This window comes from Butyricimonas faecihominis, from assembly GCF_033096445.1.
Classification (GTDB): domain Bacteria; phylum Bacteroidota; class Bacteroidia; order Bacteroidales; family Marinifilaceae; genus Butyricimonas; species Butyricimonas faecihominis.
In genome coordinates this window covers 367,844-425,514 of sequence record NZ_AP028155.1, presented here as the reverse complement: position 1 = coordinate 425,514, position 57,671 = coordinate 367,844, and the positions used below count along the sequence as shown (strand labels likewise).

Annotated in this window: 51 protein-coding genes, 1 tRNA gene and 2 pseudogenes (2 of these 54 running past the window's edge); 31 read left to right on the top strand and 23 right to left on the bottom strand. The window is 43.6% G+C overall.

Translation table 11 applies throughout. The annotated features are described in order from the left end of the window. Positions 1–437 carry the final stretch of an ATP-binding protein gene (locus tag R8806_RS01735; RefSeq protein WP_151411436.1) on the top strand. 1,567 nt of this gene lie to the left of the window's left edge, so the window shows 437 of its 2,004 coding nt (coding positions 1,568–2,004); its start codon lies off the left edge, out of view; it ends in the stop codon at positions 435–437. An 85-nt stretch (positions 438–522) separates the two neighbouring features. Here the strand turns inward: R8806_RS01735 and R8806_RS01730 are convergent, their stop codons facing one another. The 4 genes from R8806_RS01730 to mobA form a co-directional block, all read right to left on the bottom strand. Further along, on the bottom strand, positions 523–2,178 hold the full coding sequence (locus R8806_RS01730; protein ID WP_124317535.1) for an IS1182 family transposase: 1,656 nt from the start codon (positions 2,176–2,178) through the stop codon (positions 523–525). 119 nt (positions 2,179–2,297) lie between these two features. Next, positions 2,298–4,307: a conjugal transfer protein MobC gene (gene mobC / locus R8806_RS01725; RefSeq protein WP_124317536.1), complete on the bottom strand. Its 2,010-nt coding sequence runs from the start codon at positions 4,305–4,307 to the stop codon at positions 2,298–2,300. A 20-nt stretch (positions 4,308–4,327) separates the two neighbouring features. Continuing rightward, positions 4,328–5,575: a conjugal transfer protein MobB gene (mobB, locus tag R8806_RS01720; protein WP_124317537.1), complete on the bottom strand. Its 1,248-nt coding sequence runs from the start codon at positions 5,573–5,575 to the stop codon at positions 4,328–4,330. Beyond that, positions 5,560–5,982, bottom strand: a complete 423-nt coding sequence (gene mobA, locus R8806_RS01715; protein ID WP_124317538.1) for a conjugal transfer protein MobA — start codon at positions 5,980–5,982, stop codon at positions 5,560–5,562. The genes mobB and mobA overlap by 16 nt, the downstream gene beginning before the upstream one ends. Positions 5,983–6,479: 497 nt before the next feature. On the opposite strand from mobA, the gene R8806_RS01710 reads away from it, so the two are divergent. The 18 genes and pseudogenes from R8806_RS01710 (at position 6,480) to R8806_RS01625 (ending at position 22,460) form a co-directional block, all read left to right on the top strand. After that, positions 6,480–7,262 carry a ParA family protein gene (locus tag R8806_RS01710; RefSeq protein WP_124317540.1) on the top strand — a complete coding sequence of 261 codons (783 nt, stop codon included), beginning with the start codon at positions 6,480–6,482 and terminating at the stop codon, positions 7,260–7,262. 1 nt (position 7,263) lies between these two features. Beyond that, on the top strand, positions 7,264–7,665 hold the full coding sequence (locus R8806_RS01705) for a DUF3408 domain-containing protein (protein ID WP_124317541.1): 402 nt from the start codon (positions 7,264–7,266) through the stop codon (positions 7,663–7,665). 2 nt (positions 7,666–7,667) lie between these two features. Beyond that, positions 7,668–8,330, top strand: coding sequence for a hypothetical protein (locus tag R8806_RS01700; RefSeq protein ID WP_124317542.1), 663 nt, complete (start codon positions 7,668–7,670; stop codon positions 8,328–8,330). Positions 8,331–8,500: 170 nt separating this feature from the next. Beyond that, positions 8,501–8,797, top strand: a complete 297-nt coding sequence (locus R8806_RS01695) for a DUF4134 domain-containing protein (RefSeq protein WP_004309970.1) — start codon at positions 8,501–8,503, stop codon at positions 8,795–8,797. 10 nt (positions 8,798–8,807) lie between these two features. Continuing rightward, complete coding sequence (locus R8806_RS01690) at positions 8,808–9,143, top strand: DUF4133 domain-containing protein (RefSeq protein ID WP_010803765.1); 336 nt, start codon at positions 8,808–8,810, stop codon at positions 9,141–9,143. Next, positions 9,140–11,653: a TraG family conjugative transposon ATPase gene (locus R8806_RS01685; RefSeq protein WP_124317525.1), complete on the top strand. Its 2,514-nt coding sequence runs from the start codon at positions 9,140–9,142 to the stop codon at positions 11,651–11,653. The genes R8806_RS01690 and R8806_RS01685 overlap by 4 nt, the downstream gene beginning before the upstream one ends. A gap of 11 nt (positions 11,654–11,664) precedes the next feature. Next, positions 11,665–12,291, top strand: a complete 627-nt coding sequence (locus R8806_RS01680) for a DUF4141 domain-containing protein (RefSeq protein WP_124317524.1) — start codon at positions 11,665–11,667, stop codon at positions 12,289–12,291. Positions 12,292–12,310: 19 nt separating this feature from the next. Continuing rightward, the gene (traJ, locus tag R8806_RS01675) at positions 12,311–13,306 is read left to right on the top strand and encodes a conjugative transposon protein TraJ (protein WP_004326113.1); all 996 of its coding nucleotides are present in this window, start codon (positions 12,311–12,313) and stop codon (positions 13,304–13,306) included. A 127-nt stretch (positions 13,307–13,433) separates the two neighbouring features. Further along, positions 13,434–14,057, top strand: coding sequence for a conjugative transposon protein TraK (gene traK, locus R8806_RS01670; RefSeq protein ID WP_004309966.1), 624 nt, complete (start codon positions 13,434–13,436; stop codon positions 14,055–14,057). 4 nt (positions 14,058–14,061) lie between these two features. Next, positions 14,062–14,358, top strand: a complete 297-nt coding sequence (locus R8806_RS01665; protein WP_124317523.1) for a TraL conjugative transposon family protein — start codon at positions 14,062–14,064, stop codon at positions 14,356–14,358. After that, complete coding sequence (gene traM / locus R8806_RS01660) at positions 14,336–15,676, top strand: conjugative transposon protein TraM (RefSeq protein WP_124317522.1); 1,341 nt, start codon at positions 14,336–14,338, stop codon at positions 15,674–15,676. Before R8806_RS01665 ends, traM begins: the two co-directional genes overlap by 23 nt. Positions 15,677–15,708: 32 nt before the next feature. Beyond that, positions 15,709–15,888: pseudogene (locus R8806_RS01655) on the top strand (conjugative transposon protein TraN); the annotation flags it as partial. A 562-nt stretch (positions 15,889–16,450) separates the two neighbouring features. Then, positions 16,451–18,259 carry a group II intron reverse transcriptase/maturase gene (gene ltrA, locus R8806_RS01650; protein ID WP_004325446.1) on the top strand — a complete coding sequence of 603 codons (1,809 nt, stop codon included), beginning with the start codon at positions 16,451–16,453 and terminating at the stop codon, positions 18,257–18,259. Then, on the top strand, positions 18,249–19,130 hold the full coding sequence (gene traN / locus R8806_RS01645) for a conjugative transposon protein TraN (RefSeq protein WP_124318154.1): 882 nt from the start codon (positions 18,249–18,251) through the stop codon (positions 19,128–19,130). The genes ltrA and traN overlap by 11 nt, the downstream gene beginning before the upstream one ends. Before the next feature lie 3 nt (positions 19,131–19,133). Next, positions 19,134–19,715 (top strand): conjugal transfer protein TraO, encoded by a 582-nt coding sequence (locus R8806_RS01640; RefSeq protein ID WP_124318155.1) that lies wholly within the window; start codon positions 19,134–19,136, stop codon positions 19,713–19,715. Positions 19,716–19,728: 13 nt separating this feature from the next. Then, on the top strand, positions 19,729–20,205 hold the full coding sequence (locus R8806_RS01635; RefSeq protein WP_124318156.1) for a DUF3872 domain-containing protein: 477 nt from the start codon (positions 19,729–19,731) through the stop codon (positions 20,203–20,205). A 53-nt stretch (positions 20,206–20,258) separates the two neighbouring features. Continuing rightward, positions 20,259–21,614 (top strand): AAA family ATPase, encoded by a 1,356-nt coding sequence (locus tag R8806_RS01630; RefSeq protein ID WP_317715754.1) that lies wholly within the window; start codon positions 20,259–20,261, stop codon positions 21,612–21,614. A 129-nt stretch (positions 21,615–21,743) separates the two neighbouring features. Continuing rightward, positions 21,744–22,460, top strand: a complete 717-nt coding sequence (locus R8806_RS01625; RefSeq protein ID WP_221230293.1) for a DUF4435 domain-containing protein — start codon at positions 21,744–21,746, stop codon at positions 22,458–22,460. A gap of 65 nt (positions 22,461–22,525) precedes the next feature. Here the strand turns inward: R8806_RS01625 and R8806_RS01620 are convergent. From R8806_RS01620 to R8806_RS01610, 3 genes and pseudogenes are all read right to left on the bottom strand, one after another. After that, positions 22,526–22,737: pseudogene (locus R8806_RS01620) on the bottom strand (DUF3873 family protein). 20 nt (positions 22,738–22,757) lie between these two features. Further along, positions 22,758–22,970 carry a hypothetical protein gene (locus R8806_RS01615; protein ID WP_124318429.1) on the bottom strand — a complete coding sequence of 71 codons (213 nt, stop codon included), beginning with the start codon at positions 22,968–22,970 and terminating at the stop codon, positions 22,758–22,760. Between the two features lie 56 nt (positions 22,971–23,026). Further along, a complete protein-coding gene (locus R8806_RS01610) occupies positions 23,027–23,560 on the bottom strand; it encodes an antirestriction protein ArdA (protein ID WP_124318430.1) in 534 nt (177 codons plus the stop codon). Positions 23,561–23,980: 420 nt separating this feature from the next. On the opposite strand from R8806_RS01610, the gene R8806_RS01605 reads away from it, so the two are divergent. Continuing rightward, positions 23,981–24,226, top strand: a complete 246-nt coding sequence (locus R8806_RS01605) for a hypothetical protein (protein WP_164720060.1) — start codon at positions 23,981–23,983, stop codon at positions 24,224–24,226. Here R8806_RS01605 and R8806_RS01600 read toward each other — a convergent pair. The 3 genes from R8806_RS01600 to R8806_RS01590 form a co-directional block, all read right to left on the bottom strand. Beyond that, a complete protein-coding gene (locus R8806_RS01600) occupies positions 24,198–24,719 on the bottom strand; it encodes an ORF6N domain-containing protein (protein WP_124318318.1) in 522 nt (173 codons plus the stop codon). The two genes, R8806_RS01605 and R8806_RS01600, sit on opposite strands and share 29 nt — an antisense overlap. A 23-nt stretch (positions 24,720–24,742) precedes the next feature. Next, complete coding sequence (locus R8806_RS01595; RefSeq protein ID WP_124318319.1) at positions 24,743–25,963, bottom strand: site-specific integrase; 1,221 nt, start codon at positions 25,961–25,963, stop codon at positions 24,743–24,745. Positions 25,964–26,234: 271 nt separating this feature from the next. Further along, positions 26,235–26,307, bottom strand: a tRNA-Lys gene (locus tag R8806_RS01590). 219 nt (positions 26,308–26,526) lie between these two features. On the opposite strand from R8806_RS01590, the gene R8806_RS01585 reads away from it, so the two are divergent. The 4 genes from R8806_RS01585 to R8806_RS01570 all read left to right on the top strand — a co-directional run bounded on the left by R8806_RS01585 (position 26,527) and on the right by R8806_RS01570 (position 31,144). Beyond that, positions 26,527–27,915 carry a S41 family peptidase gene (locus tag R8806_RS01585; protein WP_124317425.1) on the top strand — a complete coding sequence of 463 codons (1,389 nt, stop codon included), beginning with the start codon at positions 26,527–26,529 and terminating at the stop codon, positions 27,913–27,915. A 74-nt stretch (positions 27,916–27,989) separates the two neighbouring features. Next, positions 27,990–28,541 carry a ComEA family DNA-binding protein gene (locus R8806_RS01580; RefSeq protein ID WP_124317426.1) on the top strand — a complete coding sequence of 184 codons (552 nt, stop codon included), beginning with the start codon at positions 27,990–27,992 and terminating at the stop codon, positions 28,539–28,541. A gap of 99 nt (positions 28,542–28,640) precedes the next feature. After that, positions 28,641–29,678, top strand: coding sequence for an AsmA family protein (locus R8806_RS01575; RefSeq protein WP_317715752.1), 1,038 nt, complete (start codon positions 28,641–28,643; stop codon positions 29,676–29,678). A 59-nt stretch (positions 29,679–29,737) separates the two neighbouring features. Then, the gene (locus R8806_RS01570) at positions 29,738–31,144 is read left to right on the top strand and encodes an AsmA family protein (protein WP_317715750.1); all 1,407 of its coding nucleotides are present in this window, start codon (positions 29,738–29,740) and stop codon (positions 31,142–31,144) included. Positions 31,145–31,195: 51 nt separating this feature from the next. Here R8806_RS01570 and R8806_RS01565 read toward each other — a convergent pair whose 3' ends face one another. The 12 genes from R8806_RS01565 to R8806_RS01510 all read right to left on the bottom strand — a co-directional run bounded on the left by R8806_RS01565 (position 31,196) and on the right by R8806_RS01510 (position 51,447). After that, a complete protein-coding gene (locus R8806_RS01565) occupies positions 31,196–31,876 on the bottom strand; it encodes a tyrosine-protein phosphatase (protein ID WP_124317428.1) in 681 nt (226 codons plus the stop codon). 2 nt (positions 31,877–31,878) lie between these two features. Further along, positions 31,879–34,212 carry a GumC family protein gene (locus tag R8806_RS01560; RefSeq protein WP_124317429.1) on the bottom strand — a complete coding sequence of 778 codons (2,334 nt, stop codon included), beginning with the start codon at positions 34,210–34,212 and terminating at the stop codon, positions 31,879–31,881. Positions 34,213–34,264: 52 nt separating this feature from the next. Then, complete coding sequence (locus R8806_RS01555) at positions 34,265–35,032, bottom strand: polysaccharide biosynthesis/export family protein (RefSeq protein ID WP_124317430.1); 768 nt, start codon at positions 35,030–35,032, stop codon at positions 34,265–34,267. 400 nt (positions 35,033–35,432) lie between these two features. Beyond that, positions 35,433–36,239, bottom strand: a complete 807-nt coding sequence (locus R8806_RS01550) for a hypothetical protein (protein WP_087422285.1) — start codon at positions 36,237–36,239, stop codon at positions 35,433–35,435. A 12-nt stretch (positions 36,240–36,251) separates the two neighbouring features. Beyond that, a complete protein-coding gene (ettA, locus tag R8806_RS01545; RefSeq protein ID WP_124318254.1) occupies positions 36,252–37,928 on the bottom strand; it encodes an energy-dependent translational throttle protein EttA in 1,677 nt (558 codons plus the stop codon). A 307-nt stretch (positions 37,929–38,235) separates the two neighbouring features. After that, positions 38,236–40,788, bottom strand: a complete 2,553-nt coding sequence (locus tag R8806_RS01540; RefSeq protein ID WP_124316691.1) for a zinc-dependent metalloprotease — start codon at positions 40,786–40,788, stop codon at positions 38,236–38,238. A gap of 37 nt (positions 40,789–40,825) precedes the next feature. Further along, positions 40,826–41,737: a hypothetical protein gene (locus R8806_RS01535; RefSeq protein ID WP_124316690.1), complete on the bottom strand. Its 912-nt coding sequence runs from the start codon at positions 41,735–41,737 to the stop codon at positions 40,826–40,828. Between the two features lie 11 nt (positions 41,738–41,748). Next, positions 41,749–43,188, bottom strand: a complete 1,440-nt coding sequence (locus R8806_RS01530) for a RagB/SusD family nutrient uptake outer membrane protein (RefSeq protein WP_124316689.1) — start codon at positions 43,186–43,188, stop codon at positions 41,749–41,751. Between the two features lie 10 nt (positions 43,189–43,198). Then, positions 43,199–46,804, bottom strand: a complete 3,606-nt coding sequence (locus tag R8806_RS01525) for a SusC/RagA family TonB-linked outer membrane protein (RefSeq protein WP_124316688.1) — start codon at positions 46,802–46,804, stop codon at positions 43,199–43,201. Positions 46,805–46,881: 77 nt separating this feature from the next. Beyond that, on the bottom strand, positions 46,882–48,000 hold the full coding sequence (locus tag R8806_RS01520) for a FecR family protein (RefSeq protein WP_124316687.1): 1,119 nt from the start codon (positions 47,998–48,000) through the stop codon (positions 46,882–46,884). Positions 48,001–48,099: 99 nt separating this feature from the next. Beyond that, the gene (locus R8806_RS01515; RefSeq protein WP_151411433.1) at positions 48,100–50,883 is read right to left on the bottom strand and encodes a sensor histidine kinase; all 2,784 of its coding nucleotides are present in this window, start codon (positions 50,881–50,883) and stop codon (positions 48,100–48,102) included. A 93-nt stretch (positions 50,884–50,976) separates the two neighbouring features. After that, positions 50,977–51,447: an RNA polymerase sigma factor gene (locus tag R8806_RS01510; RefSeq protein ID WP_124316685.1), complete on the bottom strand. Its 471-nt coding sequence runs from the start codon at positions 51,445–51,447 to the stop codon at positions 50,977–50,979. 343 nt (positions 51,448–51,790) lie between these two features. On the opposite strand from R8806_RS01510, the gene R8806_RS01505 reads away from it, so the two are divergent. Next, positions 51,791–52,342, top strand: coding sequence for an RNA polymerase sigma factor (locus tag R8806_RS01505; RefSeq protein WP_124316684.1), 552 nt, complete (start codon positions 51,791–51,793; stop codon positions 52,340–52,342). A 350-nt stretch (positions 52,343–52,692) separates the two neighbouring features. Here R8806_RS01505 and R8806_RS01500 read toward each other — a convergent pair whose 3' ends face one another. Next, positions 52,693–53,106: a hypothetical protein gene (locus R8806_RS01500; RefSeq protein ID WP_124316123.1), complete on the bottom strand. Its 414-nt coding sequence runs from the start codon at positions 53,104–53,106 to the stop codon at positions 52,693–52,695. A 267-nt stretch (positions 53,107–53,373) separates the two neighbouring features. On the opposite strand from R8806_RS01500, the gene mce reads away from it, so the two are divergent. From mce to R8806_RS01470, 6 genes are all read left to right on the top strand, one after another. Further along, positions 53,374–53,778 (top strand): methylmalonyl-CoA epimerase, encoded by a 405-nt coding sequence (gene mce / locus R8806_RS01495; protein WP_087422294.1) that lies wholly within the window; start codon positions 53,374–53,376, stop codon positions 53,776–53,778. A gap of 37 nt (positions 53,779–53,815) precedes the next feature. Beyond that, positions 53,816–55,375, top strand: coding sequence for an acyl-CoA carboxylase subunit beta (locus tag R8806_RS01490; RefSeq protein ID WP_151411432.1), 1,560 nt, complete (start codon positions 53,816–53,818; stop codon positions 55,373–55,375). Between the two features lie 5 nt (positions 55,376–55,380). Further along, positions 55,381–55,725 (top strand): OadG family transporter subunit, encoded by a 345-nt coding sequence (locus R8806_RS01485; RefSeq protein WP_087422296.1) that lies wholly within the window; start codon positions 55,381–55,383, stop codon positions 55,723–55,725. 60 nt (positions 55,726–55,785) lie between these two features. Then, entirely contained in the window at positions 55,786–56,172 is a 387-nt protein-coding gene (locus R8806_RS01480; protein ID WP_229782879.1) for an acyl-CoA carboxylase biotin carboxyl carrier protein subunit, read from the top strand. A gap of 21 nt (positions 56,173–56,193) precedes the next feature. Further along, positions 56,194–57,459, top strand: coding sequence for a sodium ion-translocating decarboxylase subunit beta (locus R8806_RS01475; RefSeq protein WP_124316121.1), 1,266 nt, complete (start codon positions 56,194–56,196; stop codon positions 57,457–57,459). Positions 57,460–57,560: 101 nt separating this feature from the next. Continuing rightward, positions 57,561–57,671, top strand: partial view of a threonine aldolase family protein gene (locus tag R8806_RS01470; RefSeq protein ID WP_124316120.1) — the beginning only. Its footprint extends 918 nt past the window's final position; only the first 111 of its 1,029 coding nucleotides appear in the window; its start codon is at positions 57,561–57,563; its stop codon lies off the right edge, out of view.

Genomic DNA, 57,671 nt, shown 5'->3' with positions numbered 1-57,671 from the left:
GTTCGGATTTTTCAAATATGTTGGAAGAAAATGTCATAGTTGAATTAAAACGTCCGACAGTAACAATAGGCAAAAAACAATTTCGCCAAATTGAAGATTACTTAGACTTAATAAAAGGAGAAGAACGATTTAATAGTCAAATGCGTTCGTGGAAATTCTTTGTTGTAAGCAACAAAGTTGATGATTTCATAAAAGACCAATATAAATCATTTCAAGATAAGAATAAACGGTTTTTAGTTCATATAAAAGAACAATTTGAAATATACGCAATGACTTGGGATGATGTATTTCAGTTATTTGAGATAAAACATCGTTTCTTATTAGATAAGTTAGATTTTGACAAAAAGATAATCGAAGAAGAAATTAAATTAAGTGTGTGTAATCGTATAGCTGCTGATAATATTGTATTAGATGTTACGAAATTAGAAACTATATAATAAAATCAACTTAAAAACAAGAAGGTGTGTCGTAATGTACGATGTACCTTCTTTTTTTCGTATACTATAAAAATCGGTTCATTTTTTAAGCTGCGATATTTTGGATACTTCTTTGATTTATTTGTTCCCAACATCTAAAAACAGCAGTTGTAAGTTCATAAAACAGTCTCATCATCCAATTCATACCTTCTTTTCTCATTTTTGCACACATCTTTTTTATATTGAAGGCAATAGCCAAGAAGGAAAAGTCCATGAATACCTTATCCTTTCCAAAATGGCGGAAACGTTTGTAGTTCATATTGTATTTTATTTGTCCGAACACAGCTTCCGGTTCTATACATCTCTGTCCTCTGTGTTTCAGTCCTTCCTTGGAACATAGCAGTTCTTTGGCTTTCTGCTTGTATCTTCTGAGTCTGTGATTCAATTCTATCGTTCTGTTTCCTTTTGCTTTAAAACATCGGCATCTTAGCGGACAGCCTTCACATCTGACGGCTCTGTATCTGGCATTTTCGCTGACATATCCGGATGCAGTTTTTAGATGTCTGGTACCTATCCTCCGCATCTCCTGCCCCATGGGGCATATACAATAGTCATATTCTTCATTGTAGTAGAGGTTTTCCGTCTTGAACGGGTCCGGTTTGAATCTCGGCCGCTGCTCCATGTGAAAGCAGTTGTACTTGACGTAGGCTTCCATACCGTTTTCTGACATGAAGCGGTAATTCTCCTCAGATCCATAACCGGAATCGGCAACCACCGTACCGGCCAATCTGTCATATCTGCTTGAGAAGGATTGCAGAAAAGGTATCAGGGTCAGTGTATCCGTAGGGTTCGGGAAGAGTGCAAAATCGGTAATGAACTGGTTCTCGGTGCCGATCTGAAGGTTGTAGCCGGGCTTTGTCTGGCCGTTACGCATGGCATCCTCCTTCATTCTCATAAAAGTAGCGTCCTTGTCTGTCTTGGAATAGGAGTTCCTCTCTTGCATAGTGTCCAAATGGTTGTCGTATTCCTGCAGCTTATCCCTGTGTTCTTCCAGCTCCTTCAGTTGTTTGCGTTTCTTTTTCAGCGCAGTCTTTTCCTCTTTAGTGGAAGGCTCCGGAACTCTTTCAAGTGCATGACGTAACTCTCCCGCCATTTCGGTCAGTATAGCCGGAGTGAATTCAACTGCCTCATAGCTTTTCGATGATTTCTCCTGGGCGATGACATCATCTATCTGTCCTAACAGGACATGTATCTTCCTCATCAGGCGTTCACGATTCCGCTCAACCGTTTTTCGCCAGACGAAAGTGTACTTGTTGGCTTTGGATTCAATCTTTGTTCCGTCAATGTATTCCACATTCAGACTGAGGAAACCTTTGAAAGAGAGAAGAAGTACGGTTTGGGTAAACACCTCGTTGATTTCCTTCTTCACCCGGTTGCGGAAACGGTTGATGGTAATGAAATCCGGTTGCTCATATCCGGCAAGCCAGATATAATGAATGTCACGATGAAGGAGATTTTCTATTTTACGGCAGGAGTAGACGTTGTTCATGTAGGCATACAGAATGACCTTGAGCATCATCTTGGGATGGTAAGGGCTGCGGCCGCATTCCTTATACAATTTCTTGAAACTTTCAAGATTCAGGCTCTCAACCAGAGCGTCAACTATGCGCACCGGATCGTTTTCTGCAATATCCTCATCAATTCTTTGAGGAAAAAGCACTGTTTGGTTGGGATTGTAAGGGCGAAAATGTATCTTTGGCATAACGAAAACTTTATGCTTAAAGAAACAAAATCTTTAGGTAATAACAAAGTCCCAGATTGTGAAAGTCGGGGCTTTGTGCATAAAAAAAGAGGTGTGAATTTTGACACACCTCCTTGCGGTTATTCTTCCTCTTTTATGAGGTGGCATAGCTCCGGGTCATTCTTAATCCGGGTTATCTCGTCCTCGACAATCTGCCGGACTTCCTGACGGATACGGTCATAGTTGGCTTGTATCTCTTCCTGCATCCGGTCGTTGCCGTCCTTGTCGGTGAAGTCGATAATCTGCGGCAACTTCACGTAACGGGCGGTTTCCCGCTTCACCTTTTCATTGTCCACCACGATTTCACAGTGGAAAATCTTCTGTTCTATCCGTTCATCGAAGTTGTCCGCCACAGCACCCACGAACATACCTTGCGTGAGGTTGGATATTTTGCTGGCGGGTATCAGGCTGTCCATTTGGGTGCTTATCGAGGTAGACTTTTCCCGCTGGTTGATTGTCATGCTCTGTCGTTTCTGCAACACCTTTCCGAAACGCTCGGAAAGGATTTTCGCTGTTTCACCGACTACCTGACCGCTGAACACGTTACCCACAGTATTTTGTATCACCCGGCTTTCCTTGTCCCCGTAATCACGGGTAAGCTGGCTGTAATCCTGAAAGCCCAGCAGAACCGCTACCTTGTTGCTTCGTGCGGTTGCAATCAGATTGTCAAGCCCTCGAAAATAAATCGTTGGCAGCTCGTCTATTATCACCGAACTTTTAAGCTGACCTTTCTTGTTTATCAGCTTCACTATTCTACTGTTATATAATCCCAGTGCTGCCGAGTAGATATTTTGGCGGTCAGGATTGTTGCCGACAACCAAGATTTTAGGCTCTTTCGGGTTGTTGATGTCGAGTGAAAAATCATCGCCCGTCATTACCCAGTAAAGGGCGGGTGAAATCATCCTTGAAAGCGGGATTTTCGCACTGGCTATCTGCCCCTGCAACTGCTCTTGAGCGTCTGATTCCCAAGCATCTACAAACGGAGAAAGATAGTTTTCCAGTTCGGGATAACTGCGCAAAATGGTGAACACATCGGCGTATTTCTTGTTCAACAGTTCAATGGCATGGGGGAACGTACAATACTTACCGCCTTGATAGATACGGAGATACCAAATTATAGCCGCCAAAAGAATAATCGGGCTTTCCACGAAGAAATCTCCCTGCTTGCTTATCCAGCTTCGATTGAGGTTAAGCATAATCGTATAGCTGGCTTCATAAGCATCCGCAATGTCCGACATGAAGCTGGCGTTTATCGGGTTGCATCGGTGGCTCTTGCGGGGGTCGTCAAAATTGATAACGTAAAACTTAGGCTTTACCTTGTAGCCGCTCAAGTGTGTAAGCAGGTGATTGTAAGCGATTTCCGAAAGGTCAGGGAATTTGTAATCATAACAATAGAGCGCAAAACCTTTCTCAATTTGCTGTTTTATGTAACTGTTTACCACTGCATACGACTTACCGCTGCCCGGCGTTCCCAGTACAAGACTGGCACGGAACGGGTTCACGACATTTATCCAGCCATTATTCCATTTCTTCTTATAGTAGAACCGGGTAGGCAGATTTACCGAATACTCGTTCTCGATAAGCCTTGTTTCCTGCTGGAAACTTTCGTTCTCGGTATTAAAGACATCATCCATGAGGTTGTTTTTCAACAGCCGGGACACCCACGTACCCGCCATGAGCATACAGATATAGCCCGCCGATAGCGTAACGATATAAAACACGGCATCCGCCGTATGTGGCAGCGGAAGTTCCAGCAACCACCAGTTCAGAAAGAACAAAGTTACTCCCGCCGCAAGGCTGCAATGTATCTTCGTCCACGTTATCTTTTCCTCTTTCACGCCCTTAGTGCCGATACACGACAGGGCGAGGAACACCACCGCAAAAAGTTTCGTCCAAAGGACGGACGAGAACAGCCCGGTGGTGCGCTGGAAGTTCCACAGTATCTTGTCTATCACCTCAAACGTCACTCCCCATTCTTTCAGGGTGGAGTAACAGAACCAGTACACGTTTATTCCCACCAATAGAATACTGACAGCCCGCATAAAGTCCATGACCCGTGCAAGCCCTCTCAAATCATCTTCCTGTTGCATGATTGTAATGTTTTTTTAAGTTAGTCAATGCGCCTTGTGCGCTTCTTTTTCTTCTTTCTCTTTTGGCGGGCGGTGTCCTGCGGCTCGTCACCGCCTGATGCACCGCCGCCCAACAATCCACCGAAAGCACCCAGCACAGAAGCCACACCCGGAACGATATCGGATTTCGGCGTAAAACCCGGCTGTTCCTGATGCGTGGATTGTTCCTGCCGTATGTCCGCTTTTCTTTCATCGGAATACAAATCGTTGAACACGTTCGCCGAATACTCCTTGCCCAAGCGTGAACCGTTCAGCACCACCCGGCTGTCGTGGTCGATGAACGTAACGCCATAGATGCGCCCGCTGTCGTTCTGACGGAATACCACGTCAATGCCGTGCTTTCTTAGCTGCTGTTCCAGTTCCTTGCGGCTGCGGGTGGTCTGCATGGCAGTGGCGACAATCTTCCGTGTGCGCTCTTTCAGCTTGCCGTTCTTGATTGCTTCGCCCGATTTCTCCATTCTACGCTGCACCGCTTCATACCCCACCGACTTGCCGATGCGGGAAGCCTTTACCGGGTTGCCCGCCTTTTCGCCCTTGTCGTTCATGGCAGAATAGACAATGCCCTGATAGGGCTTGCCGTTTATCTCGCCTTTGACTTCCTCGGCGCACACGTTGTAAGCGGCAAGCAAAGCCTTGTACTCCCCGAACGACTGGAAGCGGTAGCCATAGCAAGCCGCTTTCACGGTATTGCCTATTTGGTGCTTCACGTCCCCGGCGGCATAATCCACCTTTTTAAGTTCGGGGCGTTCGGCACGTTCCTTTCGCTCTGCCGGGTGCAGGTTGTATTTCTGCTCCAGTTCACGGGTGATTTGCTTGCTGCGCCGATGCTCGAACCTGTCATTCAGCGGCTTGCCGTTCTCGTCCACCCGCAACCCCACGATGTGGATATGGTGGCGGTCAATGTCGGTATGTTTATATACCAAATAAGGCTGGTCGCCATAGCCCAACTTCCGCATATACTCTTTGGCAATGTCGGAAAGCTGCTGGTCTGTCAGCACGTCTTCCGGGTGCGGGTTTATGGAAATATGAAGTATCGGCTTCTTGGTGGATAGCTGGACAGGCATCTGCATTTCAAAGCTGCGCATACACTCGCCGATAGAGAAATTTCCGTCCTCACCCAACAGCATCCGGTTGGAGAAAAGCACCTTTGCTTCCTCGCTGTCCACCTTGTTTTGGTTGTAAGCCAGTGCGCCGAACATATTGCCGCCCGTGCTTATTTTGGCAACCATAGTTCCTTGCATTCATTGGTTAATGCAATAACTTGGCGGTTCAGTGCCGCCAGTTCGGTGGTCGCTTTCTCCAGTTTATAGAGAAAAGCCAGTGCCTTTTTCTCCGAAAAGTTGCTGTGCAACGCCTTTACGACTTGGTTGTAATTGACCGCAACCGCCCGGAACTGGGCGTAAAATTCGGTCAGCCGGGCGCAATACTCGACCGCTGACTTATCCACTTTCACCACCCGGAACGGCTCGCCGAACAACCGGGCGGCGATGAAACGGGACTTGCTCGTAACGCCCGACTGCTCCCACTGCGAGAGGAAGCGGGCGTTCTCCCGGTCGTTCAGGTAAAGGACATGGCGATGCTTCGCCGGGTCTGCGAGGGCGGGGCGACCACCCTTGTTGGTTCTTCTTGTTTCCATGCTTCTTTGGATTAAAAAATTACGACTTCGGAGTGATTTTTACCCCCGCAAGGGGCAAGGCGTTTTCAGGCACGGAAAACGGTTTTGTAGCATACAAAACACACCTTGCTATTTTCTGACGAAAATCGAAATCCGTCACGGACGGATTGGGGTTAGCGTGAAGCGGTAAGCCCTGCCGTTCACCAGCCCGGTTTTACACCTGCGCCCCCGGCGGTTCGTTACTCCGCTGCAAAGTAACGGTGATTTATAATGCTGTAAAATAGGCAGTTGGTGGACAAATCGGGACAGCGCAGGACAAATCGGGACAAGGTTTTCAGGGGACGTTTTTTCTCCCTTTTTTTGCATCGGATTTCAAGAAAGCATGATTGCAGGATTTCAATATTTCAAGAAAGAATGAAAGCAGGAAAACAAGATTGAAATAAAACAGTCTTTCAATATTTCAAGATTGAAACATGGAAAGAATGAATGATTGAAAGCAATAAATAAATCAACCAATAATGAACGAAAGCAATATGGAAAACGAGAAAACACCCCTGTATGTCGCCTTTTCCACCCAAAAGGGCGGGGTCGGCAAAACAACCTTTACCGTGCTGGCGGCGAGTTACCTCTACTATCTCAAAGGCTACGATGTGGCGGTGGTCGATTGCGACTACCCCCAACACTCCATTGCCGGGATGCGAAAGCGGGATGCCGAGCAGGTCGGGGCGGATGAAGATTACAAGCGCATGGCGTATGAACAGTTTACCCGGCTGGGGAAGAAAGCCTACCCGGTACTGTGCAGTTCGCCCGAAAAGGCGATTGCAACGGCTGACGAACATATAGCCGCCGGACACGTGCCGGATATTGTGTTTTTCGACCTGCCCGGCACGGTAAACAGCGAGGGCGTGATAAACTCCCTTGCGGGCATGGACTACATCTTCACCCCCATTTCAGCCGACAAGGTGGTGCTGGAAAGCAGCCTGTCGTTCGCAATGGCTATCCAAAAACTACTGGTGAAGAATGAAGCCTGCCGACTTGCCGGGCTGTACCTTTTTTGGAACATGGTGGACGGGCGGGAGAAAACAGACCTTTACACCGCCTACGACAAGACGATTAAGGAACTGGAACTGCCGCTGATGAAAACCTTTATCCCCGATACCAAACGCTACAAAAAGGAACTGGTAGCGGATAAAAAGGCGGTGTTCCGCTCCACGCTCTTTCCCGCCAGCCGCCTGCTGGTAAGGGGAAGCAACTTGGAAGAACTGATAACCGAAATAACGTACTACATCAAATTACAATGATATGGCAAAGCAAAGCGGCGGGATGCCGAAGATAGACGAGGATTTCATGAAAGAACTTATCTCGCAGGGCGTACCCAGTAAACAAGATAATAATAAGACGAATGATGTACCGCAAGAAACACAAACAGAAACGGTGCAAGTAGAGAAACCGACACCCCGCAAGCGCAAGGGCGGTTCGGGCGACTACCGGGAAACCTACTTTCAGAAAGTGGAACTGGCAGACCGACAGCCCTTGTACGTGAGCCGTTCCACGCACGAGAAGCTGATGCGTATCGTGACGGTGATAGGCGGGCGAAAGGTAACGGTAAGCAGCTACGTGGAAAACATTCTGCTGCGCCACTTCGAGCAGTACCAAGACGAGATAAACGCCTTGTATGAAAGCCACTTCCAAAAACCCTTTTAGCTATGGTAGCCTATTGCATATTAACCGGGCTTTTGGTGTACTACATCGCCCTGTGGCTGTGGTATCGCTACACGGACAGCCGGACATCACCGGGCAGAACGGATGATACGCCGCTTCCACGAAACGGGGTTTCAGGCTACACGCTGATAGGTGAAAGCCGATACAAGGGCGGACAAATCGGGACAGCGCAGGACAAATCGGGACACCTCCCGAAAGCGGCTGAAAATGATACTATTTTTGCGCCGCAGGCTGACGGACAGCCGGAAGAAAACATTTCGGAAGCAGCAGCCGAAGTGGAAGAAACGCCCGGTTACGAGAATGACGAACCCGACTACGAGGACGAGGAAATAGCCGGGTACATGGACGGTGACGATGATACCGGGCGGGCTACGGGCGTGAGCTTTGACGAACTGGGCAAAGCGGTACGCACGGCGAACGCCGACAACCCCACCGAAGCGGAACAGCGGCAAGCCGCCGGGACACTGGCAAGCATTGAGGGGACGAACCTCTACGATGCGGTGGTGGAGAACATCAATGGCGGGCTGGCAAAGGTGGCGGAACTGCTGGGACGCAACGAAGCGGAACTGGCTACGGCTGCCGTCCCTGCCGAAGTAGGTAATACAAGCAAGGAACACGAAGCGTTCGACATGAACGATTTCCTATAATATAATAATGTATAAATCTGACAGCATGAAGCAACGTGATTACGGTTGATTGGCAACCTGAAAACCAAACAGACAAACGGGACTATCCCCGACCACTAAAATTTCAAATTATTCACCAGCCGGGTAAGGCGGACTTCCCACCCGCCGCCCGGCATTAAAAACAAATCACAATGAGAAAGAAAATCTTTTTGTCGGCGGCTATCCTTGCCGCTGCGGTAAGTGCCTACGCACAGGGCAACGGGCAGGCGGGCATCACCGAAGCCACGAACCTAATCACAGGGTATTTCGACCCCGGAACAAAACTGGTGTACGCAATCGGGGCGGTCTGCGGCTTGATTGGCGGGGTAAAAGTATATAACAAGTTTTCGAGCGGCGACCCCGACACCTCAAAGACCGCCGCCAGTTGGTTCGGGGCGTGCATCTTCCTGATTGTCGCCGCCACTATCCTGCGGTCGTTCTTCCTCTAAACCAGCGGCTATGTCTGAATATCCGGTAAACAGGGGTATCGGGAAGCCGGTGGAGTTCAAGGGGCTGAAAAGCCAGTACCTCTTTATCTTTTGCGGCGGCTTGCTTGCCGTCTTCGTGGTGTTCATCGTCCTGTTCATGGCGGGCGTGAACCAGTGGCTATGTATCGGTTTCATTGTGTCGGCTTCGCTGCTGCTCGTGTGGCAGACGTTCCGGCTCAACGCACGGTACGGCACGCACGGGCTGATGAAAGCAGCCGCACGCAAAAGACACCCACGCTTCATTATCAGCCGAAAGGCGATACCCCGGCTGTTCAACTACAAAAGAAGAAAGGAAGAAAGAACATGAGGAATACATTAAAGGCTACCACGCTGGAGAGGAAATTTCCACTTTTGGCGGTGGAGAACGGTTGCATCATTTCAAAGGATGCCGACATAACGGTGGCTTTCAGGGTGGAACTGCCCGAACTGTTCACCGTCACCAGTGCCGAGTACGAAGCCATACACTCGGCATGGTACAAGGCAATCAAGGTGCTGCCAGACTACTCCATAGTACACAAGCAGGACTTCTTCATCAAGAAGAACTACCAGCCCGACACCGAAAGGGACGAGCTTAGTTTTTTAAGCCGCTCCTTTGAACGGCACTTCAATGAACGCCCGTTCCTGAACCATTACTGCTACCTGTTTCTGACAAAGACGACAAGGGAGAGAAGCCGCCGACAGAGCGACTTCTCCACCCTCTGCCGGGGCAGGATTCTCCCTCGGGAGATAGCCGACAAGGAAGCGGCGGCAAAGTTCATCGAAGCGGTCGGGCAGTTTGAAAGGATTATGAACGACAGCGGGTTTGTCACCCTTACCCGGCTGGCGGCATCGGAAATCACCGGGCAGGACGGAAAGGCGGGCATCATCGAGAAATACTTCTCGCTCTCGCAGACAGATACCACCTGCCTGAAAGACATCGGGCTGTACCCGGAAGAAATGCGTGTCGGGGACGACATACTGTGCCTGCACACGCTCTCGGACGTGGAAAATTTGCCCGGAAAGGTCGGGACGGACTGCCGATTTGAGAAGCTGTCCACAGACCGGAGCGACTGCCGACTGTCATTCGCCGCCCCGGTGGGCGTGCTGTTGTCGTGTAACCACATCTATAACCAGTTCATCTTCATAGACGACCACGCCGAAAACCTGAAGAACTTCGAGCAGACCGCCCGGAATATGCAATCGCTCTCCCGTTACTCCCGTGCCAACCAAGTGAACAAGGAGTGGATAGACGAGTACCTGAACGAAGCCCACAGCAAGGGGCTTATCTCGGTGCGTTGCCACTGCAACGTCATGGCATGGAGTGACGACAGGGACGAACTCAAACGCATACGCAACGATGTGGGAAGCCAGCTTGCACTAATGGAGTGCAAACCACGCCACAACACCACCGACACGCCCACGCTCTTTTGGGCGGGCATACCCGGCAACGAGGCGGACTTCCCCGCAGAGGAAAGTTTCTACACGTTCTTGGGGCAGGCTCTCTGCCTGTTCGTGGAAGAAACGAACTACAAGAGTTCGCTTTCGCCGTTCGGTATCAAAATGGTGGACAGGGTAAGCGGTCGCCCGCTGCACATCGACATATCGGATTTGCCCATGAAGAAAGGCATCACCACCAACCGCAACAAGTTCATACTTGGGCCGAGCGGTAGCGGGAAGTCTTTCTTCACCAACCACATGGTGCGCCAGTATTACGAGCAGGGCGCGCACGTGCTATTAGTAGATACGGGTAACAGTTACTTGGGGCTGTCCCAGCTAATCCACAACCGCACGCACGGCGAGGACGGGATTTATTTCACCTACACCAACGAGAACCCGATAGCGTTCAACCCGTTCTATGTCGAGGACGGGGTATTTGACATAGAGAAGAAAGAGAGTATAAAAACCCTTATACTCACCCTGTGGAAGCGGGACGATGAAGCCCCCAAGCGGTCGGAAGAAGTGGCGTTGTCAAATGCGGTAAGTGCCTATATCGAACGTATCACGGGCGACAGGTCGGTAACGCCCTGCTTCAACACGTTCTACGAGTTTGTCCGGGATGATTACCGCCGACAACTTGAACAGAAGAACGTCAGGGAAAAGGATTTTGACATAGATAACTTCCTGAACGTGCTTGAACCGTACTATCGTGGCGGTGAGTACGACTACCTGCTGAACTCCGACAAGGAACTGGATTTGCTGCATAAACGCTTCATTGTCTTTGAATTGGACAACATCAAAGACCACAAGATTTTGTTCCCGATAACGACTATCATCATCATGGAAGCCTTTATAAATAAGATGCGCAAATTAAAGGGAATAAGGAAGTTAATACTAATCGAGGAAGCGTGGAAAGCGATTGCGTCAGCGAACATGGCGGACTACATAAAATATTTGTACAAAACCGTCCGAAAGTATTTCGGGGAAGCGATTGTGGTAACGCAGGAAGTGGAAGATATTATTTCCTCGCCCATAGTGAAAGAGAGTATCATCAACAACTCGGACTGCAAAATCCTGTTAGACCAGCGAAAATATCTCAACAAGTTTGACAGCATACAAAACCTGCTCGGACTGACCGACAAGGAGCGTTCGCAGATATTGTCTATCAACATGGCGAACCACCCCGGACGGAAGTACAAGGAAGTTTTCTTCTCGCTGGGCGGCACGCAGTCGGCGGTGTACGCCACAGAAGTTTCGTTGGAAGAATATTACACGTTCACGACAGAGGAAAGCGAAAAAATGGAACTGTTCGCCCTCGCCGAGAAGCTGGGCGGCAACCTTGAACTGGCTATCAAGCGGCTTGCGGAAAGCAAACGCAATCCCCAATCATCAACAACTTAAAAATCAGGAACATGAAGAAAACAATTCTCCTTATGGCGGTATGCCTTTGCTTCATCGGCAAGGCATCCGCCCAATGGGTGGTGTCAGACCCCGGCAACTTGGCACAGGGTATCATCAACACCACCAAGCAGATAGTGCAGACTTCCACCACAGCCAAGAACACGCTGGACGGCTTCATGGAAGCGCAGAAGATTTTCCAGCAGGGTAAAAAATATTACGATGCGCTCAAAGCGGTGCATGACGTGGTTAAGGGCGGTGTCAAGGTGAAGAAGTCCATTGAACTGGTGGCGGAAATATCCGAAATCTACGTGCGCAATTTCCAAAGTATGCTGGCAGACCCGAATTTCACGCCTGACGAACTGTCGGCAATCTCGTTCGGCTATGCCAAACTGATGTCGGAAAGCTCGGACGTGTTGCAGGACTTGAAGAATGTAGTGAACATCACGGGTATGTCACTGACGGATGCCGAACGGCTGGCTATTATTGATAATGCCTACCGAAATCTATTGAATTACCGCAACCTCGTGAACTACTACACCCGCAAGAACATATCCGTGTCCTACCTGCGGGCAAAGAAGAAGAACGACACCGACCGGGTGCTGGCTCTCTACGGCTCGGCGGATGAACGCTACTGGTAACATATAAATCGGTATGCCTATGTTATTAGCAGCAGTGGATTTTGACAACCTGCACCAAGTGTTGCGAGTTTTGTACGATGAAATGATGCCCTTGTGCAGCAACATGACGGGGGTAGCGAAAGGGATAGCCGGGCTGGGTGCGCTGTTCTATGTAGCCGCCAAAGTGTGGCAGTCGCTCGCACGTGCCGAACCCATAGACGTGTACCCGCTCCTGCGCCCCTTTGCGCTGGGGCTGTGCATCATGTTCTTTCCCACGTTCGTGCTGGGGACTATCAACACGGTGCTGTCGCCAGTGGTGAAAGGGTGCAACCAGCTTATGGAAACGCAGACTTTCGACATGAACGAGTACCGGGCGCAGAAAGACCGACTGGAATATGAAGCCCTGATGCGAAGCCCCGAAACGGCTTACCTCGCATCGGACGAGGAATTTGACAGGCAACTGGAAGAACTGGGCTGGTCGCCCTCCGACATGGTGACTATGACGGGTATGTACATGGACAGGGCGGCGTACAATATCAAGAAGTCCGTCCGGGACTGGTTCAGGGAACTGTTGGAAATGCTCTTTCAGGCGGCGGGGCTGATTATAGACACGCTGCGCACGTTCTTCCTGATTGTGCTTTCGATACTGGGTCCGCTGGCGTTTGCGATTTCCGTCTATGACGGTTTCCAAAGCACGCTGACCCAGTGGATTTCACGCTATATCTCCATTTACCTGTGGTTGCCCGTGTCCGACCTGTTCAGCAGCGTGCTGGCACGCATACAAACGCTGATGCTCCAAAAGGACATTCAGGAACTTTCAGACCCGAATTTCATTCCTGACGGAAGCAGCACCGTGTATGTAATCTTTATGATTATAGGTATCGTGGGCTACTTCACCATTCCTACGGTGGCAAGCTGGATTGTGTCGGCTGGCGGCACGTCTGCCTATAACCGCAACGTGGCACGGGCGGGGTCAATCGCCGGGGCTGCGGTCGGTGCTGCAAGCGGGAAAGTAACCGGGAAACTACTCAAATAAGACGGTTTCCACTCGGTAGCTACCTTGACCGTCACTTGGTAGCTACTTTGACAACCTCTTGGTAGCTGCCTTGACAAAGGGGCTGCAATAGAAAGATTTTAGAAACATTATTAGAACATACAAGAAAATGGAATTTAAATCATTAACGAACATCGAAACGAGTTTCCGGCAAATCCGGCTCTTTGCGCTGGTATTCATCTGCCTGTGCGCACTGGTGACGGGCTTTGCCGTGTGGAACTCGTACAGCTTCGCCGAAAAGCAACGGCAGAAGATTTACGTCCTCGACAACGGGAAAAGCCTGATGCTGGCACTCTCGCAGGACATGGCACAGAACAGACCCGTGGAAGCCAAATCGCACGTGCGGCGTTTCCACGAGCTTTTCTTCACGCTCTCGCCCGACAAGGGGGCTATCGAAAGCAACATCAAACGCTCGCTGTTCCTCGCCGACAAGACCGCTTTCAATTATTACAAGGACTTGGCGGAAAAGGGCTACTACAACCGGGTGATTTCCGGAAACGTCACGCAGACGGTGGAGATTGACAGCGTGAAGTGCGACTTCGACCAGTACCCCTACAAGGTGAACACGTATGCCCGCCAGTTGATTGTCCGGGAAAGCAGCCTGACGGTGCGCAGCCTTGTGACCTCGTGCCGGTTGCTCAACGCCACACGGAGCGACAACAACCCGCACGGCTTCATCATCGAAGCGTTCACCATTACCGAGAACAAGGATTTGCAAACCGTCAAGAGATAGCCTTATGGAGAGAAAACGAAATTACATCGAAAAGGTACAGGACTGGGCGGACGACCGCCTGCGCCGGATGTGCGGACGGATTACGCCGGGCAAAAGGCTGGCGGTTATCCTCGTGATGTTCCTATTTTTCGGCGGCTTGTCTATCTACATCACCGTTTCATCAATCTACAATATCGGGAAACAGGACGGCAGGCGGCTGCAAATAGAACATATCAAACAACTGCCATTGCAGGGCAATGACACAATCAACAGTATCAACCCCTTAAACAGACCGGAATATGGAAGAAGTACAGAAGAATGAGAACGGCACGACCGTACCGCAGACGGACGGGAAGCCTGAAAAGGAAAAGAAGCCCAAACGGGAACTTACCCCGCAGCAGGTACAGCAGCGCAGGAAAATGATAGTCTTCCCGCTGATGTTCCTTGCCTTTGCCGGGTGTATGTACCTGATATTCGCCCCCTCCGGCAAAGAGGACGTGAATGTGGAGAGCGTGGGCGGCTTCAACGCCGACATACCCCTGCCCGCAGAGGACGGGATTATAGCCGACAAGCAAAAGGCTTACGAGCAGGCGATGATAAGTCGCAAACAGCAGGACAAGATACAATCCTTGCAGGACTTCGGTTTCACGGGGGACGATGAAACGGAAGAACCGCAAGCGGAAATCGACCTGATGCCGGAAGAAGAACCGAAGTCCCAAAGGGGCGGCGGTGCTTCTTATTCGGCAAACGCTTACCGGGACATCAACCGCCAGTTAAGCACGTTCTACGAAACCCCGGCGGTGGACGAGGAAAAAGAGGACTTGAAGCGGCAGGTGGCGGAACTGACCGACAGACTGCAACAACAGCAGAACGCCACGCCTACGGCTGACGACCAAATGGCACTCTTGGAAAAATCCTACGAACTGGCGGCAAAATACATGAATGACGGCGGGCAGAACAGAGAAAGGGGGCAGATTGCCCAAATACCGACAGCCGGGCAGAACGGCGGCGGTATCGGCACTCCGGCTATCCCGGTACAGGCAATCCGGGAAACGACTGTATCGGGGTTGCAGCAGCCCATGAGCAATGCCGACTTCATCCGGGCTTACAGCCAGCCACGAAACTACGGCTTCAACACGGCGGTAGGCACGGGTTACGCTATGGGCAGGAACACGATAGCCGCCTGCATCCACCAAGACCAAACCCTGACGGACGGACAGGCGGTGAAACTCCGGCTGCTTGAACCCATGCAGGCGGGAAACATAGTCGTGCCGAAGAATACCCTTGTGGCGGGGACGGCAAAAGTGCAGGGCGAACGGCTCGACATACTGGTGTCCTCGATTGAGTACGCTGGCAACATCATCCCGGTGGAACTCGCAGTGTTCGACACGGACGGGCAAAAGGGGCTTTCCGTCCCGTCCTCTATGGAGCAGGAAGCGTTCAACGAAGCAATGGCGAATATCGGAAGCGGGCTGGGAACAAGCATTTCCTTTGCCCAAAGTGCCGGGCAGCAGGTGGCTATGGACGTGACAAGGGGATTGCTGCAAGGAACGTCCGGCTACCTCGCCAAGAAGTTCCGAACCGTGAAAGTGAAGCTGAAAGCAGGCTATAAAGTCATGCTGTATGCCAAACAACAATAACCATTTTATCAACCACTAAATTTCAATTAACGATGAAACAGATTTTTGTAATGTTCGCCCTCTTGCTGGGCGTGTGTGCGGCAAACGCACAGGAAACCGACACCGTGAAGTATGCGGCTGGCAACGACTTGTACCGGGGGATTACCCGGAAACTCCCGTACCGCCAAATGGTTACGCCCTATGGCATGGAAGTGACCTTTGCCAAGACGGTGTGCGCCCATAAGGGTGAGTAATAAATATCTCCTTTGCAAGAGATTAGGTTAGAGTTCAAATGAGACCTACCACCATCCGACTTATCCGGAGGGGAAACCCAAAAGGGAGCATAGCATGTCGGAAAAGTCATAAGTCAGCCAGTTGCCAAGCTGCGACTGAATGGCAAGGTGGAAAGACAAATATAAGGATGAAGCCCGAATTGGTTAAACGACAGTCCTGTTGCACCTTAGCGAGCAATGACGGAAGGCAACTACAAACGTCATGTCGTAGTTCTCTGACGGAGTACCGTTACGTTCAGAGCAAAAGAACTAACTACGAAACAACCGCAATAAGCGGATTAATGGACGGAAATCGCATCCGACAATTTGTCAAGCAAATAGTTATTACTTATCTAAATGGGGATTGCCTAAATCAGAACGCCGCAAGGCTATGGAGAATAGCTCCTGAATATCTGACATGGCAACGGAGTTCCCATAGTAGTCTGAGCAAGGGAAAGCCTTGTACATGGCAAAGGGGAACAGTTGGATTACTTTAATATAATCAAAAGATAATGTGAGAGACATGAGAAATCCAGAGACAATATTAAACAATTTAGTGAAACATAGTTCTGTTTCAAGTTATAAGTATGAACGGCTGTATCGGATTCTATTCAATGAAGATATGTTCTCTGTCGCGTACCAACGCATATATGCCAAACAAGGTAATATGACACCCGGTACAGATGGAAAAACTGTCGACCAAATGAGCATTCAACGAATAGAAAAACTTATTGAGAGTCTCAAAACAGAGGCTTATCAGCCTAAACCAGCAAGAAGAGTGTACATTCCAAAAAAGAATGGAAAAGAAAGACCTTTGGGTATTCCTTCTTTTGAGGATAAATTAGTACAGGAAGTTATCCGAATGATACTGGAAGCCATATATGAGGAACACTTTGAATATACCTCACATGGCTTTCGTCCACATCGGAGCTGCCATACCGCTCTCACACAAGTTCAAGAAAAGTTCACAGGCGTTAAGTGGTTTATCGAAGGAGATATAAAAGGATTCTTCGACAACATCAACCACGACATTCTTGTGGATATTCTAAAAGAGCGTATAAGCGACGAGCGTTTCTTGCGCTTAATTAGAAAATTTCTGAAAGCTGGATATATTGAACGATGGCGATTCCAAAACACGTATAGTGGAACACCTCAAGGTGGTATTATCAGTCCCATACTGGCTAATATCTATCTTGACAGATTCGACAAATACATCAAGGAATATGCTGAAAAATTCAATAAAGGTGAAAGAAGACGAATAAGTTTGGAATACCGTAGACTCAATAACAAGAAAACAAGACTTGCAAAGAGGCTGAAATCAATAACGGATGAATCCGTGAGGGATAAAATGATAGCAGAGATAAAAGAAACGTTGGCACAAACCTTCGCAACAACCTGTCAAGAACCAATGGATACAGAATACAGACGAATCCAGTACGTTAGATACGCTGATGATTTCTTAATTGGAATTATCGGAAGTAAAACCGAGTGCATTACAATCAAGGCGGACATTGCCAAATTCATGGCAGAAAAGCTAAGATTGGAACTTTCAGAGGAAAAGACCCTGATAACAAACGCACACGATAAAGCTAAATTCTTAGGGTACGAAATATTTGTCCGTGACTGTAGCTTTAGGCATAAGGATAGAAAAGGTGTGATAAGACGCTTCGGAAAAGGTTCAGTCATGCTGCATGTAAACATGGATACAGCAAAAAACAAGCTTTTGGAATATGATGCTTTAAGGATGTCCCAAGAACGGAAAAAGACGGTTTGGAAACCCAAACCACGTGCCTTTATGATTGGAAAGAAGGTTGAAGACATAGTAGCTCAATATAATACCGAAATAAGAGGATTCTATAACTATTATGCCATTGCCAATAATATCTCCGACATTGGGAACTCATTCGGATACATAATGGAATACAGTATGTATAAAACGATTGCCCAGAAGCTAAATCTGACAATGGTACAAGCTAAACTTAAATTTCTGCGTGATAAGAAGTTTATTGTGCCCTTTAAAGATGCCAAAGGTGCAACCAAATACAGAATATTCTATGATGGAGGCTTCAAAAGAAAAACTGCTTACAGGAATAGTCTTGTAGATATTATTCCCAACACATGGCACATTTCGAAACCTAGCCTTATGGAAAGGCTAAAAGAAGGTGTTTGTGAGCTATGTGGGTCAAACGGTAATATCACTATGCATCATGTGCGTAATCTTCGCCAACTTAAAGGAGATACGCCATGGAATGCAAAATTGATAAAACAAAACCGTAAGACATTAGCCGTTTGCGAATCTTGTAATTATAAAATTCAGACCAATGAACACTAAGTTGAGTGAATCCAATGGAGAGCCGTGTACATGGAGACATGTAAGCACGGTTCGGGGGCAGGCTCTTGAAAACCTACCGTCGAAAGACGGCAAGGCATTGAGTGCCGAGCCTACGCATATCATCTTCCCCGCCGCCGTCCGCTACGTGGATTTGGGAAGCAACCACATCATAGCGGGCAAGGCGGACGGTGCGGAGAACGTAATCCGGGTGAAAGCCACGACAGAGGGCTTTCCGGGCGAAACGAACTTCTCCGTTATCTGCGAGGACGGAAGTTTCTTTTCATTCAACGCCAAGTACGCCCGTGAACCGGAAATGCTCAATATCGAAATGAAAGACTTCTTGGAGAATGAAGATACGTCCGACTTCTCACATACCCGCATGAACATCTATTTCCGGGAACTGGGTAATGAAAGCCCGCTGCTGGTGAAGCTGATAATGCGGAGCATCTACAAGAACAACGACCGGAAAGTGCGCCACTTGGGTAGCAAGCGTTTCGGCATACAGTTCTTAATCAAGGGGATTTACACCTATAATGGGATGCTCTATGTACACACGCAGACAAAGAACAGTTCCAACGTGCCTTTCGATACAGACTTCATCAAGTTTAAGATAGTCGATAAGAAAGTGCCGAAGCGCACGGCTATTCAGGAAACGGTGCTGGATGCGGTACGCAGCTACAACGAGGTGATAGAGATTGCCGGGAAATCGACCGTGCGCACGGTGTACGCCCTGCCGAAGTTCACCATTCCTGACGACAAGCTGCTGTTGGTGGAACTCTACGAGAAGAACGGCGGGCGGCATCAGGTTATCCGGGTGGAAAACGCCGACATCGTGAACGCAGAAGTGATTAACGAACTCAAAATCAAATAGGGAATGAAGAAACATATCTTTATAATGATGCTCTTTGCGCTGTGCCTGCATTTCAACCAGGCACACGCACAAAGATACCTGCCGGGCATGAAAGGCTTGCAGGTCACGGCGGGCATGGCGGACGGGGTGCATTGGAACTCCGACACGGATTTCGCCTACCATATCGGGGCGGCGTACAGCGTTTACACCAAGAACGCCAACCGCTGGGTGATTGGCGGGGAATACTTGCACAAGAAGTATGACTACAAGGATATGCAGATACCCGTAGAACAGTTCACCGCAGAGGGCGGCTACTACCTGAAATTCCTATCGGACAGGCGAAAGACCTTTTTCCTGTCGCTGGGACTGTCGGCACTCGCCGGGTATGAAACAAGCAACCGAAGCGAAAAGCTGCTGCCGGACGGCTCTACGCTGCTGGATAAGGACTGCTTCATTTACGGCGGTGCGCTGACGCTGGAACTGGAAGCCTACCTGACTGACCGGATAGCCTTGCTTGTCAGCGCAAGGGAACGGGCGTTGTTCGGCTCGGACATAGGCAAATTCCACTCGCAGGTATCTTTGGGACTGAAATTCATTATCAACTGACCGCTATATAACAATGTATATGAAGAATGTAATGTATAAAATCATCATGGGCTGCTACATCGTGGCCGCCCTTGTGCTTGTCACCGCCTGTAATGACAACTTGGATATTCAGCAGGCGTACCCGTTCAGCATCGAAACTCTGCCAGTACTCAAAAGGCTGAAAGTCGGGGAAACAGCCGAAATACGCTGCCGACTGGTGCGTGGCGGCTATTACCAGCCGACTACCTATCAGATACGGTATTTCCAGCCGGACGGCAAAGGGAAGCTGGAAATGGATAACGGTACGGTGTTCCTGCCCAATGACCTATACCCGCTGGAGAAAGAAACGTTCCAGCTCTACTACACTTCGGCATCGACCGACCAGCAGACAATTGATATTTATGTGATTGACAGCTTCGGGCAGGTGCAGCAACTTTCGCTATCGTTTAATAATGCTAATAACGAAGAAAAGCAAATTTTGGGGATGAGTGTGTTAATAAAAACTCGATAAAATATTGTCAAGTGTTTATTAATAGCTATCTTTGCTGATAAAAACAATTGCATATGAAAAAAGAAATAGCCCAAGTTGCAGTCGAACATATTTCTGTTGAAGAGTTATTTGGAGTATATTCGTATAAATTGCCAAATACATCTGAAAAAGGAATAGAAAAGCTATTAATTATTTACGGAGATAATGGAACTGGTAAAACAACAATACTAAAATTGTTCTTTTATTTACTATCAACTAGAGATAAAAGTGGCTATAAAACAAAAATAGCGGAAACTCGATTTAAAAAATTCGTTGTACAACTTAAAAATGGCATAGAGATTGGCGCAAAACGTGAATGTTCCACATGTGGAACATTCACATATTACATTGCAAAAAACAATGAAATTTTAAAATCGATTGAGCTTAAAGCAGATTCTGACAACTCAATTCAATTAGATGCTGGTTCTAAAGAGGATATTATATATCAAGAAATACTGAATTATATAAGGAATTTGAATATTACAACATTTTATCTTTCTGATGATAGGAAAGTTTTAAATAGTATTACATCTAAAAATGCAAATCTACATAATTCACCAAGATTTTTTATCAATGAATCAGACATTATTTTTTCTAAAGGATTAGAAAGAAATGAAATAAAAAAAATATTAAACGAAAGAAGATTAGATTTAGAAGCGACTCTTGAGCGTTTAATTGATTGGATAAGAAATCGAGTAATTACAGGCTCTCGAATGGGCGAAAAGAATTCTCAAGGGGTTTTTTCTGATATAATCAAAAATTACATAAAGCTATCAGAGGCTGATTCTATCATTAAAGATAAAATTAGTCTTACTAAGGAATTAGATGAATTAGAAAAAAGAATTCCGAAATTTGTTGAATATGGATTGATTGAAAAATTTGACACAAATGCTATAAAAAAATATCTTAAAAAAGCTGAAACGAGTGAACAAGAAAGGTTTCTTGGAACAATAATTTCTCCTTTCTTGGAAAGTATAAATGCTAAATTACAGGCTTTGGAACCTGTTTGTGAATCAATAGAGATGTTTATACGTACTATAAATGATTATTTTACAAATAAAACTATTGAATTTCATCTATCAACAGGCTTTTCATTAAAACGAACGTTTGATAATGAACCTATTAATTTTAATTGGATTTCAAGTGGCGAGAAACAGTTGCTTCTATTGTTGGTTAATACTATTACATCAGCTGACGATGCGACTATTTTTATAATTGATGAACCCGAAATTTCATTAAACATTAAATGGCAAAGAAAATTGATAAAAACATTATTGGCACTAAGCCATGAGAATAACACTCAATTTATTTTTGCAACACATTCTTTTGAAATATTGTCAACTTATAGAAATAGTGTGTCTAAATTGGAAAATATGTATGTTAGATATTAAGAGAAATATAGATGAGATTATAGCCATATATACTTTAGAAAAAGATATAGTTGATATATATATGTTGAAGGAATTACAGATAAACTGATAATCGAAAATTATTTTGAATACGTTAAATGTGATAAATCTGTGAAGGAAGTTAATGATATAGATTTCTTAAGTGTGAAAGAGCAGTTTATGGATTTGGATTTAAAATCCAATAAGAATAAACTCATTGCACTATCTATATTGTTAACTCAAAACAATATAAGTTTAAATGTTAAATGCTTAATAGATAGGGATTTTGATGGGATATTAACAGAAATTCAAAATGACCCGCATATACTATATACGGATTATTCTTGTATGGAATCGTATTTATGCAGCATAAATCACATTGGGAAAATACTCAAACTGGGAATAAGAAACTTTCCTCATAATACAGAACTGGTGATAAAGGAAGTATCTAAAGTTGCATATATCTTTTTTATCGTACGGTTAATAAATGAACATTTCCAATTCAAATGTTCATATCCAAAAGTAGAAAGTAGCTTACAAGTTGACAAAAAGACTGGAATTTGTAATATCTCTATAGATAATTATCTTAATAATTTTATTGCTATAAATAAATTATTCAAATACAAAACTGAAATATTAGATTTCTTAAAAGAAATAACGAATAAATTACCTGCAGATATGAGATTTAATATGAATGGACACGATTTTGTGTGTATATTATTCCATTACATCAATAAGATAAAAAATACTGTAAATTATAAGTATGAAAATTTTGAAAGAACATTCTATTTATCTATCCAGCCTAATCATCTTGACGAGTATGAATTATTCAAAAAAATAACAACTTAATATAGAGCAATTTTTAAGTAAGGCGTACTGCGAATTTGTTGTAGCATAAGTTAGAGAACCTAATCTCAATTAGAGATGTTATTTCTCTGTTCTTTTTCACTAGCACTTGTCATGCCTTCGGTGGCTTCGTCCTGTGTTTTAGCCATTACGTTGAAAAATTTGCTATCCGTGTAACTGTATTAATCCATTCCTTGAGAACCTTTAAACAGCATTCTGTGATTTTTTCTTCTCCCGGTGTTTGGGTAATGCTTACCCCGTTTTTGTTAAGTGACTGCATGATGTTCTATTTTTTTATGGTTATAATATCAGCAAGAAAAGCAACGACAGGAAAAGCAGAGCCACGCCCAGCGCATAAAGGGCTGAAAGGCAGACACGGAACAGGAAACAGGCGGCACGAAATACGATATACGCCGTTATCGCCGTGCCTGCTCCGGCTACGCTGGTGAACCGCCATGCAAGGCAGAGCAGGAACACCCGCCAAAGGATTTTATAAATGCTTTTCCGTTTCATCGCTTGGTCGTTTTTAGCGGGCAGGGCTTTGACACCCCGCCCGGATTGGTATTTGATTATGCCGCTCGGAACACAAAACCGTCTTCAAACCAGTAATCGCACATAAACAGGTCACGGGCGAACTTTTCATAATCGAAATAGGTCTTTGCGAACTCCGGCAGGTTGTAGCATTCCTCTATGATTTCATAGGCGAAATCTTCTTCATCGTCATATTCCCCCTGATACTCGTCCCGGAAATCACGTACAAGGTCGTCCGCATCTTCCTCGTTCAAATCATGGCTTTTGTAGTTGCACCACACGAAAAAGGCTTCCTGCTCGGTGTCGTCCAAATCCTCTACCGTATCACGCAGAGAAAAGAAGTTTTCAGAAATCCAGCTTTCGCCGATTAAGCCCTCCGGCACGTTCTCCCAGTCTTGAAACATATATTCCGCATCTTCCTCGTCTTTGTGCAGTTCCCGACAGGCTTCGTAAAATTCTTCCTTGTCCGAATAGTCCGACAGGTCGAGCCATGCGCCGAACAATGAACCGTTGTTATACTTGCCGTAAGTGCCTACATAAACTTTTGCTTCCGATAATACCTTTGCTTCCATATTGCTGTAATTTTTTAAGTTTTTAATTTTATGCGGATTCGAGAGGTGAGGGAGCCCAAAGTTTCACTGAACTTTTTTCCTGTTTCCTGTAAATCCGACTTTTTTTTTTATGCGTCTTCCGGTCGGGTCGGTCGTTTTCGTTTCACATAGGCTGGTTGGTGAAGGGGTCTTGCTATGCAAATTTTTCCGACAAAAATTTTTTCCGACCAACGGGAAGCTGGAACAATTTTTTTCGATGAAACCCAATTTGCAGAGCCAAAAGCCCCCGTAGCTACCTTTGCCTATTGAAATGATAAAAACGACTGTCCCGGCTGGGGGACTGCATAATGAGGAAGATTTACAGATAGGGAAACAGGGGAAAAGTGCTTGTTCCCTTTCGTCTTTTAGGGAACACTCCATGCGGGCGGGAAAGGCAAGGGTATGGCAAGTTCACCTTGCGGTACGCTTGTGCGGGTTTCCAACGGCTCTTTTCACGAAAATCAGTCAGCCATGCCACGCACGGCTGGCGTTTCGGGGAATGTGCAAGTGGAAAAGGGAATAAAAAATGCGGGTAGTCGATGGACTGCCCGCAAGGTGAAAGAGTGTACTTTGTTGGGATATAGCTTGTTAGGTGAAAATTCGTTACCGAAATCGTTACCTATTCGTTCTTGTCACGGTTATAGGTAACAAAACCTACCGGACGGCGTTCTTTCTGTTGCTTCGACTGGCTTAGAAGCCGGGTAAGGGCTTGATATAGCTCGTTGAACTGTGCATCGGTGCTTACCTCCAGTTCTTCAATGCGCCTTAACAGTTCCTCGTAGCCGATTACCATTTGGCGCATGAGGACGAAAGCTCGCATGATTGAAATGTTTACTTCTATGGCTACTTTGGAACGGAGAACCGAAGAAAGCATGGCTACGCCCTGCTCGGTGAAAGCCATAGGCGGGGTGGGCGTGTGACGGATGTTGTCAGGGAACTTATCACAATTTGTGATAAGTCCCAACCACTCGTCTTTACTCAATTCAAACATAAAATCACCGGGGAAGCGGTCTATATTACGTTTGACCGCCTGTTTCAAGGCTCGTGTTTCTACTTGGTAGAGTTCCGCCAAATGCAAGTCAAGCATCACCCGGCAACCCCGTACTTCAAAAATCTTGTTTTGGATAATCTGTAAGTCCATAATTATTATTTTTAAGTTAGTATTTATATGACTGATATTTTTCTGTTATTTAGCTTGTTAGCTAAAATATCCATATCTTCGCTAAGTTTAGTATCTATGATTTTTGCATAGATTTGGGTGGTTCTTATGTTGGTGTGTCCCAACATTTTGGAAACGCTTTCAATGGGTACGCCATAACTTATGCTAAGGGTCGCAAAGCTGTGTCGGGCAACGTGGAACGTGATTTTCTTATTTATTCCACAAACAGTTGCAATCTCTTTCAAGTAATCATTCATCTTCTGATTACTGATAACTGGCAACAGTTTACCATTGGGCAGTTTCCCGTCATATTTCTGTAAAATGGATTTGGGTATATCCAATAATCGAATATTGGACGTTACGCTTGTCTTATGTCTTTTCTTGATTATCCACAGATTACCGTCAAAGGACAATCTTATATTTTCAGGGGTTAGTTCGCAGACATCAACATAAGACAGTCCAGTGTAGCAACTGAAAATAAATATATCACGAACTTGCTCCAGTCGTTTGCTGGCGAATGTCTTTTGATATATCCGGTCTAATTCTGCTTGTTCAAGAAAATCCCTTTCCACATATTCAAATTTCAGCTTATATGCCCCGAAAGGATTAAAAGTAATTAGTCCCAAGTTGTGGGCAAACAGAACAATAGTTCTGAAACGCTGTATAAACTTCATGGCTGTATTGTGGGTACACGGATAATTCTCCCGGATAAATAGGTAGAAGCCCTCGATAAACACGACATTTATTTCCCGAAAGGTAATATCCTCCACATTATATTTATTGTGGATATATTCGGCAAGGCGATTTTTGGTAAGTTCATAACGGGTATATGTCTTTTGTGTGGCTGTTTTCCCTACTTTCAGCGCATATTGTTCATTATGCTGGGAAAATACCTGTAAGAGAGTTTTTGCTTTTTCCTCTTTACCTAAGAACACATTGCGTACTTTCTCTGCGGTTACATAGCTGTCCCGTTCTAAAATGGTCTGATAGTGTCTGTGCAAGGTAGCCTTGATGCTATCTAGCATTTCATTCATGCGGGTAAATTCCGCTCCTCTGCCATTTACCTTTCCGGTTTTGGCAGACCAGTTTTTAGGATTGACTTCAAGTTTAGTGTTGAATTGGGCTAATTTCCCGTCAATGGTAATACGTGCCATGATTGGCATATTACCGTTCTTTTTCACCTTGTCCCGTTTCAGGAAGAACAATACTCGGAATGTTGATTTCATACCTCATTTTTTAAGTTACAAAACTACTTTTATTAACTCATAATGAGATAAATGCAGGGTCGCCAAATCTCGACAACATTTCGCCATTTTCCGACAAATCGTACCCCTTTTTGAAGAATTTTGTCGGGGGTACGAATAAGGCACTAATTTTTGTCTGTCAGTGACCTTTTCGTGGCGGTCAAGGTAGCCAAAAGACAATAAAAAAAGTCCCACAAAATATTGATTTTGTAGGACTTGTCTTTTTCTTGTCGCCTTTTGGCTTTTCTTTCAGTGATCCAGCTGGGACTCGAACCCAGGACCCCAACATTAAAAGTGTTGTGCTCTACCGGCTGAGCTACTGAATCCTTCAATTGTGTTTCTCAATTGCGGTTGCAAAGGTATATCTTTTTGTTTCTCTCACAAATTTATTTCGATTTTTTTTCACGCATTTTTTTCATGAAAAGAGTAAAAACTTCATTATGATTTAATTGAGTCTCCCGTTTCCTCGCCATAAATTCGGACAAAAGATAGGAATTGTCGATATATTTTACTTATTTTACCAAACAATCACAAAAAAATCATTCATGAATACATCAAAAATTCTATTTTCTTTATTCCTTGTGCTATCTCTTTTAGTTTCCTGTGAGAAAGATAACAATCACTCGGAAGACGATGAATTAGCCACACGGATGAATCAATTCATTCAGAGCAATTTATCTACATTCTACTTGTGGTATGACGAAATACCGAACATTAAACCGGAATCAAAAAAAGACCCGAAAGAATATTTCAAGGTCCTCCTTTCCTCCAAAGACAAATGGTCCCTGATCACTGATGATGCCAACGGACTTCTGGAAGAAATGGCTGGAACAGGGGAAACTTATGGCTACGGGCTTGCTTACGGGCGATTCAAGGACAGTGACAAATGTTTTGCCATCGTCCAATACGTTTATCCCGGTTCTCCGGCTGCCGAAAAACTGAAACGAGGAGACATTATCGTAGAATTGAACTCGCAAAGCTTTACAGAAAGCGACCTCAGCAAACTTACCAATCCCGGGACCCTCCACTTGGGAATGGGAAAACAAGAAGGGGATGCCATAGCTCCTTCGGGAAAGACCGTCACCATCACTTCCCGGAAAATGGATGCAGACCCCGTTCTTATAACCAAACTCTTCGAACGGGGAAACCACAAAATCGGCTACCTCATGTACACCAATTTCACGAAAACATTCAACACCAGTATTGTAAAAGCCTTCAACGAATTTAAGGAAGCCGGGATTACCGATCTTGTACTCGACCTCAGGTACAATCACGGAGGCGACGATGACGCCTCCACATTCCTATGCAGCGCGATTGTTCCCAAAGAAAAAGCCGTGGTAGGTACACTTCTCTCCAAAGAAACATGGAATTCGCCCTGCCAAGAAATATTTGAAAGTGACTCCCAATACGAAAACTTACTTAACAGGTTTTTCGTGGAAACCAATTGCAATCTGGATTTACCTTCCCAGAAAGTATATATCTTAACCTCTGGCGAGACTGTTTCAGCCTCCGAGTACACGATTGCCTGCCTTAAAGCATTTATGGATGTCGAACTCGTGGGAACAAAGACTTACGGAAAATACGTCACCATGTACGCTTTCTCCCCGCAATATGAAGAAAATGGGAAATTAGTGGCAGATAAAGAACTGGCCAACTGGTTAATATTTCCGGTATGCTCCCGATTCACCAATATCGACGGGTATCCCAACTCCTTGGAAGGCATGACACCCCAACACGAGGTTAAAGAGGATCTTTTCAACGGCATTCAACTTGGCGATGAAAACGAACCCTTACTGGCAGAGGCCTTAGCCCTCATTTCCGGAACACGGCGAATGCAAGTAAAAGGCAGAAGCATTGAAACATCCCCTGTATTTAACATGCTCCCAAAATCATTCAATGACATCAAAAGCAACCGGATAATTCACGTAAAATAATCAAGTCAACATAGCAACTATTTAGTAAAATATTCATAACTTGCGATGGTGTTTATACAGCTAATATCACAACCATGTTTATCAGAAAATCGGAGAAAAAAGGAATCATAACATTGGGCATTCTTACTATGGCATTATTCGTGCTACCACGAACCATTCACAAGAGTGAATGCCCGGTCTTCCTAATTCCCTATTCCCGACTTTCTGATACGACACAAACCGTCTCCCCAAAACCTCTTGTAATCGAACTCAATTCCGCCGACAGCACGGCATTGGTCAGTATCCGGGGCATTGGCCCATACTACGCCAGCAAAATCCTGCGTTACCGGGAACAACTGGGCGGTTTTCACGCCACCCGTCAACTCAAAGAAATGAAATTTCAATACCTGAATAATATAGATTCATTACTTCCCCATTTCTCCGTGAACCCCGCGCTGATCCGGAAAAAGGAACTGGACACCATGAGTTTTAAATCCGTTCTACATCATCCCTATCTAGTGTACGAAGATGTTCAACTCATCTTCAACGCCAAACGGAAATACGGCAAAATCAACTACTCTATCCTAGAATCCCAAAAAGTTTTACCATTATTTAAACTCAAAAAAATAAAACCTTACTTCAAATAATTTTGTATAACTTTGTATAGAACAATACATGATAGCTTGTCGTAAATAATTTACAACACTGTCATTTACAACGCAAACAACACACATAACTTATAGCGTATGAAAAAAGTATTTATAACACTAGCAATTATTATCGTGCTAATTATTGTCACACTGATGGTTATACCCGTCTTTTTCAAAAGTGACATCCTACGATTAATCGAGGAAAAATCCTCAAAATACATCCAAGCCGAACTAGCTATCGGGGACGTGCATCTGAGCATGTTCAAGAACTTCCCGAACCTAAGCGTATCCTTGGATAACGTGGTCATTTCCAAGGAAGAAACGAACACACGGGACACTTTAATCAATATTCCTCTTTTCGAGGCATCCGTAAATTTACGTTCCTTAATTTCCGGTAAAGAAATCATAATCAATAACATTTTATTAAAAGATTGTGATTTTATGCCCAAAGTCAATGCCGAAGGAAAAGCCAACTGGGACATCATGGTTCCTTCCGACACGACAGAGGTGAAAACAGAAGAAACTCCCGTGGAAACCACGGAAGAATCCAGTTCGGAAACTGCCATCGCTTTCAACAACATCGAAGTGCGCAACCTGATGTTAAACTACCAAGACGAACAAGCACTGACGTTTGCCCGGGTTGATGCCGTGAATATGGCTTTACAAGGAAATTTTTCCGAGACCAACACCATACTAAACGTGTTATTGGAACTCAAAAACATATATTTGCGTCAAGGCAAGAGTGTGTGGGTAAACAACACTGATTTCAACTGGCAAGCCGAAATCGGTGCCAACTTGAAAGAACTCCAATTCAACATCAAGAAAAATGATATGTCATTGAATGACTTGAAACTGGATTTAACCGGAAACATTGATATTGATGACGACAAATACACGATGGACTTGAATCTGAACGCACCCGACACGAAATTCGAAAGCCTGTTAGCGCTAATTCCCAAAGATTTCCAGAAAGAAATCGAGGGGGTCAAAACTTCCGGAGAATTCCAACTCAGCCTATCCGCGAAAGGGGAATATTACGAGAATCATCTTCCCGCTTTTGACTTGCGTTTCAACATTCTGAACGCAAATCTGAAGTACCCGGATCTCCCGAATCGGTTGAAAAAATCAATCTGAAACTGGCAGTAACCAACCCCGGCGGAACCATCGCACAAACCAAGGCAGATTTAAGTACTTTGACCTTCACGGTTGCCAACAACCCGTTCAGCATGAACCTGCTTGTGGTCAATCCGGACGACCCGACATTAAAGGGTGGCATGAAAGGCGTTATCAACTTCGAGAGTTTGAAAAAAGCCTTACCGTTAAAAGACATCACGTTAAACGGTATCTTAACAACCGATCTCTCCTTTGACGGGAAGTACCAATATATAGAGAAAGAACAATACGAAAAGTTCACGGCAAACGGTAAGATTGCCCTGCAAAACGTGTTGTTCAAGAACGCAGACTTCCCTGCCGGAATTTCCGTTCCGTCCGGAGAGGTAACCATCACACCCGCCCGGTTGAACTTGAAAGACTTGAAAGTAAAAATCAACTCTTCAGACTTCGCCTTGGCCGGTTACCTTGCCAACTACCTGCCCTACGTGTTCAAGGACCAGACCTTAAAAGGTAACTTTACCCTGAATTCCAACAAAATCGACTTGAATGAATTCATGGCAAACATGACGACCTCCGAGACCGACACGACACAGGCTGTAACAACACAAAGTTCGGCCCCGGCAGAAGAAACATCAAGTGTACTGGCTATTCCGAAAAACATAGAACTGGCCTTCGGCACGAACATCAAAGAAATTTTGTTCGATAGCCTCGTGATAAACTCCGTCAAAGGAAACATCGAAACATCCGGTGGTATCGCCACGCTAAAGAATCTGAGCATGGATATGCTGAACGGGAACCTGATCATGAACGGGGCCTACAACACGGCAAACCCCGTCAAGCCTTCCGTGGACTTGAATTTACGGATTACCGACATTGACATCCACTCGGCATATAATGCCTTCTCGTTCATCAAACAGAGCCTGCCGATTGCCATGAACTGCAACGGTAAAATATCCGCTGCCATGAAATTCAGCTCGGATCTGGACAAAGAAATGAGCCCGATCATGACAACGGCCAATGGTGGCGGTAGCCTCTCAACCAAGGGATTTGTCCTGAACGATAATCCGGCCATGACCCAACTGGCCAATCTGTTGAAAAATGACGAGTTAAGCCGTTTAAGCATTTCCAACTTGAAAATAGACTTCAAGATTGAACAAGGAAATATTATCGTGGAACCGTTTACCACGAATATCGCGGGTAACCCGACCACCTTCTCCGGCAGCCAAACCGTTGATGGCAAAATGGATTACACGATGTCCATGAACATTGCCCGGAAATACTTCGGGAAAGACATTGACAAAGTGTTGAAAGCCATCCCCGGAGCCAACAACATTCAATCACTGGACGTTGATGTCAAACTTGGTGGTACTCTGGATAAACCGACGATTACCCCCGATTTATCTAAAGCATTGAAGAAAATAGAAAAAGAAGCCGGTAAAGAATTAAAAAATAACCTCTTGAAAGGCTTGGATAAACTATTCAAATAAAAGAAACGGAGGAGCGTAAAAAACATTCAAAAAAAGCAATTCTAAAAAGAATTACCACGCTCCTCCTATATATTTTTCCATTAACATCTCTTGCTGCAAGCTATGAATATCCCCGGCATAATAATCGGCCAAAGCGGCATCACACAATTTTCGGGCTCCCATCATAGCCTCTTTGCCATAGAATCCTGCAAATGAAAGTATATTCACCTGCACCTTTCCACCTTTTTCTTTAAACCGCTCACAATACCGGACAATATCCTTCGCGTAAAACGGATACCGTTCCGGATGCGCCAGCACAGGACAAAATCCCCGTCCCTGTAAGCCAAATAATATATCATCCACGTAATTAGACGGCCCGACAAAACTATGCTCAACCAACACTTCTCCCCGGTTCGATGCCATGATTTCTCCCCTTTCCAACAACTCCAGCATAAACTCCCCCATCCGGTATTCCGCCCCGGAATCCACCTCTACACGCACCCCCTCTTCCCGCAAGCGGGACTTCAACACGAACAACATACTCTCCACATCTTTCGGTGTATTTATCATAGCCGGGTAAGCCACGTGGGGCGTACACGTCAATCGTCTCAATCCCACTTGTTCCATCCGTTTCACGATCATCACGGCCTCATCCATCGTCTTCACCCCATCATCCAAACCGGGTAAAACATGAGCATGTATATCATTTTCATACTCGAAAAAATATCGTTTACGTCTATTAAAAAACAACATGATCAAGAAGTTTTACGATTCTTATTCCCGTAACCATAACCGTATTGATAGCCGTATACATAACCGTACCCGTACCCGCCCGATTCAACCTTTACCCCGTTGAGAACAACCCCTAAATCCGGTAAACGCTTATCTTTTTCCAGCTCGGATAAAAGTCTTAACGATTCCTTTCTCAGCACATTAGCCCTCACCACGTAAACACAGGCGTCCGCCAGCTTACTCAACGTAAAGCCTTCTGCCAATACTCCCAGAGGGGGTGTATCCAGAATAATACAAGAATAATTGTCTTTCAGATATTCCAATAACTCCCGCATCCGGGGACCGGCAACCAACTGCACCGGATTAGGTGGAACAACACCTCCAAACATTACATACAACTCATCGCTGATCCGGCAGATCAACGATTCCGGATCATCACACAATCCTGCCAGATAAGCCGACACCCCTTCCCGGTGATCCCGGTCCAAAAAATTATGCAGACTGGGATTCCGCAAGTCACACCCGACAACAATCACCCGCCTTCCTGCCTTGGCATATGCGTTGGCCAGATGAGTTGCAACCATAGATTTTCCTTCTCCGGGAATGGTAGAAGTCACCATAATCACCGGGGACTTTTGCTGTTTAAGAATATAACTCAACTTTTCCCGGATCAAGTGCATTGACTCCGACTGCATAAAATCCTCCTCCCCAATCTTCACTTTCCCATTTTCTACCTCCGGGAAGGTTCCCAGCAAAGGCAAACGAACCACCCGTTCAATATCTTCAGCACTCCTTACTTTCGAATCCAACATATCCATTCCCAGAATAATCCCCACGGGTATACACACGCCCAACATACACCCCAACAACAAAATCAACGATTTCTTCGGGCTTACAGGCCCCTCTCCCGCATCAGGATCTTCGATAATCTTCGCTGTCGGCACATAAACCAATTTCGCAATTTCCGCCTCTTCCCGCTTTTGCATCAGAAAAAGAAACAAATTCTCCTTCAACTCCTGCTGGCGGGCTATTGCCCGGTATTGTTTCTCCTGCGTGGGTACTGAAGTCAATCGTTCGTCCACCGAAAGACTTTCCCGTTCCAACCCTTTGATTTTTATAATCAATCCCTTTTCCACGTTTCCGATGGCCTCCCGGATACTACTCTTCACCCCTCGCAACTGCATATCCAACCCCGTCACGATCGGGTTATTCTCCCGGGCACTCAACAATAATTTCTCGCGTCGTAATATCATTTCGTTATAACGGGAAAGAGCGTTATTCAACCCGTCGTCCGTCAACCCCATATTCTCCGGTAGCAACGAGAACTCCCCACCCTCGTTCTTTTCCGTCAGCAATCGAATACTTCGCACCACGTCCAACTCCGTTTGAGCCTTTAGTAACTCCGTTCCGGCCAACTTTTTCCTTTCCATGGCAAAAGCCGCATCAGAAGTCAGATCCGTCAGCTTATTCGTGCGCTTAAAACGTTCGGCATCATTCTCTATCGTTCCCAATTCCCCGTTTATTACCTGCAAGCGAGCATTAATAAACTCCACCGTCTTGGCCGAAACCTGTTGTTTATCCGTCACCCCGTTCTGGTTATAGCGATCCACCAAAGCGTGTATCAACTCTACACCTCGTCCCGGAACCGGGTCTTTCAGCGCAATCCGCACGGCATTTGTATTCTTTTCTAGTGGCGTGATGCTCAAACTTTTATAAAAAGCCTTCGTGGCAGTTTCGTATGAATCCAAATTGATCCGAACTTTCTGTAATTCACTCCCCGCATATCTCTCATTCTTTTCCACAGAGATACAGTAATCCCCCATAGGAATACTCTCCGAAAAATGTCCTTGCCGGATCACGTCCCCTTTCGGATCCGTCACGATAATCTCGTCATTTGCTTGTAAAAGAACGTACAGGCAAGTATCTTTTATGCACTCCGGATGATCAACCAGTATCTTCACGGGAGACTCGTTGTACAACTCATGTCCCCGGAAGAAACATTCTTGAGTATAACGTATATTTAACTCCAAATCCCGAACCACCTCCCGCATCAAATTCTTCGACTGCAATTCCACCATTTCATTCTCCACGTACACATCCCCCGCCCGGAACAACCCCAACTCCTTCATCATCACGTTCGTTCCCAACTCACCCTTTTTCGTGTCACTAATCATCACCTTCCCGTGAATATCATACACCGGCGTACTGATTAAACAATAAAATAGTGCCGCCGCCAGACACAGCGGCACCGAGATGATAAACCAACGCCACCGGACTAGAATCTTATAAAACAACTTACCCAAGTCAATGACATCTTCCTGATCAGACTGTATTTCTCTACTGACATTCTCGTTCATAAAATTGTTACTTTATAGATTCATAAATAGTTGCAACCAGCTCTTCCGGCTATCATCTTATTATTAAAGCCAACACGGCCACGAAAGTGGATACACTTGATAATATATAAGGCAGGAAAGTTCCTGCGTTACCTCCCACGATACGTCCACGACTCGGTTCAACATACACCACGTCATTTTGCTGCAAATAGAAAAACGGGGAATGTAACAACTCACTCGAAGTTAGATCGACACGAGAAAAGACTTTCTCGTTCCCGTCTTCTCTCATCACCAGAACATTCTTTCTCTTGGCATTAATCTGTAAATCACCCGCCATTCCCAAGGCATCAAGAATCGAAATACGCTCGCTATTTACCTTGTAACTTCCGGGATTGCGCACCTCTCCCAAAACCGTCACCTTAAAATTCAGGAATTGAATCGTCACAATCGGGTTCTTCAAATAACCGGACAACTTCTCCTTCAACAGGTCTGCCAATTCATTACGAGAGATACCGTCCACCTGCAATTTACCCAATACAGGAAAATCAACATACCCCTCTTTATCTACCAGATAACCAGATGCCCCTTGTTGATTACCCGACGTGACCTCTTTCCCCAAACCAATCATCGGAGTATTAAACGGCAAGGCAGCCTCAATGTCATCACACGACACGATAATTGACAATAAATCGTCCACATGAATCACGGTCCGATACTCACATGCCGCCTTAATCCGGCCATCTACCTTTACATCCTGCAAATAGACGACTTTTTTACTCGAAGCGCATCCCCAAACACTCACGCAACACAACACGATTATAAATAATTTGTACACAGACATATATACCTTTCTTTTTATAGTTTACACGCTATCATTAAACCAACGATTTTTGATAGTCCAAAAAGAAAGGTAAAAACAAAAAGCCACAGAAGTTCACCTAGTCACAAAAGCATGTGTATGAATGACTAAGTAAGAATGATGAAGAAAGAAGAATTATTGGATTTATAATATTAAGAATCGTTCGTTTATTTGATCACAAATATATATTTTTTTTCATAATCACACGAACAACAATATAGATATTTTTCCTACTCAACGATTAGAAAAACGCATCATCTCACAACCAGATTACCACTTTTCCCTCAAGTATACCGTTTTTCAAATTCTTCCCTTATACAGAAGATTTTACAAGAAAAACGGTATTCAAAGCCTATCGCCAACCCTCTATCACATTTTTATATTAACAATCAAATCCGGGTCTCTTGAAATAACGAGCCTTCGGAAAAAAGTGGTCGATCTCCAATCCCAATTGTTCCAAAACCACGATCAAGTGAGATATATTCGGTTCAAAACTTGACAAACGCTCCCTCAAAACCATCCACGCATTTTGAGAAATCTCGACAGCCAACAAGGCTACCTTCGCCGATCCATTATAATCATCCTCTTCCTGCGTGGCATTAATCTTATCCGAATAGATATAATACCCGTACAACGCCCTCCTAATCTTGGAGTGAATCAAATCCAGATACCAATTTACCTCCAACAACGCATCCCCGACCTCTTTCGTTCTGGGAGCATCACCTTCTTTTATCTTGGCCTCGTCAAACCATTGATAAATACTCTCTTGACACTTCTCGGCCAGAGTCTTATAAATCCGGTCACATTTCACAAGATCTTCCTGTTCTATCTGCCTGACCGCCTCTTCATCCTCATCTTCCAAATCCTCGTAATCCTCCCCCCAGAATCCCCGATCCACCTTCTCCGAGGAATAAATATCCTCTATCCCCATACCTCTTTCCTCCGCCAACTCTCGCAACACGTCAAAAGTAGAATCAAAAATATTTTTCAGACGGGCTAACGCCGACTCGTCATCATCCGGCATCTCCTCTCCCAAGTTCACTTTCGTCCGTTCCTTCAATTTCTTCCCCATCATGTAACTCATACAACGAAGCTGCAATGGACAACGTTCACACCATCTGTCGCAATAATTGTAGATGCCCGGCACGAAACCGGTATCTACAATCTTTTTTTCTTTTTTCTTAGGCACGTCTTTATAATCTTAACCGATTAATTTTTTATAACGTATACGTTTCGGGGTAACATCTCCCAAACGTTTTCTCTTATTTTCCTCGTATTCGGAATAACTTCCCTCGAAATATACCACTTTGGAATCACCCTCGAAAGCTAGAATATGAGTGGCAATACGATCCAAGAACCAACGGTCATGTGACACAACCACGGCACACCCCGCAAAGTTTTCCAATCCCTCTTCCAACGCCCGCAACGTGTTCACGTCAATATCATTGGTCGGCTCGTCCAGCAACAACACGTTAGCATCCTCTTTCAATGCCAATGCCAAATGCAGACGATTACGCTCCCCTCCGGACAACACCCCGCATTTCTTTTCCTGATCCGTCCCGGAGAAATTAAATTTGGAAACATAAGCCCGGGCATTCACTTCCCGTCCCCCCAAGTTTATCAAATCACTTCCCCCGGAAATCACCTGATAAACCGTCTTCTCCGGGTCTATTGCTTTATGCTGTTGATCTATATACGCAATCTTCACGGTCGGCCCAACTTCAAATGTCCCCTTATCCGGTTGCTCCACGCCCATAATTAAACGGAACAAAGTAGTCTTTCCCGCACCGTTAGGGCCGATCACCCCGACAATTCCAGCCGGAGGTAACTTAAATTCAAGATCATCGAACAACACCTTATCCCCGAAAGCCTTCGCCACATGCTCGGCCTCGATCACCTTGTTTCCCAAACGAGGACCGTTCGGAATAAATATTTCAAGCTTTTCTTCTTTCTCCTTCACGTCCTCATCCATCATCCGGTCATAAGCCTTCAAACGGGCCTTACTCTTTGCCTGACGAGCCTTAGGAGCCATACGTACCCATTCCAGCTCCCGTTCCAGCGTCTTCCGGCGTTTGCTGGCCTGTTTTTCCTCCTGTTCCAATCGTTTTGCCTTCTGCTCTAACCAAGAAGAATAATTTCCTTCCCATGGAATTCCCTCACCCCGGTCTAGTTCCAGTATCCAACCGGCCACGTTATCCAAGAAGTAACGATCATGCGTCACGCAAATCACCGTACCGGGATATTGATGCAAGTGTTGTTCCAACCATTCCACCGACTCGGCATCCAAATGGTTCGTCGGCTCATCCAGCAACAAAATATCCGGTTCCTGCAACAACAAGCGACACAAGGCCACCCGACGACGTTCTCCCCCGGAAAGGAACTTCACTTCCGCGTCCGGTTCCGGGCAACGCAAGGCATCCATCGCCCTCTCCAACTTCTGGTCAATCTCCCATCCGCCGTGATGCTCGATCAATTCCGTCAATTCCCCCTGACGAGTCATTAACTTATCCATCTCCTCATCACTCATCGGTTCGGCAAACTTCATGTTCACCTCCTCGTACTCTTTCAACAAATCCATCACCCCCTGAACACCTTCCTGCACGACCTCTTTCACGGTCTTGGAATCATCCAACTGAGGTTCCTGAGGCAAATAGCCGATAGAATGTTCTTTCGACCAGATCACCTTACCCTCGTAATTCGGGTCCAACCCGGCAATAATTTTCAATAACGTCGATTTTCCAGAACCGTTCAAACCGATCACTCCGATTTTTGCCCCGTAAAAAAAGGAAAGATAAATATCCTTTATAATCTTTCTTTGAGGTGGTATCGTTTTACTCACCCCCATCATGGAAAAAATAATTTTCTTCTCGTCTGTCATACCCATTAACTTACACGATATTATGTTTCACTTCTAGCACACAACTAATTATATTTAAAATGGATACAAAGATATATTATATCTTCAAATTAAAAAAATATACTTAATCCGTTATACGAAACAAACGTGTATTTTGTTTCAAGATTCTAGGAGAAATTCACAATTTTTCTTTAACAATACGTTTGCCCCCTCATCAAACATAATTCATTCAAACATATAACAAACTAGCTATCATAGCCATTACACAAGAATCCCCGGGAGCCTTCTCTCTCCCGGGGATAAAAAAACACAAATCTCTATAAATTAATTAATCGAATAAATAATTCAATTTTAACACTAATAATCGATAATGTTCACGTGTTTTTTCATTTCCTGTATTCATCCGACTTTTAGCCGTGTTGTATGTTTTTCGCAAATACTTCATCACGATCGGACGCTTATTTGACTTGTCAATTCTCGGGGATAACACGATTTCACCTAGAGGATCCACGGCATCAAAACTATGACGAGACTCGCAATAAGCATGACAACTACAAGTAGTCTCGTTCGTCCATTCTCTCAACGAATGCCTCCCCGCACTCTTGAACTCTCCTTTATCCATGTAACCGGTCAAGTTCTCCACGAAAGAATTCTGAAATGCCATATCCGCCAGCTTCAAATTTCCGGTTTTCTTGGTAAACATCTCGTCAAAAATAATTCCCATATACTCATCCAACGTAAATACATTCTTTCCGTCCACCTCGTTTATTTGCAAACGACCTAACATTTCTTTTGTCAACAACTCGTTGAAGAATTGCGTTTGAGCCACGTAATGCTTGGCCGTAGGTCCGATAATAGCGGTAACCTTATCATTAATAATCCAGTCCTGCAACTCGTTCAAATTCTTCAGCACGAACTTCAAGGCTGCAACCTGTTTCGCTTTAGGAACATACTCGTAAAGAGGCTCCGGATCACCGTAATATTTCGGGTTAATATACATTCCCCCAACACTCACCATCGCGTGATCCATAAACCGGACAAACTGAGCGATAATCTCTTTATAAGTACTTTCCACCGCAGCATATCCCTCGTCATTTACAGCTATCCAATCCACGAAATTAGCTGCCACGTACTTCAAATTTTTAAGACCATAAGTATTTGCTTTCACCACATCATCCCCTAAATCCTCTGCCATGGAACGAGGGTCAAAATTAAATTGAAACACCTGTTTCCCGTAAAAACACATCTTATTTCCTATCTGTTCTCTCACCCATCCCCGCAAAATTTCTTTCTCATCATCCGCACTCTTCACGTTCGGGAGTACCTGATAACCGTATTTAATAGCAAATTTATCATACTCGCCAATTAAAGGAGGTGTCAACTTTACACCTTTCTCTAAATCTCCGGGCTGTGCCACGTAGTTAAACCGAGCGTAATCCATGATCGACGGGGTAGTCCCGTACTTTTGAGTAAACTCCGGGTCTCTCAACTTCTCAACCGGGTAAGCCGCTGATGCTCCAAAATTATGCATTAACCCTAACGTATGACCGATCTCGTGAGCCGCCACGTAACGCATGGCTTCTCCCATATTCTCGTCCGTCATCACGGGACAACGCACGGAAGGATCTACCGCCCCGGTCTGGATCATTCTCCACTTGTTCAGCAAAGTCACCACACCGTACCACGAAATCACGTCTCCACACAAAATTTCTCCCGAACGGGGATCAATCCACGACGGTCCCATTGAATTCTCCTTTGCCGAAGTCACAAATCGATAGCAATTATAATGAATATCATCCGGATCAAAATTCGGATCATCCACCGGGTAATCTTTCACGACAATGGCATTCTTAAAACCAATAGCCTCAAAAGCGATATTCCAGTCAGCAATACCCAACTTCACGTATTTTCTCCACTTCTCGGGAATTGCGGGGTCCACGTACCAAACAATCGGTTTCACAGGTTCTACTAACTCTCCAGCCAGATACTTATCCATATCTTTAGGCTGCAAATCCCACCGATTGATAATCCCGTATTGTTGCAAACGATCATGATGTTCGTCAAATAATTTACGAGACTCTTCAAAAAAGCCAATCCGTTCGTCCGCATAACGGGGAACCATCGGGGTCTCCGGCAAAATAATAATGTTACGAGCCTCTATCGTGGTCAAAGGACCTTCTTTATCCGTCGTGTAAGTCATCATACTCTTCACGATAATATTATCTTCGAAAGCCTTGAACTCCTCAATCTTGGAACGATCACTCTGAAAAGAACCTCCAAACGGGACTATCATACGAACTTCAGCCGGAAGATCCGGGAATGGAGAAAACTCAGCAATCGAAGACAAGAACAACGGGGTGGCATCAATCACACAATTGGAAGAATCTTTTGACATCACCTCGATTTTAAACGCTTTCCAGATCGGCGGGTTACTGTGTCTCTTGTAAGCCTCGTACATTTCCGACGACTCTTTGCACACGTAATCCAAATGAGGGAAATGGATATACACCTTATTCTCATCACAAGAGAACGTAATTAATAATGGTGTACGATTAATCGTTCCCGGATCAATCTGCCACGTGCGACTCGTGGAGGAAACACGAGAACTAATTAAATAATCCCGGTTCATCAATTTTTTCGGAATCTCCAAATAAATTTTATCCTTTTTCTTGATTACATTGAACATTCCCTTTTTCACCGTAGCTTCTTTCATAAACTTCTCGTATGCACTCTCGGAAGATGTTTTTGAGGTAGAATCCCTAGATTCAACTTTTTCAGATGTATCCTTCTTTTTTTTCCTCTTTCCCCACAACTCATCAGAAGCGCTCGCAAAATTTAAAGTAAAACACAGTAAAACAAACACATAAAATAATCTTTTCATAACTTATACCTAAATTATTTTCACATTCTTTCTATAACTAATTCTTTGCTTTATAAACCATGGTTCTATAATCAATCCCGAAATCATCTTTCAATGCCTGATCTAGAACATCATGTGCTTTCCTTAATTTTTCATGGTCTGCAACAGCCTTATTTATCGTTTCTTGAGGTGTCGTAAACAAAAATTCAAAGAATTTTTCCAAATATCCCGTTCGGCTTGAAGATACCGCATATCCCCATATTTTATTCGTCCAAGTATCATCATAATAATAAGTCCAATTTCCAGTAGGGTAACCTCTTTCCCAAACGATATTTATATCTGCTGTATCTTTCTCAGTAGCTCCCTCTATAGGAATCCACCAATTTTCCTTATTACCATATTCAGTTTCTGAATAAAGATAAAACTCTTCCGGAACAACCCAACCTACTTTATCCATACTATAATTCAGAAAAGTATTATTCCATTCTCTGGAAAGTTCCTCTTTTCCTTTTTCCGTTCTATCCAATATTTGATCATTCACCAGAAAAGCAATATAGCGATCTGCGGTATATATGTTTACGTATTCATCTTTAAACGTATTTTCAATGGTATCTGCCATAATAAGTGCATAAGGAAATAATTCCTGCTTTACCTGATCGCTATATCCATTCAAAAATAACTCTTTCAAAAGTTCCAATCCTCTCTCAATATGATTTCCTTCCTGTTTAGGAGGCACAATATGTACATCGTATTTGGATTGAAAATTAAAAATATAATCGGCTGTATCAGGATCGACTATCAACAACTTTCCGAACTTATAATAGTATTGAGAAATATATTTCAAAACTGGGTCAGTAGAAGTCGTATCGTAAATTCTTCCATACTCCATGTAATCAGCATGAATCGTTTCATTTTCGTAACATCCGATAAATAACAATCCCGATAATACAAACATTATAATCTTTTTCATAATAATCTCCTTTATTTGGTTTTGCTCTCAACTCGAACCGGTTGCTCTATCTCAAAATTACGGCGTTGAACGTCTAACGGAAGGGGTAGCACATAATTAGGGCTATTAGCATCCAAAACATAAGTTACAAAATTTCGGTCTACGCTAAAATCATAATATTTATGCTCAACAGCTAATCCCCAACGCCGAATATCAAACCATCTTATATCTTCAAAACAAAATTCCCGTCTTTTTTCTTCCTGAAAAAGGATCCATGCATCCTCAGCATTTTTCGCTTCTAGGTAACCATTCCCACCTTCAATACGTTTACTATACACCTCATTCACATCTTTCATTCCCAACCCCCATTCTCCCTGCTTGATATTAGCCTCTGCACGATTAAAATAAAATTCTTCTATGCGATAATTTGTATTCCAGCAACCAGAGTAATTTACATTAAATTTGACAATCCTACAACTATTCCAATAGTCAACAAGGACATCCCTATAATTACGAACATCATTACTAGCAAACAATGCGATTAAATCCTCTGACGGACAGTACGTACCCATCGATGTGTTTGATGATGATGTGGGATGCGCCTCTTTATTTAGCCAAGAAAAAAGTATACTATTATTATCCTTATTTAACATAGGTTTAGTATCACTAGAATAACCCAACATTTCATTTAATGAAATAAGCGTCCGATTTGTCTCTTTCAAAGCCTCATTACACACAATTATTACATCATCATATCTTTTTTCTTCCAAATAAATACGAGACAGGAACAAGCGAACGACATCTTTATTCGGATGAAAAATAGAATTTTTCTGCTCACCATCCTCTAAGTTTCTCAAAGCACTTTCCAAATCATTTTCCATTAAATCATATACTTCCTGCAAGGAAGCTCTAGTATATAACTTATCTTTTATACTTGTTTCCTTATTGATCGGAATCCCCATGGCAGTTTTTGCTTGTTCAGCATCACGATACGGTTCCCCATACATATTTACCAAATACCAATAAGACATGGCTCGGAGAGCCTGCACTTCTCCTAACAATCGGAATTTCACATTGTCAACATCAGCCTCAAATTCACCCACTTCCTTTTCAATAATATTACACATCAATATTTTATGATAAAAGTATTCCCAGGCTGGGTCTATTCTTTCATCCCCTTCCGGTGTTATTTGACACTCTTTTGCCCATGTATAATAACTTTTGTTAGAAATTCGATCATCTTTAGTTGTACTACCAATCCATGAAGGAATGAACGTACCCATGTCATCACTCATATACCAAAGATTATATCCAGTCGCCCCAACTGATTTTTGAACCAATTCCCCTAACACCAATTCACTATAATGGTCTAATTCATCCGGAATCACCTTGTCTTTATCCTTATAATCTAAAAAATCACTACAAGAAACGAATAATAAAAATAAAGAAATCATATAAATAATCTGTTTCATCTCTTCTCAATTAAAATGTTACATTCATAGAAAACGAATAAGTCTGTTGAGGAGGGATCGTACCTGACCCTAGAGTCAACTGCTCCGGGTCACGTCCTTGCAGCCCCTTCGCTTTGATAACAAAAGGATTACTTACGCCCAAACTCAACGACAAAGATTTCAAGTACAACTTTTTCACGAAATCACTATTAAAAGAATAGGATAAGGAGATAGAATTACAACGCAAAAAATTCCCCGAAACAACTCGCATATCAGCATTATTGTACATTTGCCAATAATTAGAAGACACATTGTTCATAATATCTGTCTTATTTATCGGATTTTCACCGCCCGTGTATACCCCCCGTACAGTATATAACTCATCTGTCAATGCTGGAATATTCGTATATTTCTCATCACCTGGCTTTCTCCAACGCTTCACGAAATCTGAACTCATATTTTGACCAGGATAAGGTAATTTAAAATCATCTCCTTGATACAACTCATTCAAACGAATTTTACTTCCAAACTGAAAAGAGAACGTTGAATTAATACTGAAATTCTTATACTGAAATCCCATACTTAATCCTCCGGATAAATCCGGCTCCCGTTTTCCACTACATACCAAAGCCGATCTCAAAGCTTCTTCCTGATTCGTAATGATAACATTCCCTTCCTCATCATGATCCTCCAACCCTAAAAATATTGGAATTCCTTTATTATCCAAACCTCCAAAACGATAAGAATAGAATGTATTTAAAGCATATCCATCCCTCACTAAAGAACCGTTAAGATATTGCTCATAAGTTACACTTTGCTCGGCTGTCGTAGAAACTTCATTATACACCTTACTCGTGTTAAATGATACACGCCATTCAAAATCTTCTGTCTTAATCGGGGTCAACGCTAACGATAAATCCCATCCTTTATTCGTCAAATCTCCTCCATTAATTGTCACCATTTTTTCCCCGTTAGTACTTGTTACCTGCAAAGGCAGTAATTGGTCCTTACTCTTTTTATGAAAATATTCAAAAGAACCGGAAAGTTTTCCTTTAAACAAATCAAAATCAACCCCGATATTGAAAGAATTAGTTTTCTCCCACTTCAAGCCTTCATTAGGTAGTGAATTAAGAGTTGCATAATACTCTTCCGATTTTGAATCCAATGACCCCACAGAAATTATCATATTAGGATTATGTGCTTCTGTCACATTCGCTTGAATACCATAAGAAGCCCGAATAGCCAAATCCGAAAGCACATTTAAGAGTGGATCCATAAAATTCTCATCTGTCACATTCCAACGTCCAGAAAACGACCATATTGGTAAAAAACGAGCTTGTTCTCCTAATTTATTTGAACCTTCTCCACGAATATTAGCACTCATCACATATTTCCCTTTATAAGCATAGGAAAATGAAGCATAATAAGCAATACTATTATTCGTCGCATCTATAATTGTCGGTTTCATCTGCAACATTCTTCTTGCAGCATTGGGCCATTCATCCAATTTATCCAAAGACACGAAATTTTTTCCACGCTCTGGCAAATATCCCCAAATCTCTTCACTGATTCCCGTCGATTTTTGAGATTGTAAATCTAGACCACCCAATAAACTCAAGCTATGTACCTCATTAAACGATTTATTAATATTGAAAGAAACACGAGCTGTGAAAGAATCTCCTCCATTAAAACTTGAGTTCAATATTCCTCCGAACGGTAATTCACAAACATTATTCATATAGTTAGACAAATTAGTCAATTGTTTCCGGTCAAAACCATAGGGCAATTTTCGATAAGTAGCAACTTTATACGTACGTTCATCATACCACATTTCACTCTCTGAAGCGCTAGAATTATAAGACAACACAGCAGAAGCTGATAACCAAGAAGTAAACTTATAATCTAAATTTATATTCGTGTTGATACTTTTGATCTTATTCTTTGATCCCGAATAATGCAATTCGTTAAATACATTATATACCAATGGAATAGTTAAAGTAGGGCCGTCCATAACTCCCGCAGAATAATCATAAAAGAACCAGCTTCCATCAGCATTATACGCCGGAATTACCCGTGATGTATTATAAGCATACTCGAACAAATCCACCGTAGGACGATTCGTTGTAGACACACTAGCACCTAACATTACTGCTGCTCGAAACTTATCCGATATCTTAAATCCCAAATTCGACATAAAACTGAATCTCTCTGAATTCTCCTTTAAAGAAGATCCCTGCTGATTAGCATACCCAGCAGAAAAATAATAGTCAACCCGATCATTAGCCCCTGACAAAGAAAATGTGTGTTGCTGACTAAACGAATTACGAAATAACAAATCAAACCAATCTGTATTTATTTCTTTCATTTCCTGCACTTCCTGATTAAACTGCTTTTGATCAATCATTCCATTATATAATTGATATAAAGCCCCTTCAAACCCTGCGTTTGTGGGAGAGAATCCCACAAATTGTAAACCTCTCTTGTAGATTTCTTCAGAAACTTCTATTCTCTCACGAGAATTCATTAAAAATAAATCATCATAACAAGGTCTTCCAATAAAACTCATAGAAGTACTATAACGAATTGACGGTGTCCCTCTTTTACCGCGTTTCGTGGTAATCACGATTACTCCATTAGCAGCTTTAGTTCCATACAAGGCAGTAGAAGAAGCATCTTTCAACACATCTATACGCTCAATATCCTCCGGATTCAAGCCGGAAATAGCATTACCGATCAAATTTACACGATCCATACTATTCAACTCGGTTGCATCTAATGGAACCGGATCCTGCAATACTACACCATCTAACACCCATACCGGTTCCCGATTACCAATAATTGTCGAAGAACCGCGAATACGAATCTTCGGAGCAGCACCCACGGTTGAAGTCATTTGCATCACAGACATCCCCGGGACCTTCCCTTGTAACATCTGATCCAATGAAGTCCCAACCGGTTCTATAATATCTTCTGCTTTCAATGATACAATAGACGACGTAGATTCTCTCTTTTTGATTATTTGATAACCAGTCACAACAACTTCGTCCATCTCATTATTCATCTCCCTCATCACCACTTGGATAGGTTTTTCAGATTCGACAAAAACTGTTTTCGTTTCCATACCAAGAAAAGAAAAAATCAACGCACTATTCTTGTTCACTTTTAACGAGAAATTCCCCTTATTATCCGTTGCCGTTCCCGTCACCGTTCCCTTGATCAACACGGATACTCCCGGAATCGGCTCCCCATTCTCATCCTTAACTACCCCTTGAGCTACAAGCAACTCATCCTTTTTCACCTCCTTAATCGTGATCAGATTTCCCTCGATTTTGTAAACCAGATTCGTTTCTTTAAAAATTTCATCCAATACCTGCGAAGGAGTAACCTTCTTCATATCCAAGGTTATTTTCTTCTTGCAGGCATCAATAACGGCAGTGGAATACACCAAACGATAGTTATACTTCTTCAACACCTCCAAGACCTCCTTCACGCTGGCATCCTTCACGTTAATGTTTATTTTACCTTCTTCATTCTGAGCGTGAAGAGGCAAACTCAAACACAAGATAAAAAGACATAACAACCCTTGAAGGGGAATTTTTTTAACATGACTTCCCCAAGAATCAAACATTTTTTTCATACATTTGTAAATTAGAATTTAACACTTATGCCATTTTAGGCATGGGATGCAGCGAGTGTTGGTAGCACTCGCTTTTCCTATTTATATACAGTTACTACTTTTCCACTAATTTTAAATTTAACATCACCAACATCAGAAATCACATCCAAGATCTTACCGACCTCGGCATATTTATCCACTCGAACAAAAAACTTCTCCTGCTTTACATCCGCATTCTCGTAGAATACCGTAAAGCCATACCATTCCGCCAATTGATCCAGAATTTTCTCCAATTCCACGTCCCGGAAAAAGAACATGTTATCTTTCCAGCAAATAATTTCTTCTACATCCACCTCGGTCACCGTGATCACGTTCATCACGTTACCCACAACTGCATGTTGATTGGGTTTTAACACAACTTCCGCATCCTTCCTTTTCACTTGCACGCTACCCTTAACCAAAGTCGTTGCCACCTTTTTATCCGGCAGACACTTCACGTTAAACTCCGTCCCTAGCACTTGTATATCTCCATTCTCCGTGTGTACGATAAAAGGGTGTTTCTCATCTCTCGCCACTTCCAGATAAATTTCGCCCTTGCTCAAAAACACTTCACGGCTATCACCAACAAAATCCACGGGAAATCTCAATTGAGTCTCTTCATTAAACCAAACTTTCGTTCCGTCAGCCAACATCACGTGATACTCTCCACCCTTCGGAACCACCACGGTATTATACTCGACCACCACGTTATTCGCTGAAGAATCTTTCTTCGAATAAACAAGCTCATTTCCATTTGTGATGGCATTCGAGGTAACCTCTTTTTTACCCTCCACTCTCTGAAGCTGCAGAACAGAACCGTCTTCTAGAACCAGCATAGCCTGTTTACGAACCGGAACAGGTAATTTTTCTTCGACTTGATTTTGCACCACTATTTCCGGCTTTATTACATTTCCTTGACTTATGAAGATATAGACAGCAATAGCCACGGGTAAAATCAGAATGGCAGCGTAACGCATCATCTTTATCATTCGGCTCGGCTTTTTCCTTACCTCCATGATCCGTTCGTGAACCTCCCGGCTGGTGATCATCTTTTTCATTTGCCTGTACGCCTCATCATCAATATGCAGCTCGGCACGCAACTCTCGTAACCTCCCGGCATCCTCTTCCGACAAGCAATCAAAGATGTCCTTCGTAATTAATTTATGTAGTTCCTTCATTATATTTTTGTCTTATATCCATGTTACACATGAAAAGAAAAAATGTATGAAAGAAAATTTATATTTAACTTACATTAACAATTGTGTGATATACAAATATCATCTACCCAATGAATGTGTGAACCAAAAGCGAGAACCCTTTCCCGGCTCCGAATTAACCCCGATGCGGCCTCCCACCTGTTCCACGATACTCTTGCAAATAGATAATCCTAAACCTGTGCCATGAGCAAAACTATTCAATTTCACAAAACGGTCAAAAATCTGTTTCTGCTTTTCTTCTTCGATACCCACGCCCGTATCCGTCACTGATATTTCAACCTCTCCATCTCTCAACGTATACCCCACGGCAATTTCCCCGGAAGTCGTAAACTTGAAAGCATTATTCACAAAATTGGAAATAACCTGCCGTAACCGATTCTTATCGCTGTACACCCAGCATTCCGGCAAATTGGGAACTATACACAAATCAACCCCGGCTGGAACTTTCACCCGGAGTGAAGTCACGACATCCTCACACAACTGGCGCACGTCCACCCGATCATACACGAATTCAAAAGTCCCCGCCTCGATTTTCGATAAATCCAGAATATCCGAAATTAACTGCAACAACAACTCGTTATTCTCCTCCACGATACCGATATATTGCGCACGTTCACTTTCCTCTTGGGCATAAGCCAATAAATTGGAAAAACCTACAATCGCATTCAACGGAGTCCGGATCTCATGACTCATATTCGCCAAAAACGCCGACTTTAAACGATCCGATTCCTCCGCCTTATCCTTCGCCTTGATCAACTTCGCCTCGGTCTCCTTCAATTCCGTAATATCATAATTAATACAAATCATCTCGATCATTCCTTCCCGCGGGCGATAATCCCTCACCAACACGTTCACCCGCGTCCACGTGTAATGCCCGTCAGCCCGTCGGATTCGCATATCATTCCGTAAATGCGTACGTTTCCCGGCAATTACATCCGACAAGAAAGTAAGCATCAAAACCCGATCCTCCGGGTGGAAATGCGAGTGTACCCCGATAATCTGCGATAGAGGCGTCCCGATTTCTTCCCCCACGTTTTTATACCAACTATCCAAACCGTACCCGTTACGAGTCAAAGCGTTAAAATGCGCGTACCCGACCTGGGCATAATCGCCCACCAACGTGAAAAAATCCTTGAACTCCTGAATCTGGTTATACGCCTCCGTGGCTTCCGTCCGGTCCAAGCTAATCAACAAATAATTGATCAAATTATTTTGTGCATCATACAACGTCGTCACTTTTGTTAGTAAATTCAACCTCCCCGTCTTCTTAGAAACATAGAGACCATTCAAATTCGAAAAATCATACACTAGAGAAAAACTCACATTCTCCCTTCTCTTCATTCTTTCCCTCATCTCCTCCGGTATAAGATGATTTTCAAACATATTAATTCCCAATGCATCCTCTTTCCTAGCCAACCCGAACATCTCAAGGTCTTTATCATTCAAATCGACAAGATTCCCGTTTTTATCATACAACTCTATCCCGACCGGGATATTCTGATATATATTACGTAACAAACGTTCACTCCGGTCCAACGCCTCGTGGGCTGAGAACGTGTCGGTCATATCCGAAAACATTAACACGACCTCATCCTTGCAAGGAGAATACATCACGGCATGAAAATACTTATTTTTCTCTTCCAGATGATAATTTATATCCCGTACAACCCCATTTCGCATCACCCTTTCCAGATCAGGCAACCGTTCCACAAAATGCGCATCAACCTCGCTAGCATATTTCCCGATCCAACTATTCCCCCTCGTGTTGTAAAGAATCTGAGCCATCGTGTTCGAATCCAAGAAATAATAGTCTTTCACGCCCCCCTCCTCGTCATAAAACAATTTCATCCGCACATATCCCACCGGCATATGTTTAAACAAATCAGCCAAGAACTTTTTCTCCTCCTGAGCCTTATCCTCCGCCTTCCGGAGTTCCATGCAAATACTGATAATATTCACCATCGAGGCAAACCACTGGTAATCCTCATTTTTCCACACGTGAGGCTTATCCAAAATATCTATACCCGCATACCCGGACACGCCGTCTTTTGAAAACATCGGGATAACAATAAGCGATTTCACCCCTTGCTCCGTCAGACGCCTTTTTTCCTCGCTTGCCTCTTCCGGTAACTCATCCAAGCTGGCAAAAATAATCGGGGACGCATTTCCGGCCAACTGTTTCGTCCACCAAGGAATATTACTCATCGGGAATTTCTCCATGTAATTCTTTTTCTTGAAAGACTTGTAATTTCCCGCCTCGTAACGACACGTCTGCGTGCGATTTTCCCAATCGTACTCTATAATATAGGTACACCCCTCCGGATAATGCTGCATAATATCGCCCAATATCTTATTAATAACACTGCTCATATCCCCGGAACGAAGCAATGAAAGCAACGAGCGAGAGATACTATTTTGCTGGGCAAACAAATTGTTCACACGTTCCATCGCCGTTTCCTCCGTATCCATATTCTCCGGGACATCAAGACACTCCATGAAACCACAGGTTTTCATATTCCCCTCGGCATCTACCTCCTTGGAACACAATTTCACTCGTACCCACACGATTTTTCCTCTCACCTCGATCGGGTAAATCTGGTCATATATATTCTGGGTTTTTCCAAAACGAAATTCGTTCACCGTTCGTAAACGATAATCCTCCCGGATCAACTTACGAAAATCAACAAAACTGATTATCCCATCTTCGCCCAAATCTAACAATTCTCGAAGAAAATCAGAACAGACATACTGTTTTTTAGAGAAATCAGCTTCCCACCAACCCATTCGTGCCTTATTCAACAAATCTTGAACACGTCCACTATTGAACCGACCATTATTATCCACGACCTTACAAATTTGATTATATTCAACGCCTAATCTCACAAAAATAGTAAAATATCCTTCATTCCGGCTCTCTTTTCAAAATAAAACAGGCCGTTAAATTTCATTTTTCAATGCCTCTCGTATTTTAGCGTAAGCCTCTTTCTTGTAATGCCGCACGGTATTATACTCCATGCCAATTTGTTCGGCGATTTCCCTCGTGTCATATCCTTGTAAGGCTAATTCTAAAATACGACGCTCTTTTCGCGGCAAGCGACCGATCAATTCGTACATATAATCATGAGTATCCACGACTACAAACTCGGTCATCAACTCGGGTGATAAATCCATGTATACCGGACGAGAATTACGAATAAAATTCAGACACAAATTTTTCACCGTGGAATAAAGATAGGAACGCTGTTCCGATTCATTTCGTTCTTCCACGATCTTGTCATAACCGTTCACGAAAGCCTGATGCACGATATCTTCAGCCTCATCAGGACAATAGCGAGCGGCATAAACTCGCAATTCATGCTTCAACTTACAATATAGTCGAGCAATAATCTTCTCTTTCTCTTCCGTCATAAGTGCCGATCCCTACGAAATTCCCCGTTTTCTCACATAATTTCAAAACAGGATTAAACCTTCGTTTAATAATCCTCAAAAATAGTAATAATAACACACAATTACCCAAATAGGTGCATTTTTTTATTCTTCCCTCAAAATCAAAAACATACATCAAAGATTTCTCTTTATAGTCATCATCTTGACGAAAATAAAAATCAATATTATTAAACGAACCATTAATGCTCCTTTTATCAAGTACCCCTCCAACACATTTTGATCATACACTTCTTGTCCATTTCAACCAAGAAGATTTTCGCTTTTAAACTTTTCACCCTATATTTGTGTGGATAAAATTCCCGACATGAGCGACTTTGTTAACGGTATAGATACATTTAAAGAACTGTACACGGATTACTTTCAAGCCGTGTGGGGATTTTGCAGCACTTACCTGAAGGACAGGGAACAAGCCATGGACGCCACGCAGGAGACATTTTTCAAATTGTACGAACGTTTGGATAATTCCTACACCAAGCAAAACGCAATCGCCTTTATCTACATCACGGCCAAAAACATTTGCATGGACAACCTGAGACGGAATAAATTTAAAACCAAAGATGTCGAGCTATTAAAGAATGAATTACCCTCGGATGACTCGCTTCTGGAAGAAATCGCCACCCAAGAAATGATCCGATGCGTGCATTCCGCCATCAGCCAGCTCTCCGGACGCAGCCTTGAAATCGCCACTCTCGCGTTAGAAGGTAAATCAAATCCGGAAATCGCAGACGTACTGGGAATCTCTCTTAACTCCGTGAAATCTCTCAAAAAAGAAATGTACACCAAATTACGAAAGATTATCGGACACGAATATATTATCCTTTTTTTCGCCAAGCTCTTGCTACACGTAGATAAATAAATTCTGCAAGCTCATTATTCCCATATATTTTCTATAACTTCTGTCCTATCTCAAACCCAATTAATTAGGTTTTAAGAAAGCATTTCTACCTATAAAAATAATAAAAGAGTAATATCACAGGTATTATAGTAGAATTACTATCTTCTTATTTATTTTTTGTTTTCAATATAATTTCTATAATAATTAGCGTTGAATAGGAGATGAATGGGAGTTGAATAGGAGTTGATATAATAAAACTACATTAAATATAAGAAAAAAATATTCTATACAGGTTTTAATATCCATATAATAGGGTTGAAAAAGTTTACCTGCTCTCGGTAAACTTTTTCCAGAAAAATACATCTGTATTTTTATCTTCTTTTCCTATCACGGAAAAGGAAAGCCCCGAACGGCAAACAGATTCCGGCAATTACGATTTGGTAAGCCCCGTATAAAACACGTGTATCATTAGCCAGCGTGTTACCGGCAACTGACATACTACCCCCTTCTTGGTCCAAACCGAGCGTGATCATCTGCCACAAAACCACGAAAGCGGCAAGCAACGAAAAAAATGATCCGAGGTATAATAACCCCATGGACATATCCTGTTTTACCTCTTTTCGCAAGCCAAAAAGAAAAACCAAGGCAAACATGATAAACGTGGACCAACCGACTGTTTGATACCCCATGATCATACCCAAACTACCAATTTCATACCAAGGTAGAAACGTCGCAATCATACCAATGATGGCGATCAAAAAAACGACAAATTTTTGCTTACTCATAATATCCGATATTTTTATTTTTAATACAAATGTCTCTCTTTCTAAACAAGGTTTACGTAACGAATAATGATGAAGTTATCAACACCCTATTTAAAACAAGTATAAACTCGTTTTTTTTGAAAATATTTACCGTTTTTACTTGAATATCGCAAGAACAATGAGTAGTTTCGCGCATAAATATTGGAACGAGAGAAATATTCAAAGAAAGTGCGCCATAAATAAGCTAAATGATTAAAATATAATATCTAACTTTAATGTTTTTTTGTTATGAAACCAACACATATTGAACACATCGGCATCGCAGTTGCCAGTTTAGATGAAGCAATCCCCTATTATGAAAAAGTATTAGGATTGGAATGTTATGCTATTGAAGAAGTAAAAGATCAAAAAGTAAAAACCGCTTTCTTCAAAGTAGGACAAACTAAGATCGAATTACTGGAATCAACTGACCCGGAAGGCCCTATCGGTAAATTCGTTGAGAAAAACGGAGGTGGTATGCACCACATAGCTTTCGCCGTTGAAGATGTTCAAGCCGCATTGAATGATGCACAGGCTGCAGGTTGCCAGTTAATCGACAAAGCTCCGCGCGGAGGTGCAGAAGGATTGAGAATCGGATTCCTTCACCCGAAATCAACATTCAGAGTATTGACTGAACTTTGCGGAACAAAATAATTTTTTTTAATAATCAGCTCATATAAATTTTGATAATATGACAAATCAAGATAAAGTCAAAGAGTTAATTGAATTACGTGCGCAGGCAAAGCTTGGCGGAGGGGAAAAGCGTATAGAATCCCAACACAAAAAAGGGAAATATACCGCTCGCGAAAGAATCGCCATGTTGCTGGACGAAAATAGTTTCGAAGAGTTTGATATGTTTATAACACACCGTTGTTATAACTTTGGGATGGAAAAAACCAAATTCTTGGGTGATGGAGTGGTAACCGGACAAGGAACAATTGACGGACGTCTCGTATTTGTTTTTGCTCAAGACTTCACTGTTTTCGGAGGTGCCCTTTCCGAGATGTTAGCTCAAAAAATTTGCAAGGTGATGGATAAAGCCATGACTGTGGGAGCTCCCATTATCGGATTGAATGATTCGGGTGGTGCCCGTATTCAAGAAGGGGTTAACTCCTTAGCTGGATACGCGGAAATTTTCGAACGGAATATTCTCGCTTCAGGAGTTATCCCGCAAATTTCTGCCATTTTTGGTCCTTGTGCCGGAGGGGCCGTGTACTCTCCTGCCTTGACGGACTTCATTCTGATGACTGACCAATCATCATACATGTTTGTAACCGGTCCGAAAGTGGTGAAAACCGTAACGGGAGAAGATATCACAACCGAGGAATTGGGAGGTGCAGAAGTTCACTCCACGAAATCCGGTGTTTCTCATTTCTTGGCAGAAAACGAAGAAGAGGGTATCGCTATTATTCGTGATTTGCTTTCTTATTTACCTTCCAACAACTTGGAAGAGACTCCGATTGCCGTATGCAATGACCCGATCGACCGTTTGGAAGACCGGTTAAACGAAATAATTCCTGATAATCCGAATTTACCGTATAACATGATGGATGTCATTGAAGGCATCGTGGATAACGGAAAATTCTTGGAAGTTCACAAACGTTATGCTCGTAACATTATTGTCGGATTCTGCCGTATGGGTGGACGTTCTGTCGGCGTTATCGCTAACCAACCGAGTTTCTATGCCGGAGTTCTTGACATTGAAGCATCTCGCAAGGCGGCACGTTTCGTTCGTTTCTGCGACTGTTTCAACATTCCGGTGTTGACCTTGGTTGACGTACCGGGATTCTTGCCGGGACGTGTACAGGAGTATGGTGGTATTATCACTCACGGGGCAAAATTGATGTTTGCTTACGGAGAAGCAACCGTTCCCAAAGTAACCGTTACTTTACGAAAATCATACGGTGGAGCTCATGACGTGATGTCATGTAAACAATTGCGTGGAGACTTCAACTACGCTTGGCCCACGGCACAAATCGCCGTTATGGGAGCTAAGGGGGCTATCGAGGTGTTGTATGGTAAAGAATTGGCAGCAATCTCTGATCCTGAGGAAAAAGCTAAATTCGTTGCCACGAAAGAGGAAGAATACAACTCGGCATTCGCGAACCCGTACAAAGCCGCTTCATATGGATACATTGATGATGTTATAGAACCGCGTAACACGCGTTTCCGCATTATCCGTGCTTTCCAGTCTTTGCAGACCAAGCGCGTTGTTAACCCGATGAAGAAACACTCAAATATACCGTTGTAATTCATATGATTACATTAGCAATTAACTGGGGTTACGCACTCCTCGTTACAGGCGTGGGGATGGTAACAGTATTTCTGCTATTGATTCTTTTGATCTGGATTATTAACTTACAGACCAAGTTGACGAATCAAGTAGAAGATCACGCAAAAACAGTTCAAGACACGGAAAAAGCAGTAGTGACAACGGATACCCATCCGACACCTCACGAACAAGCTGCCATCGCCATGGCTATGCATCTATATTTCAACTCTCATGACGAGGAACCTCACGTGATCACGATCGAAGAAGTTGAAAAACGTTATTCTCCGTGGAGTTCTAAAATTTACGGTATGAGAAACCTTAATAAGTAAAATAAACAGATTATGAATAAATTCAAAATCACCATAGACGAAAACAATTTCGATGTAACTGTGAATGTAACGGATCATGACAAAGCTACAGTTGAGGTGAACGGTATATCTTATGAAGTATCATACGAAAGCAAAAACACGGTTGCTACCACCGCACCTCGTAAACCTGCTGCCATACCGACTTCAACTACATATAAAAGTTCCGCTCAAAGTACATCTGCAACAAGCAACAAGACGACCTGCATTAAAGCACCGCTTCCCGGAACGATTTCCGCTGTTAGCGTGAAAGTTGGCAGTCAAGTAAAACGCGGAGATTGTCTATTAGTCATGGAAGCCATGAAAATGGAAAACAATATCGTGGCAAGTGTTGACGGTCAAGTGAAAGCAATACATGTAACTGCTGGTCAGAGTGTTTCTCAGGATGACCCGCTTGTTGATTTGGTTTAATTTACCGTAAAACAATTGAAAATGAGACAAGTGGAAAAATACCTGCTAAAAATAGCCTTATTACTCGGTATATTTATCATGCCTTTTGCCGCTAGTGCAGAGGAAGTTGATATGGGAGAAAAAGTATCCAAATTCTTGAACGATACTGGATTTGCCCAACTTTTCGCCGGGAATTGGCTGTGCTTAGTCATGATAGTCGTGGCATGCGTGCTATTTTATTTGGCTATCGTAAAGAAATTCGAGCCGTTATTATTGTTGCCTATAGCTTTCGGTATGTTATTGACAAACTTACCCGGAGCCGGATTATTCCATCCAGAACTTTTTGATGGAGGACATGTACATTGGGAGGCTTTCACGAATGCCAATAACATTGGCTTACTGGACTACCTTTACCTAGGAGTAAAATTAGGAATTTACCCATGTATTATTTTTATTGGTGTTGGAGCCATGACGGATTTCGGTCCATTATTGGCGAATCCTAAAAGTTTTCTTTTGGGAGCTGCCGCCCAACTCGGAATCTTCGCTACGTTCTTGGGAGCCCTTGCATTAGGCTTTACTTATGCAGAGGCAGGATCTATCGGAATTATCGGAGGTGCAGACGGGCCAACTGCGATTTACTTGACATCCAAGCTAGCACCGGGATTACTTGGTCCCATTGCCGTGGCTGCCTACTCGTACATGGCACTGGTTCCTGTGATACAGCCACCTATCATGAAAGCGTTAACAACCCAGAAAGAACGGGAGATTGTAATGAAACAATTGCGTAAAGTATCTAAAAAAGAGAAAATCGTATTCCCGATCGTTGTAACCATATTTGTATCATTATTATTACCTTCTGCAGCTCCCCTGATCGGATGCTTAATGTTAGGTAACTTAATGCGTGAATGTGGTGTTGTTGAACGTTTGAGTAAAACGGTTCAAAATGAGTTGATGAATATCTGTACGATATTCTTAGGTATCTCCGTTGGAGCAACCACTACGGCAGCTGCATTCTTGAACTTGCAAACGTTAGCCATTTTGGTTATCGGTGTTCTAGCTTTCAGTATAGGTAGTGCCGGTGGTGTATTACTGGCAAAATTCATGAACTTGTTCACCAAGAACAAGATCAACCCGTTGATCGGTTCTGCCGGAGTTTCTGCAGTTCCGATGGCAGCCCGCGTATCACAGAACGTGGGACAAGAAGCAAATCCAGGAAACTTCCTGTTGATGCACGCCATGGGGCCGAACGTGGCCGGAGTTATCGGTTCTGCCGTTGCAGCCGGTATATTATTGTCATTCTTAGGATAACCTAATATTTCGACTACCTCAAATTTACTTTGAGGTAGTCTTTTTATATTCTGTTCATTATACATTATTTTCTTTTAACCACAAACTAATTTATTCTATTCATGGGACTTAGAGGTTTCGGTAGTGACAATTTTTCCGGAGTATTACCGGAAGTATTTAAAGCACTGGAAGAATCAGCCTTCGGACATCAACATTCCTACGGGGAAGACAAA

Bases quoted from the DNA above. Each gene is read 5' to 3' on its own strand.
- R8806_RS01730 (WP_124317535.1), bottom strand. From the start codon at position 2,178: ATGCCAAAGATACATTTTCGCCCTTACAATCCCAACCAAACAGTGCTT.
- mobC (WP_124317536.1), bottom strand. From the start codon at position 4,307: ATGCAACAGGAAGATGATTTGAGAGGGCTTGCACGGGTCATGGACTTT.
- mobB (WP_124317537.1), bottom strand. From the start codon at position 5,575: ATGGTTGCCAAAATAAGCACGGGCGGCAATATGTTCGGCGCACTGGCT.
- mobA (WP_124317538.1), bottom strand. From the start codon at position 5,982: ATGGAAACAAGAAGAACCAACAAGGGTGGTCGCCCCGCCCTCGCAGAC.
- R8806_RS01710 (WP_124317540.1), top strand. From the start codon at position 6,480: ATGAACGAAAGCAATATGGAAAACGAGAAAACACCCCTGTATGTCGCC.
- R8806_RS01705 (WP_124317541.1), top strand. From the start codon at position 7,264: ATGGCAAAGCAAAGCGGCGGGATGCCGAAGATAGACGAGGATTTCATG.
- R8806_RS01700 (WP_124317542.1), top strand. From the start codon at position 7,668: ATGGTAGCCTATTGCATATTAACCGGGCTTTTGGTGTACTACATCGCC.
- R8806_RS01695 (WP_004309970.1), top strand. From the start codon at position 8,501: ATGAGAAAGAAAATCTTTTTGTCGGCGGCTATCCTTGCCGCTGCGGTA.
- R8806_RS01690 (WP_010803765.1), top strand. From the start codon at position 8,808: ATGTCTGAATATCCGGTAAACAGGGGTATCGGGAAGCCGGTGGAGTTC.
- R8806_RS01685 (WP_124317525.1), top strand. From the start codon at position 9,140: ATGAGGAATACATTAAAGGCTACCACGCTGGAGAGGAAATTTCCACTT.
- R8806_RS01680 (WP_124317524.1), top strand. From the start codon at position 11,665: ATGAAGAAAACAATTCTCCTTATGGCGGTATGCCTTTGCTTCATCGGC.
- traJ (WP_004326113.1), top strand. From the start codon at position 12,311: ATGTTATTAGCAGCAGTGGATTTTGACAACCTGCACCAAGTGTTGCGA.
- traK (WP_004309966.1), top strand. From the start codon at position 13,434: ATGGAATTTAAATCATTAACGAACATCGAAACGAGTTTCCGGCAAATC.
- R8806_RS01665 (WP_124317523.1), top strand. From the start codon at position 14,062: ATGGAGAGAAAACGAAATTACATCGAAAAGGTACAGGACTGGGCGGAC.
- traM (WP_124317522.1), top strand. From the start codon at position 14,336: ATGGAAGAAGTACAGAAGAATGAGAACGGCACGACCGTACCGCAGACG.
- ltrA (WP_004325446.1), top strand. From the start codon at position 16,451: ATGAGAAATCCAGAGACAATATTAAACAATTTAGTGAAACATAGTTCT.
- traN (WP_124318154.1), top strand. From the start codon at position 18,249: ATGAACACTAAGTTGAGTGAATCCAATGGAGAGCCGTGTACATGGAGA.
- R8806_RS01640 (WP_124318155.1), top strand. From the start codon at position 19,134: ATGAAGAAACATATCTTTATAATGATGCTCTTTGCGCTGTGCCTGCAT.
- R8806_RS01635 (WP_124318156.1), top strand. From the start codon at position 19,729: ATGTATATGAAGAATGTAATGTATAAAATCATCATGGGCTGCTACATC.
- R8806_RS01630 (WP_317715754.1), top strand. From the start codon at position 20,259: ATGAAAAAAGAAATAGCCCAAGTTGCAGTCGAACATATTTCTGTTGAA.
- R8806_RS01615 (WP_124318429.1), bottom strand. From the start codon at position 22,970: ATGAAACGGAAAAGCATTTATAAAATCCTTTGGCGGGTGTTCCTGCTC.
- R8806_RS01610 (WP_124318430.1), bottom strand. From the start codon at position 23,560: ATGGAAGCAAAGGTATTATCGGAAGCAAAAGTTTATGTAGGCACTTAC.
- R8806_RS01605 (WP_164720060.1), top strand. From the start codon at position 23,981: ATGGCAAGTTCACCTTGCGGTACGCTTGTGCGGGTTTCCAACGGCTCT.
- R8806_RS01600 (WP_124318318.1), bottom strand. From the start codon at position 24,719: ATGGACTTACAGATTATCCAAAACAAGATTTTTGAAGTACGGGGTTGC.
- R8806_RS01595 (WP_124318319.1), bottom strand. From the start codon at position 25,963: ATGAAATCAACATTCCGAGTATTGTTCTTCCTGAAACGGGACAAGGTG.
- R8806_RS01585 (WP_124317425.1), top strand. From the start codon at position 26,527: ATGAATACATCAAAAATTCTATTTTCTTTATTCCTTGTGCTATCTCTT.
- R8806_RS01580 (WP_124317426.1), top strand. From the start codon at position 27,990: ATGTTTATCAGAAAATCGGAGAAAAAAGGAATCATAACATTGGGCATT.
- R8806_RS01575 (WP_317715752.1), top strand. From the start codon at position 28,641: ATGAAAAAAGTATTTATAACACTAGCAATTATTATCGTGCTAATTATT.
- R8806_RS01565 (WP_124317428.1), bottom strand. From the start codon at position 31,876: ATGTTGTTTTTTAATAGACGTAAACGATATTTTTTCGAGTATGAAAAT.
- R8806_RS01560 (WP_124317429.1), bottom strand. From the start codon at position 34,212: ATGAACGAGAATGTCAGTAGAGAAATACAGTCTGATCAGGAAGATGTC.
- R8806_RS01555 (WP_124317430.1), bottom strand. From the start codon at position 35,032: ATGTCTGTGTACAAATTATTTATAATCGTGTTGTGTTGCGTGAGTGTT.
- ettA (WP_124318254.1), bottom strand. From the start codon at position 37,928: ATGACAGACGAGAAGAAAATTATTTTTTCCATGATGGGGGTGAGTAAA.
- R8806_RS01540 (WP_124316691.1), bottom strand. From the start codon at position 40,788: ATGAAAAGATTATTTTATGTGTTTGTTTTACTGTGTTTTACTTTAAAT.
- R8806_RS01535 (WP_124316690.1), bottom strand. From the start codon at position 41,737: ATGAAAAAGATTATAATGTTTGTATTATCGGGATTGTTATTTATCGGA.
- R8806_RS01530 (WP_124316689.1), bottom strand. From the start codon at position 43,188: ATGAAACAGATTATTTATATGATTTCTTTATTTTTATTATTCGTTTCT.
- R8806_RS01525 (WP_124316688.1), bottom strand. From the start codon at position 46,804: ATGAAAAAAATGTTTGATTCTTGGGGAAGTCATGTTAAAAAAATTCCC.
- R8806_RS01520 (WP_124316687.1), bottom strand. From the start codon at position 48,000: ATGAAGGAACTACATAAATTAATTACGAAGGACATCTTTGATTGCTTG.
- R8806_RS01510 (WP_124316685.1), bottom strand. From the start codon at position 51,447: ATGACGGAAGAGAAAGAGAAGATTATTGCTCGACTATATTGTAAGTTG.
- R8806_RS01505 (WP_124316684.1), top strand. From the start codon at position 51,791: ATGAGCGACTTTGTTAACGGTATAGATACATTTAAAGAACTGTACACG.
- R8806_RS01500 (WP_124316123.1), bottom strand. From the start codon at position 53,106: ATGAGTAAGCAAAAATTTGTCGTTTTTTTGATCGCCATCATTGGTATG.
- mce (WP_087422294.1), top strand. From the start codon at position 53,374: ATGAAACCAACACATATTGAACACATCGGCATCGCAGTTGCCAGTTTA.
- R8806_RS01490 (WP_151411432.1), top strand. From the start codon at position 53,816: ATGACAAATCAAGATAAAGTCAAAGAGTTAATTGAATTACGTGCGCAG.
- R8806_RS01485 (WP_087422296.1), top strand. From the start codon at position 55,381: ATGATTACATTAGCAATTAACTGGGGTTACGCACTCCTCGTTACAGGC.
- R8806_RS01475 (WP_124316121.1), top strand. From the start codon at position 56,194: ATGAGACAAGTGGAAAAATACCTGCTAAAAATAGCCTTATTACTCGGT.